The 57,382-nt window shown below is 69.3% G+C and carries 46 protein-coding genes (2 of these 46 only partly in view); 26 read left to right on the top strand and 20 right to left on the bottom strand.

Features of this window, described 5'->3' with window-relative positions; all coding sequences use genetic code 11:
- The 4 genes in view from PWS46_RS28880 to PWS46_RS28865 are tightly spaced (each overlapping or abutting the next) and all read left to right on the top strand, a layout consistent with a single transcriptional unit that may run on beyond the window.
- Positions 1 to 199: the 3' portion of a PqqD family protein gene (locus PWS46_RS28880; protein ID WP_434625597.1), read on the top strand. The gene continues 77 nt to the left of window position 1, outside the view; only the last 199 of its 276 coding nucleotides appear in the window; its start codon lies beyond the left edge, outside the window; the stop codon is at positions 197 to 199.
- Entirely contained in the window at positions 200 to 631 is a 432-nt protein-coding gene (locus PWS46_RS28875) for a lasso peptide biosynthesis B2 protein (RefSeq protein WP_434625595.1), read from the top strand.
- Positions 628 to 1,596 (top strand): hypothetical protein, encoded by a 969-nt coding sequence (locus PWS46_RS28870; protein WP_434625593.1) that lies wholly within the window; start codon positions 628 to 630, stop codon positions 1,594 to 1,596. The genes PWS46_RS28875 and PWS46_RS28870 overlap by 4 nt, the downstream gene beginning before the upstream one ends.
- Positions 1,593 to 3,560 (top strand): asparagine synthase-related protein, encoded by a 1,968-nt coding sequence (locus PWS46_RS28865; RefSeq protein WP_434625591.1) that lies wholly within the window; start codon positions 1,593 to 1,595, stop codon positions 3,558 to 3,560. Before PWS46_RS28870 ends, PWS46_RS28865 begins: the two co-directional genes overlap by 4 nt.
- 276 nt (positions 3,561 to 3,836) lie before the next feature.
- Here the strand turns inward: PWS46_RS28865 and PWS46_RS28860 are convergent, their stop codons facing one another.
- The 3 genes from PWS46_RS28860 to PWS46_RS28850 form a co-directional block, all read right to left on the bottom strand.
- On the bottom strand, positions 3,837 to 5,027 hold the full coding sequence (locus tag PWS46_RS28860) for a putative 2OG-Fe(II) oxygenase (protein ID WP_434625589.1): 1,191 nt from the start codon (positions 5,025 to 5,027) through the stop codon (positions 3,837 to 3,839).
- Entirely contained in the window at positions 5,014 to 6,090 is a 1,077-nt protein-coding gene (locus PWS46_RS28855) for a putative 2OG-Fe(II) oxygenase (RefSeq protein WP_434625587.1), read from the bottom strand. The genes PWS46_RS28860 and PWS46_RS28855 overlap by 14 nt, the downstream gene beginning before the upstream one ends.
- A gap of 69 nt (positions 6,091 to 6,159) precedes the next feature.
- The gene (locus PWS46_RS28850) at positions 6,160 to 7,254 is read right to left on the bottom strand and encodes a class I SAM-dependent methyltransferase (protein ID WP_434625585.1); all 1,095 of its coding nucleotides are present in this window, start codon (positions 7,252 to 7,254) and stop codon (positions 6,160 to 6,162) included.
- Positions 7,255 to 7,589: 335 nt separating this feature from the next.
- Between PWS46_RS28850 and PWS46_RS28845 the strand changes: the two genes are divergently transcribed.
- The 7 genes from PWS46_RS28845 (at position 7,590) to PWS46_RS28815 (ending at position 14,152) form a co-directional block, all read left to right on the top strand.
- The gene (locus tag PWS46_RS28845) at positions 7,590 to 8,147 is read left to right on the top strand and encodes a phage tail protein (protein ID WP_434625584.1); all 558 of its coding nucleotides are present in this window, start codon (positions 7,590 to 7,592) and stop codon (positions 8,145 to 8,147) included.
- Positions 8,148 to 8,177: 30 nt separating this feature from the next.
- Positions 8,178 to 8,711: a phage tail protein gene (locus tag PWS46_RS28840; RefSeq protein WP_434625582.1), complete on the top strand. Its 534-nt coding sequence runs from the start codon at positions 8,178 to 8,180 to the stop codon at positions 8,709 to 8,711.
- A 15-nt stretch (positions 8,712 to 8,726) separates the two neighbouring features.
- Positions 8,727 to 9,290 carry a phage tail protein gene (locus PWS46_RS28835; RefSeq protein WP_434625580.1) on the top strand — a complete coding sequence of 188 codons (564 nt, stop codon included), beginning with the start codon at positions 8,727 to 8,729 and terminating at the stop codon, positions 9,288 to 9,290.
- Positions 9,291 to 9,400: 110 nt separating this feature from the next.
- Positions 9,401 to 9,850 carry a GNAT family N-acetyltransferase gene (locus PWS46_RS28830; RefSeq protein WP_434625578.1) on the top strand — a complete coding sequence of 150 codons (450 nt, stop codon included), beginning with the start codon at positions 9,401 to 9,403 and terminating at the stop codon, positions 9,848 to 9,850.
- A gap of 177 nt (positions 9,851 to 10,027) precedes the next feature.
- Positions 10,028 to 11,779 carry an ATP-binding cassette domain-containing protein gene (locus PWS46_RS28825; protein ID WP_434625576.1) on the top strand — a complete coding sequence of 584 codons (1,752 nt, stop codon included), beginning with the start codon at positions 10,028 to 10,030 and terminating at the stop codon, positions 11,777 to 11,779.
- A complete protein-coding gene (locus tag PWS46_RS28820; protein ID WP_434625574.1) occupies positions 11,776 to 13,020 on the top strand; it encodes a nucleotidyltransferase family protein in 1,245 nt (414 codons plus the stop codon). Before PWS46_RS28825 ends, PWS46_RS28820 begins: the two co-directional genes overlap by 4 nt.
- A 46-nt stretch (positions 13,021 to 13,066) precedes the next feature.
- The gene (locus PWS46_RS28815) at positions 13,067 to 14,152 is read left to right on the top strand and encodes a CgeB family protein (RefSeq protein WP_434625572.1); all 1,086 of its coding nucleotides are present in this window, start codon (positions 13,067 to 13,069) and stop codon (positions 14,150 to 14,152) included.
- Here the strand turns inward: PWS46_RS28815 and PWS46_RS28810 are convergent.
- Positions 14,115 to 15,320, bottom strand: a complete 1,206-nt coding sequence (locus PWS46_RS28810) for a glycosyltransferase family 4 protein (RefSeq protein WP_434625570.1) — start codon at positions 15,318 to 15,320, stop codon at positions 14,115 to 14,117. The two genes, PWS46_RS28815 and PWS46_RS28810, sit on opposite strands and share 38 nt — an antisense overlap.
- Complete coding sequence (locus PWS46_RS28805) at positions 15,317 to 16,375, bottom strand: glycosyltransferase family 9 protein (RefSeq protein WP_434625569.1); 1,059 nt, start codon at positions 16,373 to 16,375, stop codon at positions 15,317 to 15,319. Before PWS46_RS28805 ends, PWS46_RS28810 begins: the two co-directional genes overlap by 4 nt.
- Positions 16,376 to 16,772: 397 nt before the next feature.
- On the opposite strand from PWS46_RS28805, the gene PWS46_RS28800 reads away from it, so the two are divergent.
- The gene (locus PWS46_RS28800; RefSeq protein ID WP_434625567.1) at positions 16,773 to 18,356 is read left to right on the top strand and encodes a lipopolysaccharide biosynthesis protein; all 1,584 of its coding nucleotides are present in this window, start codon (positions 16,773 to 16,775) and stop codon (positions 18,354 to 18,356) included.
- Here the strand turns inward: PWS46_RS28800 and PWS46_RS28795 are convergent.
- Positions 18,336 to 19,049 carry a methyltransferase domain-containing protein gene (locus PWS46_RS28795; protein ID WP_434625565.1) on the bottom strand — a complete coding sequence of 238 codons (714 nt, stop codon included), beginning with the start codon at positions 19,047 to 19,049 and terminating at the stop codon, positions 18,336 to 18,338. The two genes, PWS46_RS28800 and PWS46_RS28795, sit on opposite strands and share 21 nt — an antisense overlap.
- 148 nt (positions 19,050 to 19,197) lie before the next feature.
- Here PWS46_RS28795 and PWS46_RS28790 point away from each other — a divergent pair, with 148 nt between their 5' ends.
- Together PWS46_RS28790 and PWS46_RS28785 are read left to right on the top strand one after the other, a co-directional pair.
- Complete coding sequence (locus PWS46_RS28790; protein ID WP_434625563.1) at positions 19,198 to 20,766, top strand: hypothetical protein; 1,569 nt, start codon at positions 19,198 to 19,200, stop codon at positions 20,764 to 20,766.
- Positions 20,763 to 21,551, top strand: coding sequence for an FkbM family methyltransferase (locus PWS46_RS28785; protein ID WP_434625561.1), 789 nt, complete (start codon positions 20,763 to 20,765; stop codon positions 21,549 to 21,551). Before PWS46_RS28790 ends, PWS46_RS28785 begins: the two co-directional genes overlap by 4 nt.
- A gap of 51 nt (positions 21,552 to 21,602) precedes the next feature.
- On the opposite strand, the gene PWS46_RS28780 is transcribed toward PWS46_RS28785, so the two are convergent.
- The 4 genes from PWS46_RS28780 to PWS46_RS28765 all read right to left on the bottom strand — a co-directional run bounded on the left by PWS46_RS28780 (position 21,603) and on the right by PWS46_RS28765 (position 26,994).
- Positions 21,603 to 22,349, bottom strand: coding sequence for a hypothetical protein (locus PWS46_RS28780; protein WP_434625559.1), 747 nt, complete (start codon positions 22,347 to 22,349; stop codon positions 21,603 to 21,605).
- On the bottom strand, positions 22,318 to 24,570 hold the full coding sequence (locus tag PWS46_RS28775) for a GumC family protein (protein WP_434625557.1): 2,253 nt from the start codon (positions 24,568 to 24,570) through the stop codon (positions 22,318 to 22,320). The genes PWS46_RS28780 and PWS46_RS28775 overlap by 32 nt, the downstream gene beginning before the upstream one ends.
- Positions 24,571 to 24,595: 25 nt before the next feature.
- On the bottom strand, positions 24,596 to 25,798 hold the full coding sequence (locus PWS46_RS28770; RefSeq protein ID WP_434625555.1) for an outer membrane beta-barrel protein: 1,203 nt from the start codon (positions 25,796 to 25,798) through the stop codon (positions 24,596 to 24,598).
- A gap of 395 nt (positions 25,799 to 26,193) precedes the next feature.
- Positions 26,194 to 26,994 carry a metallophosphoesterase family protein gene (locus PWS46_RS28765; protein ID WP_434625553.1) on the bottom strand — a complete coding sequence of 267 codons (801 nt, stop codon included), beginning with the start codon at positions 26,992 to 26,994 and terminating at the stop codon, positions 26,194 to 26,196.
- 225 nt (positions 26,995 to 27,219) lie between these two features.
- On the opposite strand from PWS46_RS28765, the gene PWS46_RS28760 reads away from it, so the two are divergent.
- The 4 genes from PWS46_RS28760 to PWS46_RS28745 all read left to right on the top strand — a co-directional run bounded on the left by PWS46_RS28760 (position 27,220) and on the right by PWS46_RS28745 (position 31,412).
- Positions 27,220 to 27,735 carry a polysaccharide biosynthesis/export family protein gene (locus tag PWS46_RS28760; RefSeq protein WP_434625552.1) on the top strand — a complete coding sequence of 172 codons (516 nt, stop codon included), beginning with the start codon at positions 27,220 to 27,222 and terminating at the stop codon, positions 27,733 to 27,735.
- 264 nt (positions 27,736 to 27,999) lie between these two features.
- The gene (locus PWS46_RS28755) at positions 28,000 to 29,100 is read left to right on the top strand and encodes a hypothetical protein (RefSeq protein ID WP_434625550.1); all 1,101 of its coding nucleotides are present in this window, start codon (positions 28,000 to 28,002) and stop codon (positions 29,098 to 29,100) included.
- An 81-nt stretch (positions 29,101 to 29,181) separates the two neighbouring features.
- Complete coding sequence (locus PWS46_RS28750) at positions 29,182 to 30,156, top strand: NAD-dependent epimerase/dehydratase family protein (RefSeq protein ID WP_434625548.1); 975 nt, start codon at positions 29,182 to 29,184, stop codon at positions 30,154 to 30,156.
- The gene (locus PWS46_RS28745; RefSeq protein ID WP_434625546.1) at positions 30,153 to 31,412 is read left to right on the top strand and encodes a glycosyltransferase family 4 protein; all 1,260 of its coding nucleotides are present in this window, start codon (positions 30,153 to 30,155) and stop codon (positions 31,410 to 31,412) included. Before PWS46_RS28750 ends, PWS46_RS28745 begins: the two co-directional genes overlap by 4 nt.
- Here PWS46_RS28745 and wbaP read toward each other — a convergent pair.
- Positions 31,406 to 32,839, bottom strand: coding sequence for an undecaprenyl-phosphate galactose phosphotransferase WbaP (gene wbaP / locus PWS46_RS28740; RefSeq protein ID WP_434625544.1), 1,434 nt, complete (start codon positions 32,837 to 32,839; stop codon positions 31,406 to 31,408). The two genes, PWS46_RS28745 and wbaP, sit on opposite strands and share 7 nt — an antisense overlap.
- Positions 32,840 to 33,190: 351 nt before the next feature.
- Here wbaP and PWS46_RS28735 point away from each other — a divergent pair, with 351 nt between their 5' ends.
- Together PWS46_RS28735 and PWS46_RS28730 are read left to right on the top strand one after the other, a co-directional pair.
- The gene (locus tag PWS46_RS28735; RefSeq protein ID WP_434625542.1) at positions 33,191 to 34,606 is read left to right on the top strand and encodes an O-antigen ligase family protein; all 1,416 of its coding nucleotides are present in this window, start codon (positions 33,191 to 33,193) and stop codon (positions 34,604 to 34,606) included.
- A 20-nt stretch (positions 34,607 to 34,626) separates the two neighbouring features.
- Entirely contained in the window at positions 34,627 to 35,535 is a 909-nt protein-coding gene (locus PWS46_RS28730; protein ID WP_434625540.1) for an FkbM family methyltransferase, read from the top strand.
- Here the strand turns inward: PWS46_RS28730 and PWS46_RS28725 are convergent.
- The 3 genes from PWS46_RS28725 to PWS46_RS28715 all read right to left on the bottom strand — a co-directional run bounded on the left by PWS46_RS28725 (position 35,463) and on the right by PWS46_RS28715 (position 43,398).
- A complete protein-coding gene (locus PWS46_RS28725) occupies positions 35,463 to 38,579 on the bottom strand; it encodes a M10 family metallopeptidase C-terminal domain-containing protein (RefSeq protein WP_434625538.1) in 3,117 nt (1,038 codons plus the stop codon). The genes PWS46_RS28730 and PWS46_RS28725 overlap by 73 nt on opposite strands.
- A 143-nt stretch (positions 38,580 to 38,722) precedes the next feature.
- Entirely contained in the window at positions 38,723 to 41,800 is a 3,078-nt protein-coding gene (locus PWS46_RS28720; RefSeq protein WP_434625536.1) for a glycosyltransferase family protein, read from the bottom strand.
- Entirely contained in the window at positions 41,797 to 43,398 is a 1,602-nt protein-coding gene (locus PWS46_RS28715) for a tetratricopeptide repeat protein (protein WP_434625534.1), read from the bottom strand. The genes PWS46_RS28720 and PWS46_RS28715 overlap by 4 nt, the downstream gene beginning before the upstream one ends.
- A gap of 188 nt (positions 43,399 to 43,586) precedes the next feature.
- Here PWS46_RS28715 and PWS46_RS28710 point away from each other — a divergent pair, with 188 nt between their 5' ends.
- Complete coding sequence (locus PWS46_RS28710; RefSeq protein ID WP_434625532.1) at positions 43,587 to 44,930, top strand: tetratricopeptide repeat protein; 1,344 nt, start codon at positions 43,587 to 43,589, stop codon at positions 44,928 to 44,930.
- A 34-nt stretch (positions 44,931 to 44,964) separates the two neighbouring features.
- Here the strand turns inward: PWS46_RS28710 and PWS46_RS28705 are convergent, their stop codons facing one another.
- Positions 44,965 to 45,516 (bottom strand): hypothetical protein, encoded by a 552-nt coding sequence (locus PWS46_RS28705; protein ID WP_434625530.1) that lies wholly within the window; start codon positions 45,514 to 45,516, stop codon positions 44,965 to 44,967.
- A gap of 231 nt (positions 45,517 to 45,747) precedes the next feature.
- Here PWS46_RS28705 and PWS46_RS28700 point away from each other — a divergent pair, with 231 nt between their 5' ends.
- Complete coding sequence (locus PWS46_RS28700) at positions 45,748 to 46,335, top strand: D-sedoheptulose-7-phosphate isomerase (protein ID WP_434625528.1); 588 nt, start codon at positions 45,748 to 45,750, stop codon at positions 46,333 to 46,335.
- 8 nt (positions 46,336 to 46,343) lie between these two features.
- The gene (locus tag PWS46_RS28695) at positions 46,344 to 48,053 is read left to right on the top strand and encodes a tetratricopeptide repeat protein (RefSeq protein WP_434625526.1); all 1,710 of its coding nucleotides are present in this window, start codon (positions 46,344 to 46,346) and stop codon (positions 48,051 to 48,053) included.
- Here the strand turns inward: PWS46_RS28695 and PWS46_RS28690 are convergent.
- The 3 genes from PWS46_RS28690 to PWS46_RS28680 all read right to left on the bottom strand — a co-directional run bounded on the left by PWS46_RS28690 (position 48,032) and on the right by PWS46_RS28680 (position 49,633).
- Positions 48,032 to 48,445: a type II toxin-antitoxin system RelE/ParE family toxin gene (locus tag PWS46_RS28690; RefSeq protein WP_434625524.1), complete on the bottom strand. Its 414-nt coding sequence runs from the start codon at positions 48,443 to 48,445 to the stop codon at positions 48,032 to 48,034. The genes PWS46_RS28695 and PWS46_RS28690 overlap by 22 nt on opposite strands.
- A gap of 8 nt (positions 48,446 to 48,453) precedes the next feature.
- A complete protein-coding gene (locus tag PWS46_RS28685) occupies positions 48,454 to 48,705 on the bottom strand; it encodes a type II toxin-antitoxin system ParD family antitoxin (RefSeq protein ID WP_434625522.1) in 252 nt (83 codons plus the stop codon).
- A gap of 91 nt (positions 48,706 to 48,796) precedes the next feature.
- Positions 48,797 to 49,633, bottom strand: coding sequence for a hypothetical protein (locus PWS46_RS28680; protein WP_434625520.1), 837 nt, complete (start codon positions 49,631 to 49,633; stop codon positions 48,797 to 48,799).
- Between the two features lie 183 nt (positions 49,634 to 49,816).
- Here PWS46_RS28680 and PWS46_RS28675 point away from each other — a divergent pair, with 183 nt between their 5' ends.
- The 3 genes from PWS46_RS28675 (at position 49,817) to PWS46_RS28665 (ending at position 54,264) form a co-directional block, all read left to right on the top strand.
- On the top strand, positions 49,817 to 50,641 hold the full coding sequence (locus tag PWS46_RS28675) for a class I SAM-dependent methyltransferase (protein WP_434625518.1): 825 nt from the start codon (positions 49,817 to 49,819) through the stop codon (positions 50,639 to 50,641).
- Positions 50,642 to 50,713: 72 nt separating this feature from the next.
- Positions 50,714 to 52,279 (top strand): tetratricopeptide repeat protein, encoded by a 1,566-nt coding sequence (locus PWS46_RS28670; RefSeq protein ID WP_434625516.1) that lies wholly within the window; start codon positions 50,714 to 50,716, stop codon positions 52,277 to 52,279.
- Positions 52,276 to 54,264, top strand: coding sequence for a tetratricopeptide repeat protein (locus PWS46_RS28665; RefSeq protein WP_434625514.1), 1,989 nt, complete (start codon positions 52,276 to 52,278; stop codon positions 54,262 to 54,264). Before PWS46_RS28670 ends, PWS46_RS28665 begins: the two co-directional genes overlap by 4 nt.
- Before the next feature lie 16 nt (positions 54,265 to 54,280).
- Here the strand turns inward: PWS46_RS28665 and PWS46_RS28660 are convergent, their stop codons facing one another.
- Positions 54,281 to 56,665, bottom strand: a complete 2,385-nt coding sequence (locus tag PWS46_RS28660; RefSeq protein WP_434625512.1) for a glycosyltransferase — start codon at positions 56,663 to 56,665, stop codon at positions 54,281 to 54,283.
- A gap of 36 nt (positions 56,666 to 56,701) precedes the next feature.
- On the bottom strand, positions 56,702 to 57,382 hold the 3' portion of the coding sequence (locus tag PWS46_RS28655; RefSeq protein ID WP_434625510.1) for a hypothetical protein. 1,638 nt of this gene lie beyond the right edge of the window; 681 of the gene's 2,319 nt are visible here — the last part of the coding sequence; its start codon lies beyond the right edge, outside the window; the stop codon is at positions 56,702 to 56,704.

Raw genomic sequence — 57,382 nt, 5'->3', positions numbered from 1 at the left:
GGATGTGGAGAGCGGGCAATATTTCGTCCTCGATCCCATCGGGGCCCGGATATGGCAGTCTCTGGCCGAACCGGTGCAGGTAGCGGCCCTCTGCGGCATCCTGGAAGGCGAGTATGACGCTCCCTTGCCGGTGATCGAGCGGGATGTCCTGGCGCTGATGACGGATCTGGCTGCCAAGAACCTGATCACGGTGGAATAAGTGAAGGGCGCCACGCTGCGGGTCGAGGCGGCACTGGCCCTGGCGCTGGCCTGGACGCTGGTCTTCCTTGTCCCGCTGCGCCACATGCGCCGCCTGTTCGGGGTCGTCACCGGCCCGACGGGCAACGGCGCTCCCCTTCCCGGCCCGGTCCTGGCCCGGGCACAGGCGGTCGCCCGCCGCGTCGACCGCGTCGCCGGGCGCCTGCCCTGGCAAAGCACCTGCCTCGTCCGCGCCGTGGCTGCCCGGCTGCTGCTGGCCCGGCGGCGGATCGACGGCGGGATCATCCGGTTCGGCATCCGCAAGACCGACGGGGCGCTTGAGGCGCATGCCTGGCTGATCCTGGGCGGCACCATCCTGATGGGAGGGGAGGAGGTGGAGACCTACGCCCCCCTGGCCGATCTGGCCGCGGCCGGCCGGCGGACGGTGCGATGAGGGCACCGTTGGACCAGGAGCCGGACACGGGTTTCCACCATTACCGCCTGAACGGCTGGGCGGTGGCGTCCGATCTCCCCCTGCCCTTTCTGGCGCCCGGCCCAGTGACCGGCCCTCTGGCGGACGGAGCCGCCGACATCCGGATCAGGGTCGCTCCGGTGCCGCCGCCGCCCGGGGACGCCGTCCCGATGGCGCGGGCGATCAGGCTCGGCCCGGACGGAACGGGATGGGTCGAGACCGGCGGCAAGGGATGGATCATGGTCCCCGGCGGGCGGGAGATCGTCGTCGACGTCCGTCCCGACATGTCGGCGGCGGAGCTTCACACCTGGCTGTGCGGTCCGGCCCTGTCCGTCCTGTCCCATCACCGCGGATGCGCGCCCCTTCATGCCTGTGTGGTGGAGATCGGGGGCGCCGCGGTGGCGCTCGCCGGGCACAGCCTCGCCGGCAAGTCGACGACGGCGGCGGTTCTGCTGCGCCGTGGGCACGGCCTGGTGACCGACGATCAGGCCGTGATCGATCCGGACGGCATGACCGTCGCCGCCGGCTATCCGACGATCAAGCTCTGGGGGGCGTCGGCGGCGATGCTGGGCGTCCCCATCGCGGCGGAGCATCGGGTCAGCGCCGGGCTCGACAAGTACCACCTGCCCCTGCCGGGACAGTTCCGCGGCCGTGCGATGCCCCTTGCCGCCATCGTCGTGCTTCGGCCGGACACCGACTGCCGGGCCCCCTGGATCGAGCCGGTCGGCTGGCCGGAGAGCCTGCCCCTGCTGCATCACATGGTCATCTGGCCCGGCGTGGCGAAGCGGCTGGATTCGGGGAAGGCGGGTCTGGCCCGGATGGCGATGGTGGCCCGGCGGGTGCCGGTGGTGGTCCTGCACCGCCCCGACGACGCCCGGCAGCTCGGCACGATCGCCGACATGGTGGAAGGCATCGCCGATCCGAAGAATGGAGGTGCGGGCGGATGAGCGCGATCGCAGGTCTTTGGCATCTGGACGGGAAGCCCGATGCGGGACGGCGGATCGCCCCGATGGTGGAGGCGCTGACCCCCTTCGGACGGGACCGGGCCGACACCTGGGACGGCGGATTCATCGCTCTCGGGGCCCGGCTGACCGATCTGCTGCCGGAGGATGCCTTCGATCGCCAGCCGCTGGTCGGCGGCGGCGGGCGCTTCGTGCTGGTCGCCGACCTGCGTCTGGACAACCGGCCGGAACTGGCCGCCGCCCTGTCCATCGATGCCGGCCGGGCGGCGGCGATGGCCGATGCGGACATGCTGCTGTCCGCGTGGGAGCGCTGGGGGACGCGGACGCCCGGCCACCTGATCGGAAACTTCGCCTTCGCCCTGTGGGACAGGGAGGAGCGGCGGCTGCATCTGGTGCGGGACGCCATGGGCGAGCGCCCGCTGTTCTATGTGGCGAAGGACGGGATCATCGCCTTCGCCACCATGTACCAGGGCCTGCATGCCCTGCCGGAGTGTCCCTTCGCCCCCGATCTGGCGGCCGTGCGCGCCTTTGCCGGTTTCTTCTCCGACTATCGGGACAGAAGCATGCACGCCGGCGTCCGGCGGGTCCTGGCAGGGACCAGACTGGAGATCGGCAGCGCCGGGACTGTCACGACGCATCGATACTGGGACATCTTCGCCGTCCGTCCCCGGTCGTTCTCATCGGACGCGGAGTGCGTCGAGCAGTACAGGGCGGCGTGGGACAGGGCCGTGCGTGACCGGCTGCGCAGCACCGGCCCCATCGGCTGCCATCTCAGCTCCGGGTACGACAGTTCGGCGGTGGCGACGACCGCGGCGGCGATGCTGGCGGAGCGGGGGCAGCGGCTGACGGCCTATACCGCCGTACCGATGGCGGGCGTTCCGCTGCGGGCGCTGCCCGGACAGATCATCGACGAGGGGCCGATCGCGGCCATCACCGCATCCCGTCACCCGAACATCGACCATATCCTGGTCGGGCAGGACGGACGCGCGATCGGGGAGGACCAGGAGGAAATCTTCCAATACTGGCAGCAGCCGGTGCGGAACCTCTGCAACCGGGTCTGGCGGACGGACATCGCCCGGCAAATGCGGCAGCGTGGCGAGCGGGTGCTGCTGAACGGCGCCTTCGGCAACCTGACGGTCAGCTATCACGGGCGGGAGGTTCTGCCCGAACTGTTCCGGCGGGGCCGCTGGCTGCAGCTGGTGCGGGAGCTGAATGCCATGAGCGGGCGGGAGGGCCGGCTGCGGCGCTTCCTGATGAACACGCTGTTCCCCTTCGTCCCGATGGAGGTGCAGTACGCCATCCGCCGCGCCTTCGGGAAGCAGTCGACCAGCCGCGCCGTGTTCTCCCCCCTCCGGCCCGAGGCGCTGGACGCCATCCGGCGGGAGGAATCGGAGGGGCGGACGGAGCATATGGTGGATTTCAGCGGATTCGGCTATTCGACCCGGGCGGCCAGAATCCAGGTCGGGCTGAACCAGGCGGACATCGGGGCCCATTCGAAATTCATGCTGGGCGCCTACGGCACCGACGAACGCGACGCCAGCCGCGACCAGCGATTCGTGGAACTGATCCTGTCCCTGCCCGGCAGCGTGTTCCTGAAAAACGGCGAGGCGCGGTGGATCTACCGCCGGGCCTTCGCCGGTCAGGTTCCGGCGGAGGCCATGACGACGATGGCGTTGAAGGGCTATCAGTCGGCGGATTGGATGTACCGGCTTCACAAGGGCCGCGCCGCCATCAATGAAATCGTGAGGAACGGCCTCGCGATTCCCGAAATCGCCGACCAGCTCGACGTTCCCTTCATGGAAAGCTGTCTGGTGGCCGATCTGAATTTCGAACGCGCACACCTGAGGGAGGTCGAGACACCCTTGCGGACGCGCTTTCTGATGGGTGTCTCGGTCCTTGATTTCGTTTCGAGGGCAAAGGGCGCGCGCGAAGAGGGCGTGACGACCTGACGGTCAACCGCCGCTGCCGAACCCCTCGTCCCCGGGGCCGCCGTTGTTCCCCGTGCTGTCGACGACGCTCAGCGCCTTCACGCTCGGCGCATGCCATTCCTTGCGGGGCGGGGGGCAAGGAGAATCATTGTCTTCCGTGGTAACGACCGCTTCATTCATTGCTTCTCTCCCGAATCTGATCAGCCAGCTTGACGTTCAAGTCCAAAACGTATGCCGCATGCGCGGCTTCACCACTATTCTCCGCCCCCACTGATCGGCTCTCAACCATGTAGAGGATCAAGGGAGCGATACCAAGTCAAAAGCGATGCACACACGCTCTCCCGCACCGGCGGCGGCAACCGTGTCGTGGCGCATGTAGGACGGGAACAGGACCAGTTTGCCGACGGCGGCGGGAATGCTGCGGACCGGCCAGTCAGCCAGCCGTCCCCGCGGCAGAAGCGGCATTCGCAGGGCGCCGGCTTCTCCGTCCCCATCCGAAGGCGGCCCGCTCACCGACAGATAGAAGACGCCGGAAACCCAGCTTGACCCGTGCAGGTGCGCCGCCTGCCTGCCGCCGGCGGACAGGCGGACGGCCCAGCTTCGGAAGCCGACCGCCCCGCCGGGAACGGGAAAGGGCGGGCCGGCCTGCCGCAGGCGGGCAAGATGATCCTCGACCAGCGGCTGGAGACGCCGGAACAGGGCCTTCCAGGCCGGCCGGTCCCGGTTGGGCAGGAAGGGGGCCTGCATGCCGCCGCGGGTGGATTTGTCATAGGGATCGGGGATGTAGTCCGGCGCCGCCCTGACCTCGGCCAGGACCGCCTGCAGCAGCGGGTCGCCGGACTCGGCCAGGGTTCCGCGCCAGACCAGGGCCGGATCTTGCAGATAGCGGTCCAGGGTCGGGCGGTCGCCCTCCGCTTCCGCAAGATACACCCGTGCGTCGTCGACGCATGCCACATAGCGCGCGGGGGGCGGGAATGCCGACAGGGCGTCGCGCAGCGCGGACACGCGCTCCCCGGCGATGGCGATGTCGGTGAATGCCATCCACAGGTCGGGATCGCCCGGTCCGCGGGCCATGCCTTCGCGCAGGATGTCCAGGGCGGCCGAACGGCTCGCCGCGGATCGCGCGCTGCCTATCCGCGCCGCGACATGATCCGGCTGCCGCTTCAGCACGGCCTGGAAGTGCGTTGCCGCCTCGTCCCGTCTTCCGGTCTGGCGGGCGATCATTCCGGCGAGCAGATGCGCCTGCACCGTGTCGGTGGCCGCCAGGGCCGGGATCAGCGCCAGCCGCGCCTCCTCCCCCCGTCCGAGGTCGTAGAGGGTGCGCGCGTGGGCGATGTGGTCGCCGGGTGTCGCCTCGTCACGCGCCGCCCGCGCCGCGAAGACCGGCAGACGCGCCGCCGCCGGGAACAGGCCGGCCACGTCGTTCACCCGCCATTCCAGCTGCGCCGCCGCGGGCAATGCCGGGCTCATCGTTTCAGCGGGCGTCATGGGCGCGGTCTCCATCGCCGCTGCGGGCGTCCACCACGTCGAAGGCCAGCACCAGCCGGTGGGACGGTCGGCCCAGCGGCTTCGTGTAATGGGTGACGTGGGACGGGAACAGGACCAGCATGCCGGCGGTCACCGGCATCACCCGGTCTGGCCAGCCGGGGCATGCCGGATCCCCGTCCAGACCGGGGCAGAAATGCAGCGCACCGTCGGTTGGCGTGCTGTCGGCGCCGAAGTCGCAGGCGATGTAATAGACGCCGGTGATCCACCCGCGGGAATGGGTATGGGGCTGGTGATGGCCGGTCCCGTCGGAATGGTGGGCATACATCTCCAGCCCGAAGCGTCCCGGAACCCACCGGTGCAGCGGGTGCCCGGGTGCCAGGGCCGCGCATGTGCCGGCATAGGCCTGCACCGCCTGCCGGATCACCGATTCCAGAAGCCGCAACTCCGGCGTCGTCGCCCCGTCGGCCAGCGGCAGCCTGCGGGTTCCGACGGCGGCCAGCCGCGTGCTCAGCGGCTCGACGGCGGCGAGCCTGTCCATGAACCAGTCGTTCAAGGCCCGGTGCAGCGGTCTTCCGTCCGCCGTCCGCAAGTCCGGACGGGTGACCGCCAGCAGCCGGTCCAGGTCGGTCAGCGCCTGCAGTTCCTGCGACCGGCCGGCCACGCTCAGCAGGCCGGCATAATGGGTCAGCATCCGCGCATTCGCGATGCCGGCGTCGAACAGGGCCCTGTATTCCGCCAGTGCCTGCTCCGGCGGCGTGCCAGGCAGGGCATAGGCCCGGCTGACATCCGCCCCGAACCGCAGCGCGGTGTCCCGGAAGGCGCGCACCACATCCGGCCCCGCAGGTTCCAGCATCGTCAGATGGAGGAAGGCGGGCACCCCCTCCCCCCGCAGATCGGACAGGGCGCGGCCATAGGCCTCTACGGCGTCATGACGGTTCCCGTGACGCGCTTCGGCAACGGCACGGTTCGCCGCGGCGGCCCGTTCGGCGGCCCATTCGGCGGAGGAAGCGGCCGTCGCCGCCGTCCCTGCCTGCAATCGTTCGATCACCGGTTGATCGCCCATGCTTTTCCACTTTCTTCCGTTCGTTATCGGAAATTCCGGGGCCGCCGGTCCTGACGCAGTCCTTGCCCCCTATGGACCGGACAGGGCCTCGGCATCGACGAACAAAGTATACAGGCGGCCATCGACCCCCCATCTCGCGGAGCCCCGATCCACATTCAGGACGGGATCCCCGCTTCCGTTCAGGGTGCTGCGTGTGATCCGGCCGAAGCCGGCATGCGCCAGATGGTGGGACAGGGTTTGGAAGTCATAGCCATACTTGTGACCGGTCAGGTCGGATATCCTGAGCGACCCGCCGGCATATGTAAGAAAATGTTCAAGCGGAGTGGCGCATTCCGAAGCCCAGGGCCAGTATTGGGCCCGGCCGGCGAAGAACGCCTCATCCCCCGTGCTGTAGGCCTCGATGCAGGCCCCGATATCCGGAACCAGAAGGCGGAGCTTGCCGCCGGGCATCAGCACGCGCCGTATTTCCCGCAGCAAAGATTGCGCCTCTTCCAAATACAGATGCTCAAGAACATAGGCCGCATATACATGAGAGGCGCCGCGATCCGGAAACGGCAACTCCCAACGGAGATTGAGACGGAAATCGGACGGCCGGAGATCAATGTTGATCCATCCGGGCAGGTGCTGGATACCGCATCCAAGATGAAGCCGCAGTTCCTGGTCCTGCCCTCTAATTCCAAGAGCTTTGGCCTGACGGTCGATCATCCGGCTTTTGCAGGATTTTGCCACCGGTTCCAGTCTGGCGATCTGCTGCAGCAATCCGTCCAGACTGTCCAGCACCGAGTCCCAACTGTCGTCACCGGTGGCGCCGGCCAAATCGGACCCGACACCGATCAGGTCGTTTGCAACACTCTCCGAACGACGCAGGAAAACCCGGAATGCCCAATCAAAAAAATAGGCACCTTCATCCTGATCGGCCGGAATGATCAGGCCGGCCCGCGACAATCCCGGGATGATCTTGTCGACGGCCAAGCCTGGGAACGCAGCCTGGAGTTCCTCTGCTCTCTGCGGTTTTTCAAGGCGCTGAATCAACCCCCAAACCGGGGACGTGCTTTTTATGGTGGTTACCGGCGCGATCGACTTCGGCAGCCGTCGCGGCGACACGCGCAGAAGATCGGCGGAACCGTCGATGGCAAGGTCGGCTTTGCGCCACATCCGCTTCATTCACATGCACCTCTGCCAATGACCGCAAGGCTTCGGAAAACAGGCCGCCGCTGGGGCAAAATGCCGCTCGCCCCCCTCTCATAGCAACCATTCCGTCGCCCGGCGATGCCGCACAAGGCCACACCCGCCGCCGGGGTCCGGCCGCCATACAGGCCGCCATACAGGCCGGCAGACAGGAAAGATGCGGAATGCTGCAATTGGTTGAAATTATGTAACGTTCTTTTCCTTTGCCGGGCATAAAACATGTGTAATACTCCGAGGCTCCAACATCTGGCGTAGCGGGATGTGCGCTTCGTACATCCGATGATGGCCAGACCGGATGAGGAGGAATCCCTTTGGGTGAGCAATATATTGGCGAAATCCGCATTTTTCCTTATAATAACATCCCCGGCGACTGGGTCGCCTGCAACGGCCAGTTGCTGAACATTCAACAGTACGTGGCCCTCTATTCCCTGCTGGGGACCACCTTCGGCGGTGACGGCAAGACGACGTTCGGCGTGCCGGACCTGCGGGGCCGCTGCGTCGTCGGTTCGGAAGGATCGGCCCAGGGCGTCCCGTCCCAGGTCGGCGGCAAGGCGGGGTCGGAAACCGTAACGCTGACCCTGGCACAGATGCCGGCGCACACGCACCAGTTGGTTGGCACGTCCTCGAACGCAACCAGCGCCAACCCGACGAATGGCTTCTTCGCTGTTCCGGCGGCGCCGTCCACCCTGCCGCCGCCGGTTCCGGCAGCGCCGCCGATCTATGGCCAGCCTCAGGCCAACGCCCTCGTTGCCCTGAACCCGACGGCAGTCACGTCGAAGGGCGGCGGCGAAGCGCACGAGAACAGGCAGCCCTTCATGGCATTGACCTACTGCATGGCCGTTCTGGGCTATTACCCGCAGCGCAATTAGTCGGGACCCGACAGGCAAGGAGAAAGAATAATGGCTTCCCCCTATCTCGGTGAAATCCGCCTGTTTGCGGGCCTCTATGCACCTACAGACTGGGCGCTGTGCCAGGGACAGCTGCTCCAGATCAACACGTATCAGGCACTTTATTCTCTGCTGGGCACGACCTATGGCGGGGACGGGAGAACCACGTTCGGGATCCCGGATCTGCGTGGCCGCCTGGTCATCGGCACCGGCACCGTCACCCCCACGACCAGCGCCTATGTCCTGGGCCAGACCGGCGGCGTTACCGACGTGACGCTGACGGAGGCGCAGCTGCCGGCCCATACCCATGGGCTGATCGCATCCACCGCGGCGGCGACCGCGACCTCGCCGGCCGGAGCCATTCTGGCCGACCCGTCGGACCAGTACAATGCATTCATCAACTACGCCTCCGGCACCACGATGCGCGTGATGGCGGATGCCGCCCTTCAGCCGACGGGCGGCAACCAGTCTCACACGAACATGATGCCCAGCCAGCCGCTGAATTACATGATATGCCTCGTCGGCATTTATCCGTCGCAGAATTAAGGGGAGGGCGGTCAAATGGATGCTTTTTTCGGTGAAATCCGCGCCTTCCCCTATAACTTCATCCCTCTGGGATGGCTGGCCTGCGATGGAAACCAATACACTGTAGCCCAGTATCAAATCCTGCATTCCATTATCGGGTATACCTATGGCGGCTCGGGAGCGGTCTTCAAGGTTCCGGACCTGCGCGGGTACGTTCCCATCGGCGAGGGCACGCCGCCGGGAGGTCTCACCTACGCTCCGGGCCACCCCGTCGGCACACCGACGGTTACGCTGACCCAGGGCCAGATGGCGAGCCATGATCACGGCTTGCAGACCCAGGCCGGCTCGACCCGGGTGACGGCCCCCTCGTCTGCCGCCCTGCCTGCCGCGCCCTTGCAGGTCATCAGTGGCCAGAACTTCACCTGGCTGGCTTACACCCCGACGACGGCCACCCCGGCACCGACACAGGCGACCATGTCGCCGCTTGCCATCCAGCCCAACGGTTCGTCGGCGTCCCACGACAACCATTCACCCCTCCTGATCCTGCGCTACTGCATCAATGCCGAGGCGCCGGACTCGCTCTACCCTGTCCGCGCTTGATGGTGTCGGACCGACGAACGGCGGTTCTGCCGCCGTTTCCAAGCCAGGGACAGGCCCCTTCCGGGGGGCCTGTCTTTTCCGTTCCGGGGCTTCGTCTGCGCCACTGCCGGATGGCGGATGTTCCGTTCCTGCGCCGCCTCTACCGCCACACGCGCAAGGATGAACTGGCGCCGACCGGGTGGCCGGAGGAGATGAAGCGCGCCTTCTGCGACCAGCAGTTCGACGCACAGCACACCGACTATGTCCGCCGATTCGCCGCCGGAAGCTTTCTTCTGATCCTGGACCGCATCGATCCGGTGGGCCGCCTGTACCTGGACCTCTCCACGCCCGCCCTCCATCTGGTGGACATCGCCCTGCTGCCCGATCAGCGGGGAAAGGGAACGGGCAGCGCCGTGCTGCGCCGCCTGCAGGAGATGGCCGCCGCCATCCCGGAGGGGAGCGTCCATCTCGCGGTGGATCCGATGAACCCGCGGGCCCGCGCGCTCTATGAACGCCACGGCTTCGCCGTGACGGACACGGGCCCGTCACGGCTGTTCATGCGCTGGTCGCCCCGGGCCTGAGCCCGGCACCGGAAGAGTCGAGGAGCCCGTGGGCCGGTTCCCGCAGGAACGACGGCATATGTCTTTGCCGGGGGAAGCCCTATCATGCGCCCCGATGCGATCCCTGCGACACGAGGCCCGGGAAGGATCATGCACGTGGCATGGCATGAAGTGCGGCAAGCCCGGCGGCGGGACCGGATGGTTTCGCCCGCCGTCGCGGCGGCGCGGCGGTTCCTTCTCCTGCTGGCCGGTTCCTATGGCCGGAAGCGGATGGCCCTGATGCTGGGCCTGGGTCTGGCCGCCTCGCTGGCGGAAGGGGCCGGCCTGCTGCTGCTGGTGCCCGTGCTGGAACTGGTGGGCGTCGGCAGCGGCGGACAGGCGCCGGCCGGCCGGCTGCTGGAGGGGCTTGGGCTCTACCTGCTGCTGATCACAGGGGCCGCGGCCATCACCGCCGCCCGCAACATCCTGGGGAACGACCAGCGCAACCGATTCGTCGACCGGCTGCGCGGCGACCTGCACGCCGCCCTGCTGCACGTCTCCTGGCCCGCCTTCCAGCAACTGCGCGGCACCGACGTCAAGCAGATCATCGCGGGCGAGGTGGCCCGGCTGGGCATGTGCCATGACGCGCTGCTCAATCTGGGCATCGCCGCCCTGACCCTGCCGATCCTGTTCCTGTCGGCCCTGCTGCTGTCCCCGCTGCTGACCCTGTCGGCCCTGCTGCTGTCCGGCCTGGGCCTGCTGCTGATCCGGCGCATCGGGCATGGCGGCTTCGACATCGGCCTGCGCATCGGGCAGGCGCAGCGCGACATGATGGCCGACGTCACCGACGATCTGGCCGGGCTGCGCATCATCAAGGGGTTCGGAGCGGAGGCGGTGCGCGGCGCCAACCTGTCGCGGCGTTTCGCCGAGCTGCGCCGGCTCCAGTCCCGGCACGCCCGCATCCAGGCCGGGGAGCAGGCGGCGCTGGTGGTTGCCGCCGCCGCCATGGCGGCCGTGGCCGTGGCCGTGGCGGTCCTGTGGCTGGACCAGGTCCTGAGCGCGGCGCTGGTCGTCATCCTGACCTTCGTTCGCCTGGTCCAGCGGGGGCTGGGCGGGATGCGGGTCTGGCGGCAGCTGGAAAGCGGCCTGCCCGCCCTCGTCATCTACGAGGAGATGCTGGACAGGCTGCGGGTCGGAGCGGAACCGGCGGTGCAGGACGCGGTGCATGACGGCGGCCTGCCCCCCTTCACCCGCAGCCTGTCCTTCCGCGGCGTGGGGCTGCGCACGGCCGACGGCCGACGGGCTCTGGACGGGGTGGAGCTGGAGCTGCCCTTCGGCGCGCTGCTGGCCGTCACCGGCCCTTCGGGGGCCGGCAAATCCACCCTGGCCGATGTGGCGGCGGGTCTGGCCCGGCCAACCGAAGGCGGGGTTTGGCTGGACGGGGTGGAGGTGACGCCCGGCCTGCTCCCGGCATGGCGGCGGCAGGTGGCGGTCGTGCCGCAGGACTCGTTCCTGTTCCATGACACGATCCGCGCCAACCTGCTGCTGGCCGCCCCCGACGCCGGCGAAGACGCGCTGTGGGCGGCGCTGGAGGATGCGGCGGCGGCCGATTTCGTCCGCACGCTGCCGCTGGGCCTGGACACGGTCGTCGGGGATCGCGGCAGCTCCGTCTCCGGCGGAGAACGCCAGCGGCTGGCCATCGCCCGTGCCTTGCTGCGCCGTCCGCGCCTGCTGATCCTGGACGAGGCGACATCGGCGCTCGACGGCGGGTCGGAGGCGCTGGTGCTGCGGACCCTGGACCGGCTGCGCGGCCGGATGGCAATCCTGGCCGTCACCCACCGCGACCAGACCCGGCGGGCCGCCGATCTGGTCCTGGATCTGGACGAAGGACGGGTCCGGCGGCTGGAGTCCGTGGCGGAGACCCGGGCCGTGGCAGGAACCGCGCTACGCGACCGGGCGGATCGGGAATGACGATGGCGGAAACGATGGCGGACGTGACGGGCGGCCTTGGGGCCGCGCTGCCGGATTTGATGCCGGAGCTGATACCGGTTCTGCCGCCCCCGCAGCGCCATCTGCTCGCCGCCCTGTCGGCGCATTTCGGCGGCCGGACGCTGCCGGTTCCTGCGGCGGATCCCGACTGGACGGCGGTCTTCGAACTCGCCCGGCATCATCGTCTCGCCCCTCTTCTCGCCGGGGCGATTCCGCCGGAAACGCCTTTGGGGACGGGCGGCGGCCCGACGGTCCTCGACTGGCAGCGCGAGGTCGCCCGGCAATCCCTGCTGGCGACCGCCAGGATGCTGGCGATCACCCGGCATTTCGAGAAGTCCGGGATCGACCTTCTGGTTCTCAAGGGGCCGGCGCAGGCGATGCTGCTGTTCGGCAACGCCCAGGCCCGGTCCTGCCGCGACATCGACCTGCTGGTGCGACCGGCCCAGAAGGAGGCGGCCATCGCGCTGCTCCGCGGCCTGGGCTACGGAACCCGTCCCGACCTGCTGGCGCGGCACGTCAATGCGATTTTCCTGGCCTCCGAAACCGGGGGGCCGCCGGTGGAACTGCACACGCAGCTGAGCGAAGGCGACATTGCCTTTCCCGGCCGGGTCCTGGATCCCTTCCGCCACTCCGGCGAAGTGACCATCAACGGGCGGACGGTCCGGACACTGTCGCCGGGGGCCACCATCGCCTATGCCGCCCATCATGCCGCCCGACACCACTGGTCCCGACTCTATTGGCTGGCCGACCTGATGGCCGCCACCCGGCGCCCCGCCGCCGACTGGGAAGAGGCCGTCGTCTTCGCGAAACAGGGCGGGGCGGAGCGCCATCTTGCCATGGCCGTCCGGCTGGTCGCCGGACTGACCGGACTGGCGCCGCCCGTGGCCGTCCCCTGTCCGCGCCGGGATGTTCCCATCCTGCGGCGTGCGGAACGGATCACCGGCGCGATCTGGGCCCTGCCGCCGATGTCGGAGAACGAGGCGCTGCGCCGGGTCGGAAAGCTTCGGGTCATGCGGTCCGACATGGCCCTCTACAGCCATCCCCGGGCGGCGCTGCGCCATCTGCTCGCCCTGCTGCGCCCGACGGAAAGCGACAGCATGGGCGTCAGGCTTCCGGCCCCCCTGATGCCCGTCCTGATGCCGATGCTGCTGCCGTTCCGGATCATCCGCGTCCTGACGGCAAGGCTGGTGCGGCGGATCAGGACGCCCGGACGGGTGCTCTGACCCTTTGATGCACACTCCGGATCGCAATCGACGCAGGAGAGAAGGAATGGAGATCGTCTATGTCGGCGACCTCTGCGAAACCGGATCGTGCTTCCACCGGCTGCAGGCGTTCCGGCGGCTGGGTGTCCGGGTGCGGGCGTTCGACGTCGGGCCCTACATGCGGGCGGGCGGGCCGCTGCTGCGCCGGCTGCGCGACCGGCTGATGGCCGGCCCCGCCATCGCGCGGCTGAACCGCGACGTGGTGCGCGCCTGCCTGGAAACGCCGGCCGCCGGCCGGGTCTGGTTCGACAAGCCGCTGTGGATGCGGCCCTGGGCGCTGGACCGCCTGAAGCAGGCCGGGCGGCGTCTCTACAGCTTCACCCTGGACAACCCGTTCCACGTCATGAACGAGCCGGGCTGGCATGTCTTTCGCCGCACCATCCGCCAGTTCGACGTCAATGTGGTGCCGCGGGACAGCAGCGTCGACGATTACCGCGCCGCCGGGGCCGGGACGGTGGCGCTGTTCCCGGTGCCCTTCGATCCCTTCGTCAACCACCCCGCCGCCCCATGGCCGCCGGCGCGCTCCGTCGACGTGTCCTATGTCGGCTCCCCCTATGAAGAGCGTCCCGCCTTCCTGGCCGCTCTGGCCGACCGCGGGATCGCGCTGCGCATCGGGGGGGCGCGGTGGGGACGGCATCCGCGCATCCGCCGTCCGGGGGTAGCACTGGTTCCCGCCATGTATGGCGAGGCCTATCGCCGGGCCATCTGGGACGCCCGCGTCAATCTGGCCTTCCTGACCCGGAGCCATCACGATCCCTGCGCCCACAAATCCATGGAGATCACGGCCAGCGGCTCCTTCCTGCTCGCCGTGCGCAGCGACGGCCACCGCGCCGCCTTCGAGGAGGGGCGCGAGGCCGAGTTCTTCGGCTCCGTGGAGGAGGCGGCCGACAAGATCCGCTTCTACCTGAAGGACGACGCGGCGCGCGAGCGCGTGGCCCTGGCCGGCTGCCGCCGGGCCTGGACGTCGGGCTATGCCAACGACGAGCGGATCGCCGCCGTCTTCCGCGCCACCGATCCCGAGATGGGCGCCGAGCTGACCCGCCGGGCGGCGGCCGTCATGGCGGCGCGCCGGCGGGAGCTGGGGCTGGAGTGAGCGGAGGGGACGCCGTCGGGCGGACCAGCTCCTCCAGCGCCGCATGGAGCCGGCGTCCGTAATCGTCCCAGCCGCCGAAAGACCGGATCCGCTCCCTGGCCGCCCGCCCCATCGCCGCCGTCAGCGCCGGATCGCCGGCCAGACGCACCAGCCGGTCGGCGAGGGCGTCCGGATCGCGGATCGGCACGATGAAGCCCTCCACCCCATCGGTGAACAGGTCGGCGGCACCGGTGTTGGTGGTGGCGATCACCGGCGTGCCGCAGGCCATGGCCTCGGCCATCACCATGGCCAGCCCCTCCTCCACCGAGGGCAGCACCAGCACCGAGGCGCGCGACATCTCCCGCACCAGGTCGTCCCCGTGCAGCACCCCGGTCATGGTCACCGACAATCCGCCGCCCTCTCGCCCCAGCAGCGTCGCCGTTTCCGGCTGCTCCAGTCCAGTCAGGACCAGTTCGGCTCCAGTGATGCCGGCACGGCGCACGGCGCGCAGCAGATAGGGCAGCCCCTTGCGGATGCCGGGCTGACCGACGAACAGGATGCGGAAATGACCGTCCTTGGGACCGAGCGGCCGGAAACGCGACAGGTCGCCGCCATAGGGAAGCAGGCGCAGCCGGTCCGGCGCCACGCCGCGGGCGATGAAGCTGTCGCGCACGAAGCCGGACGGCACGGCGATGGCGTCCGCACGCTCGTACTCGGCAAGCTCCCTGGCCTTCACCCGCGGGTCGATGCCTTTCCAGGCGAAGCCGTGCAGCCCGTACTCCTCGCGCAGCAGGTCGTCCTGAAACCCGATGTGGCTGGACCCGCGGTCGCAGACATGGCGCCCTCCCCGTTCCTGGATGGCGCGGCCGGTGCGCAACCCCATGCCGGACAGGACGATCGCCACGTCGCACTCCGGCAGGTTGGCCGCGACGTGCCGGTCGTGCATCGACTGCGCCCGCCAGGCCCATTCGCCGGCCAGACGGCTCTGGAACCAGGGATAGCGGATCAGTGCCATGTAGGGGGCCTGAAGCCAGGGCCAGCTCCGCAGCCGGTCGGGGTCGATGCCGCTGTCCCGCAGCTTGAAGCGGGGATAGCCGGTGAACAGCGCCGCCAGGGCGCCCCGCGCCTGGAGCTGCAGAGCCTGGTTGACGCTGTGGAAGCGTCCGATGGTGGAGACGACGGCTTTCATGGGGTGGGCGCTCCGGTGCAGGCCGCGACCCGCGCCGCCCTTGCGGCGGCTGCAGGAGGAAAAGTCAGCAGCAGGTCGTCGGCTGCCGCCAGCACGTCGGCCGGCGCGACCCGTTTCATGCAGCTGCGGTCCGGGCAATGCCCCCCGGAGCAGCCGCCGCACCAGTCCCCGGCCGCCGAGACGATCCGGCAGGTCGGCACCCCGAGCGGCAGCCAGTGGTGGGGCTCCTGCCAGCCCGAGGCGACGACCACCAGCGGCACCCGCGTGGCACGGGCGACATGCATGGCGCCGCTGTCCAGGCAGACCGCCAGATCGGCCCCCGCGAACAGCGCACCCAGCGCGGCGATGCCGGTCCGGCCCGCGAGCGAGGCGGCCGGGCCGCGCATCCTGCCGCGGATGCCGTCGATCAGCTCCGCCCCCGCCGCCGTTCCCACGAAGACGGGCTGCAGCCCCCTGCGTTCGGCCAGCAGGTCGGCCAGCTCCGCGAAGCGGTCGGGAAACCAGTCCGTCGGCTGCCCGCCGCTGGTCTGCGGAGCGAGGACGGCAATGGGGCGGGACGGGTCGATGCCCTCCGCCCGCAGCAGGCCATCCACCGTTCCGGGCAGGTCCGGGGCGAAATGGAGTTCCGGCTCCGGCCCCCGTCCGGGCTCTTCCGGCAGGGCGACGCCGAGCGGCCGCAGGGCACGCAGGTTGTTCGCCTGCATGCTGACGGACCAGTCATAGGCGAGCGGTGCATCATAGAGAGCCAGAGCCTCCGCCGTTCCCAATCCCGAGCGCCGTCGCGCCGGGATCGCCGCCGCCACCAGCCCCAGAGCATAGCGCCGCGCCGCCGCCGTCGTGATCAGCCAGTCATAGCCGTCAGCATCCGCCGGGACGGCACGGCGCGCCGCAAGGGCGGCGCGGAACGGGGTCCGGTACGGGGGCGGCAGGATATGGATGCGGTCGATATGCGGGTTTCCAGCCGCGATCTCCGCCATGAGTGCCGAGCCGGCAAGGGTGACGGTCATGTCGGGCCGGGCGCGCCGCAGGACGGAGAAGAGGGGCGTCACGGCCATGCCCGATCCCAGTTCCTTCTCGAAGGCGACGACGACGGCATGCGGTCGCCGGGCGCCAGAAGAATTGGAGGCGGGGCCGACGGCGGAATTGCCAGAAGAATTGGAAGCGGAATCGGCACGGCATCGTCCGAACAGATGGCTGATGAGAGCTATGCCCATCCGTCGCACGGCAGGTCGTCTCCATGATCGCGGCGCGGCGGGATCATCGGAAGCATGGGGCGCCCTGTCAAACGAAACTCCACGGCGAAAATCCCCGCCGAAACTCCCGCCCAAGGGCGCGGGACCACAAAGCGCTTTGGCCGCTGTCACCCGTTCCCATAAGATCGCCGCCCCACAAGATCGCTTCCGCGCGGGTGGCGCACCCGCCGGCGTTCCTGTCCAAGGTCATCGGGCGCGCATGAGCCAGCCACCTCCGTCCCCCCAGCCCGCAGGCGCCCCGGCCGGCCTGCGCGGCCGGCTGATCTCCGGGACCGGAGCGCTGGGCATCACCATGGTGGCCTGGAGCGTGCTGCAGATCCTGGCGGTTCCCGTCTTCCTGGCCCATTGGGGAAGCGAACGCTATGCCGACTGGCTCGCAATCAACGCCCTGGCCGGGCTGCTGGTGCTGCTGGAGCTGGGGATCAACGCCCATCTGGGCGCTCGCATGATGGTCGAAGCCGGCCGCGACGACACCAGCGGGGTCGGCCGGATGCTGTCGGTCGGGCTGGGCCTCTATGCCGGCGTGCTGGTTCCGGGGGCCGGGCTCGTCGTCCTGGGCTGGCTGGCCGGGCTGGACGCCATGCTCGGCCTGACCGCGCCGGATGCCGGGACGGCGACGCTGGTTCTTTCGATGGCGACCCTGCTGCTGGTGCCACGGCCGATCCTGGGCAGCGTCCTGTCGGCGTTCGGCCGCTTTCCGCTCGCCGTCTGGCTGGGCGGCGCCCAGCAGCTTCTGGGGCTGGCCGCACAGATCGCGGTCGTGACGGCTGGCGGCGGGCTGCTGGCCGCCGCCATCGCGTTCCTGGCCGTGGCGATCCTGGTGGGATGGGTGCTTCCCCTGGCGGTGATCCGGCGGAGCCACCCAGCCGTCGGCTTCCGCCCCCGCTGGCCGGAGCGCGGGGAGGTGGGGCGGATCCTGTTCCGCTCCGGCCTGCATTCCGTCACCATCGCCACCACCCCCCTGCTGCAGCATCTGCCGGTCCTGTTCCTGCAGCGGCTGATGCCGGACGGGCTGGCCGTGGTCCTGTTCACGACGATGCGGACCTATGCCGGCGCCTTGCGGCAGATCGTCTCGCAGGTCGTGCTGTCCTCGGCCATGGAGATGACGCGCCAGCACCATCGCGGCGAGGAGTCTGTGCTGAAGCGTCTGTTCAGCCTGACCGGGCGGGTCGCCGGGGGAGCGGCGGGGATGCTGGCCGGGCTGCTGCTGGTCGCCGGGGAGCCGGTCTTCCGCGTCTGGACCCACGGCGCCATCGCCTTCGATCCGCTGCTGGCCTCGGTCTTCCTGGCGACCTGCCTGCTCGTCGTGCCGGGCCTGCTGAGCAGCGCGCTGCTGCGGCTGACGGATCATGCGGACGCCCTTGTCCTGGCATCCCTCCTCCAGGCCGTCCTCAGCGTCGTCCTCTGCCTGATCCTGATCCCCTGGACCGGCGCCCTGGGGGCCGGCATCGCGGTTGCCATCGCAGAGCTGGCCGCGGTCGGCGGTCTGGCTCTGCGGCGGACATGCCGGATCTTCCATCTGCACCGCGCGCATCTGCTTCCGGCCATCCTGGCGGGGATCGGAGGGGCCGCCCTGGCGGGCGGGGCGGCGGCCGGGCTGTTCGCCCTGACGGCGCCGCAAACCCTGGTCCAGCTGGTCGTCACCGGAGGGATCTGGACCCTGCTGGTCGGGCCGCCGGCCGTCCCGCTCCTGCTGCCGCGCCGATTGCTGGCCGGCTTGTGGCCCCGATTGCGGAGTGGGGTGCTGTCGCCGCTGGCGCTGCTACGCCGCCGGGGTGCCTGATGCGGCCGTCTTGCGGACGACCGCCTGGATCTGCGCCAGGGCGCCGCCGTCCGTCTGGGCCACCGGCCGGCCGAGCCGCTGCTCCAGCCGGGTCAGCAGGCGGTCCGCCCATCCGACCGCCGCCCCCCCGCCGAACAGCCGCCGCATGATGGCGGAGCGCCAGGAGCCCAGGGAGTAGAGCCCGCGCCCCCAGGCGCCGATCGGGCGGCGCAGGCCATGGTCATAGCCGTGATCCTGCACGGCGATCTCCTCGATCGCCGCATCCGGCAGGGCGGACAGCAGTGCCCGCAGCTCATGGGAGACGGGGGACCAGCTGGCCGGGCTGTCCAGGCGGAAGCTGGCCTTGTGGTCGCTGTTGAACAGGGACGGCCAGACGCCCTGTTCGTACAGATCCTCATGGGGCACGACCAGGACCAGCACGCCGCCCGGCCTCACCAGCGCCCACCATTGGGCGAGAGCCGCGGGCACGTCGGACATGTGTTCCAGGCAATGCGAGCTGTGGACGCAGTCGAACTGCGCCGGCGCGAGATGGTCCAGGATACGGTTCGCGTCGCCATCCTGCCGGTCGAACCCCCGGGCATGGGGAACCACCGGGTCATCGCCGCAACCGATGTCCAGCACGAGGCCCGAGAAATACCGTTCTATGAAGGCATCGCCGCGGATGGCGTTCGTCTTGCGCGCTTCGGTGACCAAGCCGTCGTCCAGGCAAAGCGGGGAAAAAGGCGGGAATGCTGCAACCGGCCGCCCGTTGCGTCAATCACAATCACCGCTGGCCACAATCGCAAGCGGATTCGTCTCCCCGGCCAGGGGAATGTCCGCTTTTTCAACCATAGCATGATCCTTGCGTCCGGCTTCGATTCACGCTGAACTGCCGCGGCTTTCAGGGGATGCTTTTTCGGGGGCGACGGTGGCGGGGCGGGCGGACAACCACGGACAATTGCTTGACGGCTGGAGGGTGGTCTCGGTCCTGACCTTCCTGCTCCAGCTCGTGTTGGGCACCTCGCCGCTTTTCGCCGTCATATCGCTGGCGATCTTTCTGCTGACCCCGACGGTGATCCGGATGAATGGCGGGATCTCCAGCATGGGATCGCTGCTGTTCGTTGCCTCGTACAGCAAGCTGTTCTTCATCGCCCAGTGGGTGAAGATCCTGGTGGGCCAGCCGGCGGACAGCCACCTCCAGGCCCCGGTCGGGACGGTTTTCGTCCTGTTCATGGGCGTTCTGGTCTTCATGGCCGCCGGCATGGCGATCCGGGTCCTGTTCGGACGGTCGTCCGGGCTTGTTTCCCCACCCCAGGACCCGCGATTCCTGGCCGGGCTGGCCATCGTGGCCACCCTGCTGACCCTGTTCTCCATCATCGCCCGGCATCTGGCCGGCCTCAGCCGGGCGGCGGACGCCATGGCCTACGAGGAAGGACAGGGGCTTGTCCTGCTGCTTTACATGGCGAACCTCCTTCCGCTTGCCGTGGCGGCCACGACGGCACGGCGGGCAGTGCTGTCGGAGGGGAAGAGCTTCATCGATCCCTGGGTCCTGGCGACCCTGCTGCTCACGGTCCTGCAGGGCTTCTGGGAGAATGTCCGGCTGATCATGCTGGGAGGCGGCATCGCCTTCATCGCGACCTATCTCTCGTACGGCGGAAAAATCCGGCTCAGGCATATGGCGCCGGTGATGGCCATGGTCGTCCTGATGCAGCTGATCATCTTTCCGCTGATCGACCTGCAGCGCGGGATCGAGCGCGGCCTGGGCGTCACCAGCTTTCTTCGGGAAACACTCAACATCGCGTCCGACCTGCTGGATCCGTTCGGACGCACCCTGCGCGAAGAAGGGCTGGACAGCCTCTACTACAGCTGGGACACCCGCCTTTACTACGGCGAACCCCTGGGCTTTCTCGACCGTTTCAGCCCCAACCCCCTGGATGAGGTCGTCGCTTTCGTCCAGGACAGCGGGACCTTCGGCGGCGAAACCTTCCTGAGACAGTTTCTCTACGCCATTCCCAACGTGATCCTGCAGCCGCTTGGCATCGAACGCCCACCGCGGGGAGGAGAAATCTTAGAATACACCATCTTGCACACATTCACGAATATGAATTATGGAGTATTTGCAGAGACATATGCATATTTTGGAGACTACCTGTTTATCCCTGTCAATATCGTTATCTTGTTTTTCTATCTATCCGGGCTAGGAATTATTTACGGAAATGGCGAAAAGAACTATTTCCTGCCGTTCGGCTTCTCAACCCTCTACTTTACCTACTGCAACTCCGACATCGCCGACATCGGGCCCCAGGTAACGATCCAGTCGGTCATGAACCTCATGATCCTCGTCGCCATCATCATGGCGATGGGTCCGATGGGTCGCAGCCGGCTTCGGCCAGAGGTTCGGCCAGAGGTTCGGGCAGAGGAAAGACCGTGATCGGGACGCTCAAACGGCGGCTCGCCCGCCATCTGGAGCATCGCTTTCCGCTGTGGTGGCTCAAATTCCGCATCTGGCGGCGGGACCGGCATTTCGAACGGGAATTCTTCACCCTGGGGCCGCTGTGCCCCCCCGGCCGGATCGCCGTCGACGTCGGCGGCAATGCCGGGGAATATTCCTACTGGCTGTCCCTGCATGCGGCACGGGTCATCGTCTACGAGCCGAATCCCGGCTGCCATCCGGCCATCTCCCGCCTGAACCGCCCCAACATCCGGCTGCGCTCCGTCGCCCTGTCGGACCGCAGCGGCACCGCCCGCCTCGTCTTTCAGAACGGGAATTCGGGAATTGGCAGCATTGCGGGTGAAAATCCGATCTTCTCCCTGGAGAACGAGCCCGGCTACATCCAGCTGACGGTGCAGACCGTCCGCCTGGACGAGGAGGCGCTGGACCCGGTCGGCCTGATGAAGATCGATGTGGAAGGGCACGAGGCCGCGGTGATCGCCGGCGCCATGGGGGTGATCCTGCGCGACCGCCCGCGGCTGATGATCGAAGTGGAGGAGAGGCACCGCGCCGGCGCCCATGACAGGGTGCGTGCCCTGCTGGAACCGGCCGGCTACCGCCGTTTCCGGCTGGAGGAGGGCCGGCTTCGCCCGCTGCCCTGGGATGTGGACGCGCGGTCCCTCCAGACGGCGGCGCCGGGCACGCCCGGCTATGTGAACAACTTCTTCTTCTTCCACGAAACGGATCCGCTGGCGGACCCGCTGGCCGCAAGCCGCCGGCCATAGCGACAGCTGCGGCCATAACCGCCGCCATGGCCGCCGCCATGGCCGCAGCCGTCAGCGCTTGCCGTGCAGCCTGACATAATGGGCCATCTCTTCCTCGCTCAGCAGGGAGAGGGACTCGTCCACCAGATCATAGGCATCCGGGCGCTTGCTCAGCGTCGCGACCTCGTCGGGCATGATGACCCAGGCCAGCCGGATCTGCCGGCGCAGGAGCGACAGGCTGTCCGCATCCATGGCGGTGCGCAGGCGGAAGCCCATCTCCAGCCGCCACATCATCAAGGCCGGCTCCACCGCGCCGGTCAGCATCGACAGGCGCAGCGCCTCGACCGCGTGCTTGCGGTCGCCGCCCCGCTCGAACAGGGCGGCCAGATGCGCCCAGGCATGGGGCTGTCCGGGAGCGAGCCGCACGGCCGTCCTGGCGGAGGCCAGGGCTTCGGCGAGCAGGCGGTCGCGATCCGGGCCGGGCGCCGCCGCTTCGGCCTGGGCCGTCAGGAGCACGGCGCGCGCCGCCTCGCGCTCGCCGCTGGCATCCCAGCGGTTCGCCGTGGCCAGAGCCTCGCTCGCCCCGGCGAGACGCTCCGGCGACGGCGGGTTGCCGCTGCGGACCTCCCGCAGTTCGGCATCGGCGCCGAGGGCGGACAGGGCGGCGGCCAGTTGCGGCACCCCCAGGCCCAGCAGAAGGACGCCCACCAGCGCCCCGACCAGGGCGGAGACCGGCGACGACGGCTTCCTGGCTCCGGAAGGGCGGGCGGAGGCACGCCCCTCCCGCTCACTCGGCGTAATAGTCGCGGTAGCGTCCATAATATTGTCCGTAATCGCCATAGCCGTAGCGGGCGTGCTTGCGCTGATCGACCTGCGACAGGACCACGCCATGGACCGGCGCCCCGACACCGGTCAGCAGCTTCATTCCGTTGCGCACGGCATCCCGCGGCGTGGAGTTCCAGCGCACCAGATAGATGACTCGGTTCGCCAGGCGGGCCAGAACGCGGGTATCGGCGACCGCCAGGACGGGGGGCGAGTCGATGATGATGCGGTCGTACCGGGTGAGCAGATCCTTGAGCATCTCCTCGATGGCCGCCCCCTTGAGCAGTTCGGGCAGGTCGGGCGCGCGGCCGGCCGGCAGGAAATCGAGGGTGCCGGCGACGTTGTGCTGGATCAGGTCCCCGATCTGCGCCTCGCCCAGCAAGGCCTGCGCCAGGCCCCGCTCGCCGTCGGTGCCGGTCAGCGTGTGCAGGCGCGGCCGATAAACGTCGGCGTCGATCAGCAGCACCCGGCCTCCCATCTTCGAATAGATCAGCCCCAGGCAGAAGGACAGGAAGGTCTTTCCCTCCTTCGGCACCGAGGACGTGATCATGATGACGGGGGCCTGCTCGCCGCCGGCGATCTCCAGGCTGGTGCGGAGGCTGCGGACGGCATCCGCCAGGACGGAACGCGGGCGCTCCAGGATCTCCTTGACCGGCGAGACGTCGCGGCCCCGCCGGTAGGGAACCATGGCCAGGGTGGGAAGGCCGGTCAGTTCCTCCGTCTCGTCGGCCGAACGCAGGGCGTTGTCGAGCCGGTCGAGCAGGAACACCAGGATCGCGCCGCCGATCAGGGCCACCATGCCGACGGCCATGAGCAGGGACAGTTTGCGCGGATAGCTGGGCGAGGTCGGAATGTCGGCCTGCGACACGACGCGCGCGTTGGCCCTCTGCATCCGCTCCTGCTGGTCTTCGCGCTTGAAGCGGGTGAGGAAGGATTCGTACAGGCCGCGGTTCGCCTCCGCCTGGCGTTCGAGTTCGCGCAGGCGGACCTCCGCCTCGCCCGCCACGTCGGACTGGCGCTGCAGCCCGTTCAGGTCGCTTTCCAGGGCGCGCACGCCGGCGGCGGCGGCTTCGGCATCCGCCGACAGCGAGGTGCCGATCTTGTCGACCTCGTGGGCGATCTTGCCGCGGATCTCGTTCAGTTCGGCCCGCAGCCCGAGAATGCGCGGATGCCGGTCCGCATAGACCTTGAGGGCATCGGACATTTCGCGCTGCGTCGTCGCTTCCTGTTCGCGCAGGCGCTGGATCAGCGGCGACTGCAGGACGTCGGAAAAGGCATCCACGCTGCCGCGGGAGCGCATGAGCTGGCGCGCCTGATCCAGCCGCGCCCGCTTCTGGGCCAGATCGGCCCGCGCGATCATGAGGCGCGAATTGAGTTCGGAAAGCCGCTGCTCGTTGATCGTGGCCTGCTGGTCGCCCTTGCGGCGCAGGCCGTGCTGGGCCCGGTACTCCTCCACCGCGGACTCGGCGCTGACGACGTCGCGCCGCAGGGATTCGAGCCGTTCGCCGAGCCATGTGGCCACGCGCCGGGTATCCTCGAAGCCCGCCTCCAGGCGGTCCAGGACATAGAGCTGGGCGATGGTGTTGGCGATCAGGGCCGCCTTCTCGCGATTTTCCGACGTGTAGCGGACGGCGATGATCAGGGTGCGGCGCTGCGGCGCGACCTGGAGCCCGCCCAGGAATCTCTGGACCAGAGCGGCCTGCTCGATCTCGGCGCGGGAGGATTCGCTGAGGGTCGACGGGTCCGCCTCGTTCGACGGCAGGCTGCCGGCGAGCCAGGACAGCGGGTTGAGCGAGCTGAGGAAACTGTCGAGAGGCCTGGGGGGACGGAGTTTGGGGTTGAATTCCGGATCGTTCGCCAGCCCCAGCTTCTCGACCACGCGGTGCGCCAGCATCCGCGACGAGATGAGGTCGGCCTCGGTCTGAACGGTGACGTCGTTGATCCACTCCGGCCGGATCATGGTGTCGGCCAGGGCGTTGCGGACCTGCGACGCCTCGATCATGATCCGGGTTTCGGCCGTATAGCGGGGCGTGATCTGCTGAAGATACAGCACGGTCGGGACCAGCGCCGCCAGCAGGATGGCAAGAACCAGGAACTTGCCACGCCACAGGACCCGCCAGGCCCACCGGACGCGCTTGCGGAACTCCTCCTGGAAATCGGGGGTCCGGGAAGTCCCGGCTTCGCGTTCGGATGGGCTGACGAGATTCAAAAGACTCACCACGAAACTCCAGACCAGATACCCGTCAAAGCTGCGCCCCGAGCCGGATGAAGAACACCGTCTGCCGATAGGAGGACGTGTCCAGCTCGGAATCCTTGCGCTTGTATGCTGCCTCACCCGCCACGAACAATTCTGGGGTAAAAGCGTAGGTGGCGCGCATGCGCCCCTCATAGAGCCAGGCATCCTGGTTGTTGACGCCCTGCAGCTCGTCCCGGGAAACCGATGCGATGCCGGTGAGGATCAGGTTGCGCCGCATCTCGTGGCGGACGAGCACCGACCCGGTGGTGCGCACCAGCGCCGACGCACCCTGCGTGATGGACTCGGAAACCGACCGTTCGAGCGACGGCACGACGATGGTGAGCTTGTCGGGCGTCCAGTTGAAGGTGGCCCGGACCGACAGGCCCGACGGATCGCTCAGACGCGAGTCCTTGTAGTCCTGGCGGAAGTAGCCGACCAGGAAGTCGCCGCGCAGCAGCTGGCTCAGGTCGACGCCGACACCGGCTTCCGCGCGGTAGCCGTGGCTGTCGCGCTCCAACCCGTTCCGGTCGGACTTGGAATCGTACTTGCGGGTGTTGGCCGACAGCTCCGTGACCGCGGCATAGCCCGGAAACATCTCGTAGCTGCCGCGCACGCGGCCGGTCACTTCCCAGCGGTTGCGATCCTCGTTGGGAATGACCGAGGCGGCGGTGCCCGGCACATTCTCGTAAAGGCGGCGGTCGGCGTCGATGCCGGCCAGCAGCGTGTATCGGCCTTCCTTGTGCTTGACGTTCGACCGCAGGGTCAGCCCCCGGGTCGGCGTCGGCTTGCTGCCGCCGGCGTCGTCGGGGCTGCCGCGCTCCTCGTGCCGGGCATAGGCCTGCAGGAAGGCGTTGGCTTCCGTCGCGGCACCGATGTCGTAACGGGCGTCGACGTCGGCCTGGGCGTTCAGCTGGTCGTCGTTGCCGTACCGGTAATATTTGATCTTCTCGACCATGCCCGAGAAATTCAGCATGTGCTCGGCGAAGCGCGAACGCAGCTTGACCTCGGGCCGCACGGTGTTCAGGAAGTCCGACTTGGGATCGGAATTCTGCGCGAAGACGTTGCTGTTGTAAGCGGTGTCCAGCTCGAGCTTCGGCAGCAGCAGGAAGCTTCCGAGTTCGATGCCCTTGGGGTCGTAGGATTCGTGCATCCGCTCGGAGTCGTCCTTGCGGCGCTCGTCATCGGTGCCGAGGTTGGTTTCCGTGGTCACCCTGGCGCCGGAATGCGCCTTCCGCGGGTCCTGCCCCGGAGCGGTCTGGCCGGCAACCTGTGCCCAGACCGGCCCGGAGGCGGCCATTCCCGCGGCAAGGGCGGCGCATCCAAGCAGCCCGATGCCCGACCGCCGCCCCGCACGACGCCCCAGGGGGCGCTTCGACGCGATGGATGAGGACGAAACAGTTACCCCCGTAGCAAACACCTCACCCATAGCGCTAATGCCCCCTACACTTTTGGCCAGCTTCATCCGTGGTATATATCAGAGCATTTGCACTATCCACTAGCGTGTATCGGGGCAGTCGGGCACATCCTTGCCTTCGGCAGCCCCAAGGCTTTGCGTCCGGCTTTGCGTCCGGCTTCGCCGGAGCCCACCTCCCGGACGGCCGTCCGTCAGGCGGTTACCTGGATGAAGCTGCGCGCGGTGCCGCGAAGCGCCAGGGCCGTCAGGGTTCCGGTCGCGTAGGCCCCGGTGTCGATGCCGATCCGGGCCGCCGTCACCTCCGGCGACCGGGTGATGGTGTGCCCGTGCACGATGGTCTTCTCATGCGGGTGCGGCCAGGACAGGAACGGTTCGCGGATGGTCAGCAGGTCGTCCGTCCGCTGGCGGGCGAGCGGACGGCCCGGCCGGATGCCGGCATGGACGAAGGCGTAATCCCCCAGCACCACCATGGGCTCGAGCGCTTTCAGGAAGGCCAGGTGCTCGTCGGGCAGGCGCTCCATCAATGCGTCGCGCAGCGCCCGGCATCGGGCGGGATCGCTGGTGCCGACCGAGGCGCGGATGCCGTAGCTGCCCAGCGCCTCGGCGCCGCCGTAGTTCAGCCATTCCGAGGCGCGGACGGGATCCCCGATGAAGTCCAGCATCGCCGCCTCGTGGTTGCCCAGGAGGAAACGGCACGACACGCCGGCGAGCGGGGCGCGGCACAGCCGGTCGAGCACGCCGCAGCTGTCGGTGCCGCGGTCGATGTAGTCGCCCAGGAAGACGACGACCGACTCCAACCCGTTCGCGCGCTGCCGTTCCGCATCGGCGGCGATGGCGGCGAGCATGCGGTCGAGGGCCTTGCGCTCACCATGGACGTCGCCGACCGCATACACGCAGGTCCCCTCCGGAGCGCTCGGCTCCCGCAGACCGTCATTACCGCGATTCGGCGAGCGGCCTCCCAGCCGGGACATCATCTTCGCGAACAAATTCATTCCATCCACTCGCCTCGAGCGGCAACCACTCGTTTCACTGACGATATTGGGGTATAAGGGCGCCATGCCGACCCCCGACGCGCCGCCCCGATGGCGCGCCTGCCGTCCGTGGCTTTTCTCATAGTGGAGAGTTCGTCGTCCATGCTGGCGTTCCTTGATGCGAAACCTTTGCGCGGCCTCGTCATGGCTGGGGTCCTCGCCGGTGTTCTTCTCGGCGGATGCGCGATGACCCCGGGCCTGCCGGCGGAACAGGCGCCGATGAAGCCGGGCAATCCGACGGAGGGGTATCTTCTCGAGCCGGGCAACCGCGTCCGGCTGATCGTCTTCAACGAGGCGGGGCTGTCCGGCGACTTCACGATCGACCAGGCCGGCAACGTGTCCCTGCCGCTGATCGGGAACGTGCCGGCGAGCGGGATCACGGCCAAGCAGCTGTCCAAGCGCATCGAGGACCACCTGAGGAAGGACGCCTACCTGCAGGACCCCAAGGCCGCGGTCGAGGTGCAGACCTTCCGCCCCTTCTATGTGCTGGGGGAGGTCCGCCAGCCCGGCGAGTTCCCCTACACCAACGGCCTGACGGTGCTGAGCGCCGTGGCGCGTGCGGGCGGATACGACTACCGCGCCTGGGAGGGCGATGTGGTCCTGGTCCGCACGATCGACGGCGACCAGCACGAATACCGTGCCAGCGAGCGGACCCCCATCCTGCCCGGCGACATCGTGCGGGTGCTGCAGCGGCGGCTCTGACCCACAGCCGGAAGACGTACAGGCGGCGGATCGGTTCAATCCTGATTCGCAGTCAATCCGTATTCGCTCCGCCGCAGGATTGTGTTAATAAGGAAAATCAGGCATTGCAGGCAGCCCCGTCGGGACTGCCTGGCCAGAGGGATCGGGTCTCAGGGATCGGGCCTCAGGGACTGGTCGATGGTCGTCGGGCCAGGGTAATTCCGTGTGGCCAAGGTAATTCCGTGCGGTGAGCCCGCACGGTGGTTCCGGATGTGGAGGGGACGGATGTTGAACAGGGGCAGTGTTCTGACGCTCGCGGTGGCCGCTCTGGTCGGCATCCTGCCGGCCATGCCGGCCATGGCGCAGAATGGCGCACAGGGCAACGGGGCCGCCGCCGCAAGTGCGGCTCCCCTGCCCCCGGCGCTGCAGGCGGCCATCCAGTCCGGCAATCCGGGGGCGGTGTCCCAGGCCATCGCCACCCTCAGCGGCGGCAACCCGCAGCGGACGGCGGCATTGGCCACCAGCGTCGTCGCCGCGGCCGAACGCCTCCTGCGGACCAACCCCCAGGCCGCGGTGCAGATCGCGACCGTCGCGGTGGAAAGCGTCCGCACCAACGCCGTTGCCCAGGGCGCGCCGCAGCAGGTGACGACGGTGGTGACCACCGCCGCCCGCATTTTCGTGCAGCCGGACGCACAGCGGCTGGCGCCGGACGCCACGGCGAACCTGGCGACCATCTCCATTCAGGCCGCGGCCACGACGAGCAACCCGACGCTGGTCGCCACCATCGCCAACCAGGCGGTCTCCTCGGCGGAAAAGATCCTGACCGTCTCGCCGGCCGCCGCGGTGCAGGTCGCCGCGACGGCGGTCCAGGCGGTGAATGAACAGCCGGTGACCCAGGGCGCGCCGCAGCAGACGATGCAGGTGGCCACCACGGCGGCCCGCATCATCGTCAACCCGGAAGCGCAGCGCATCGCGCCGCAGGGTGTGGCGTCGATCGCCGTAGCGACGGTTCAGATCGTCTCAAACCCGGTCGTCTATCAGGCAAATCCCCAGGCGGCCATCACCGTCATGGACAACTCCTACAAGGCGGCGAGCAGCCAGACCGTCGTCGCCGCGGTGCCGACGGCGGCCCAGACGGTGACGCGCGGACTGGTGCAGGCGTCGCAGAGCGGCAACCTCGCCCAGAGCAATCCGACGAACGCCACGCAGGTTTCGGAAATCCTGACCCGGTCGAACAACAACAACCAGCCGGCCGTCGAACAGAACAACAACCAGAACAATAACCAGAACAATAACCAGAACGCCCAGAACAACAATCAGAACAATCAAAACAACAACCAGCCGATCATTCCGCCCTTCACCCCGACGACGACCAGCCCGACCTGAGCGCGCATGCGCGTCACGGTGGAGGTCGGGATATCATAGAGCCGAATCTCCGGCTGCCATAATTCCGTGTGCAATATCGACATGGCGAAAATACTGGTTCTGGGCGCCGGCGGCTTCATCGGCGGGCATCTGGTCAAAAGGCTGAAGCGCGACGGCCATTGGGTTCGCGGGGTCGATCTCAAGCTGCCGCAGTATGGCGGGACGCCGGCCGACGATTTCATCGTCGGCGACCTGCGCGACCCCGACCTGTGCCGCGCGGCGGTGGATACGCGCTTCGACGAGGTCTACCAGCTCGCCGCCGACATGGGGGGCGCCGGCTACATCTTCACCGGCGCCAACGATGCGGAGATCATGCACAACTCCGCGACGATCAACCTGAACGTCCTGGATGCGTGCCGGCGCCGCATGGTCAGCCGCGTCTTCTACGCCTCTTCGGCCTGCATCTACCCGCAGGAGAACCAGACCAGCGTCGAGACCCCTGTCTGCCGCGAGGACACCGCCTATCCCGCCAATCCCGACAGCGACTATGGCTGGGAAAAGCTGTTCAGCGAGCGGCTCTACCTCGCCTATGGCCGCAACCACGGCATGGCCGTGCGCATCGCACGTTATCACAACGTCTTCGGTCCCGAGGGCGCCTGGGACAACGGCCGCGAGAAGGCCCCGGCGGCGGTCTGCCGCAAGGTCGCCCGCGCCGAGGATGGCGGCGAGGTCGAGGTTTGGGGCGACGGACGGCAAAGCCGCAGCTTCCTCTACATCGACGAATGCCTGGAAGGGACGCTGCGTCTGATGCGCTCGGACTTCGGCCAGCCCGTCAACATCGGGTCCGAGGAGATGGTCAGCATCGACCAGCTGGTGGCGGAGGTGGCGGCCGTCGCCGGCAAGCGCGTCCGGATCCGCCATGTTCCCGGCCCGCAGGGTGTGCGCGGCCGCCGGTCCGACAATGGGCTGATCCGCTCGGTGCTCGGCTGGGCGCCGGAACAGCCGCTGCGGACCGGCCTGGAACACACCTATCGCTGGATCGCCGGACTCGTGGACCAGAACGCGCGCGACCGGTGAGCAGGCCCGCAACCGAAACGCCGGGAGGGGCCTTCACCGCCGGGCCCGTCCGGCGGATCCTGGTGCATGACTATGCCGGCCATACCTTCCAGGTGCAGCTCAGCCGCTGGCTGGCGGCGCAGGGACATCAGGTCCTGCATCTCTATGCCGCCGAAGCCGAAACACCCCACGGGCGCCTGGTCCGGGATGCGGACGATCCGGCGGGCTTCGCGGTGGAGGGGGTGGGCGTCGGCCGGCGCCCGGACAAATACGTGCTGCACCGGCGGTGGCTGCATGACCGCGCCTATGGCGGCCGGCTGGCCGAGCGCGCCGCCGCCTTCGGGCCGGATGTCGTCCTGTCGGCCAACGCCCCGCCGGCGGCCCAGTCGCGCCTGCTGAAGCGCCTGAAGCGGGACGGCGTGCCGCTGGTGTGCTGGGTGCAGGACATCTTCACCGTCGGGGCCGAGGAAATCCTGAAGCGCAAGCCGAGGCTGCTGCGCTGGGCGGCGCTGCGCCTGCTGGCGCACATGGAGTTCGGCACGATGCGGGAGTCGGCGGGACTGGTCGTCATCTCGCCGGATTTCCTGTCGACCCTGGCGGAGCGCGGCCTCAGCCACCCGCACAGCACCGTGATCGAGAACTGGGCTCCCTACGGCGAGATCACGCCCCGCCCGAAGGACAATGGCTGGAGCCGGGCCCACGGCCTGCACGACCGCTTCGTCTTCCTGTGCAGCGGCACCCTGGGGATGAAGCACAACCCCGGACACCTCGCCAATCTGGCGCGCGCCTGGCGGGACGACCCGCGCGTGCGGGTGGTGGTGGTCAGCGAAGGGCTGGGACGCCGCTGGCTGGAGGAGGTCAAGGCCGCAGAGGCGCTCGACAACCTCGTGCTCCTGGATTTCCAGCCGATCGACCGGCTGTCGGACGTGCTGGCATCGGCGGACGCCCTGGTGGTCCTTCTGGAGGCCTACGCCGGCGCCCTGTCGGTCCCGTCCAAGGTCTACAGCTATTTCTGCGCCGGCCGGCCGATCCTGGGCGCGCTGCCGGCCGCCAACCTCGCGCGCCGGCTGGTGGAGGGCGAAGGGGCCGGCCTCTGCGTCGACCCCGGCGACGAGGCGGCGTTCCTGGCGGCCGCGCACCGGCTGTACGAGGACGCGGCATTGCGCAGGTCCTGCGCGGAGACGCAGACCGGCTACGCGGCCCGGACATTCGACATCGACCGGATCGGGCCGCGGTTCCTCCGCGTGCTGGACGACGCCTGCGCCCGGTATCAATAGGCGCCGACGCGCCGCAGCACGACCGGCATGGTCTTGGCCAGGATGGCGATGTCGTGCCACAGCGACCAGTTCCTGACATACCAGGCATCGCTGCGGACCCGCTGCTCGTAACTGCTGTCGTTCCGGCCGCTCACCTGCCAGAGCCCGGTCATGCCCGGACGCACCTGCAGATAGAAGGCGAGGTCGCGCCCGTATTTGTGAAGCTCATCCGCCGTCACCGGCCGCGGCCCGACGAGGCTCATCTCCCCGCGCAGGACGTTCAGGAGCTGCGGCAGCTCATCCAGGCTGCTGGCCCGCAGGAAACGTCCGATCCTGGTCACGCGGGGATCGTTCTTCAGCTTGAAGGTGCTCCGCCATTCGGCCAGGGCCGCCGGATCGCGTTCCAGCAGCTCGCGCAGGATGCGGTCGCTGTCGCCGACCATGGTGCGGAACTTCAGGCAGGTGAAGGGGCGGCCGTTGCAGCCGATCCGCCGGTGCCCGTACAGCACCGGGCCGCCATCCTTCACGATCAGGGCGGCGAAAACGGCGAACAGCGGCAGAAGCAGCACCATCAGCACGACCGCCACGACGAAGTCGAAGCAGAACTTCAGCGCGCGGCTCATCGGCTGGGCCAGATTGTTCCGCGCCATCATCATCATGATGTCGTGGCTGAAGAAGTAGAACCGGTCGAACCCCAGCACCGGCAGCCCGCGCAGCGGCGGCACGATGGCGAAGGGCAGTCCTTCGCACACCAGATCGGTGATCAGGTCGCTGTCCTCCACGCATTCGGCGCTGGACAGCGCCAGCACCACCAGCTGCGCCCTGTGCATCTCATACAGGGCGGCCCAGGAGCGGCCGGTGACGGTTTCGAGCAGGGACGACAGCGGGACGGTGCCGAGGATGTCGTAGCCGAGGGAGGGTTCCGACCGCAGCGCGTAGCTCGCATCGTCGGCTTCCTCGCCGCTGCCGACGATCAGAACCGGGATACGCCAGCAGCCGCAGGCGTCGAGAAGCCCGGCCACCATCCGGCGGCCCAGCGGAAGGAGCGCCGCCGAGACCATCCAGGTCAGGACCAGCCAGAGGCGGGAGAAATCCGCCTTGAGCGCGAACATCAGGAAGCCGTCGCACAGAAGCATCAGGATGCAGCCGAGGACGATGTGCTTCACCTCGGTCCAGAAGGGCAGGCGCTGACGGTAATGGCCCTGGGTGAGCAGCCAGAGGACCAGGCCGATGCCGAACCCGCCGAACTGGATCAGGCGCAGCGCCGTGTCCTCGCCGAACATATCGAGGAACGGCCGCTTCAGGATCCATTCGTTCACGGCCAGCGACGGCAGGGCCGCCAGACCGAACGCGACCAGCAGCATGGCCAGGTCGGAGGCCAGGAGCGCGACATGCCGCATTCGGCGCAGGCGGGCCAATTGGACCGGGTAGCCCAACGTCTTCAGCATCGGATGAACGGTAGCCTCACGACTGGTCACGCGGGCGCGCCTCGCTGGAATTGGCGGAAGATGACAAGACTTACTACCTGCAAGGGCATTCTGCGGCAATACTCCTGCTTTTGTGTAAATCAAATTTGACTCAATCTCTTTCAGTTTTGAAATATGCGGCGGCGTGATTCCTGCCGCTTCCGTTTGGGACGGCCCGGCAGCCTCCCCGGGAAACTGCGCTCTTTCGAGCGGCGAAGCACGTCCTTCCGGCCGGCCGGCTCCGCCGATCGAGGTAGGCACGGCACCGCCATTGCGGGTATGATGCGGCGGGCTTGGGAACGATCCCGCAGGATTGTTGGAGACTTTGCAAACTTGACGGGAAACACGCTGATTTTTCGCCTGCTGATGGTCGTCGTCCTGCTCGCGCCCCTCCCGCTGGGCGCCAACCGCCCCTGGGCGTGGAGCATGATGGCCGTGGCGGTCGGGCTTCTGTGCGGGGTTTGGGGAGTGCTGGCGGCGGTCGGGAAGGCACAGGCCCCCCTGCCCTTCCGCCGGCTGTGGCCGGTGGCCGTGCCTTTCGCGATGGTGCTGGCCTGGGCCTGCGCGCAGACATCCTCCCTGCTTCCCACGGACCTGTGGCACCCCCTCTGGATGGCGGCGCAGCCGGCCCTGGAGATCGTTGGGGAAACTGTCGGAGGGAGCAAAATGGCCGGGGCGGTGTCCGCCGATCCGGCGATGACACGCGCGGCGATCCTGCGGCTCGCGACCTATGGCGGCATCTTCTGGCTTGCCGTGCAGCTCGCCTCCGACCGGAAGCGTGCAAGGGAGGCGCTGATCCTGATGGCCGCCGCCAGCACGCTGTACGCCGTCTATGGGCTGGCCGCCTATTTCTCCGGCGCCAAGACCATCCTGTGGATGAGCAAGTGGGCCTACGTCGACGACCTGACCTCGACCTTCGTCAACCGCAACGCCTACGGCGCCTATGCCGGCCTGGGCATGGTGTTCTGCTTCGCGCTGTTCCTGCACGCGCTGCGGCCGTCCTCCCGCCCGAGCGCTCCGCGCGCCTACGAAATGGCGGAGACCTTCCTGGTCCATGCCCTGCCCTATCTGATGGCCCTGGTGGTCCTTGGGTCGGCGCTGCTGCTGTCGCATTCGCGCGGCGCCTTCATCAGCACCGGCGCCGCACTGGCCGTTCTCATGATCGCGCTCGTGACCGGCAGGATCGTGCGGCCGCGGACGGGGCTGCTGTCGGCCCTTCTGGTGCTGGGGATCGGCTTCGCCATTCTGGGCGTGAGCGGCGACAGGATGGTGCAGCGTTTCGCCAACGAGAGCGCCCAGGACTATGACGAGGAAAGGCTGAGCGCATACCATCTGACGATGCGCGCCATCGAAGACGCGCCGCTGACCGGCACCGGGCTCGGCGCCTTCACCCCGACCTTCCGCCTGTACCGCGACGCATCGCTGTCCCGTGCGGTCGATTGGGATTACGCGCACAACATCCCGCTGGAAATGGGGCTGGATCTGGGACTGCCGGCGGCAGCCCTCTTCTACCTGTGCCTGGCCGTCATCTTCGGGGTGTGCATGCGCGGGCTGATCGTGCGCCGGCGCGACGGGATCTATCCCGCGGCGGCGCTCGGCGCCGCGACGCTGCTGGGCGCCCATGGACTGGTCGATTTCAGTGCCCAGATGCCGGCCATCGCCGCCATGCTGGCGATGATCCTCGGGATCGGCTACGCGCAGTCCTGGAACACCGCGGATCGCCACCGGAACAGCGGCGAACCGGCATGAGCCGGGTGGGCGGAGCGTTGATGGGCGGTGCATTCTGGCGCAAGGCGCGCAAGCTGGCCCGCCTGCTGGGCAATCCGGCATTCCGCCGCGGCCTGCGCTTCGGCGTGGCGGCGGCCATCGAACACCGCACCATCCTCGGCGCCCTGCCCGTCGCCACCGTCATCGACGTCGGCGCCAACACCGGCCAGTTCTCCCTGCTTGCCGCCTCGCTGTACCGGAACGCCGCCATCCATGCCGTGGAGCCGTTGCCGGCCGCCGCCGCCGTCTTCACCCGCCTGTTCGCGGACAGCGCGCGCGTGCGGCTGTACCGGGTGGCCGCCGGCGCCGGGGCGGCGAACGCGCCGCTGCATGTCTCGCGGCGCCATGACTGCTCGTCGCTGCTGCCCATCGCCGGGGGCCAGACGGATTTCGCTCCCGGGACGGAGGCGGTCGGAACGATCACGGTGCCGGTCCGCCCGCTGGACGAGTTGATCGCTCCCGACGACCTCGTTCGGCCCGTCCTGCTGAAGCTGGACGTGCAGGGCGGTGAACTGCAGGCCCTGCAGGGGGCCGGGCGCCTGCTCGCGGCCGTCGACCATGTGTATGTCGAGGTCTCCTTCCTGCCGCTGTACGACGGCCAGCCGCTGGCGCACGCCGTCGTCGAGCATCTTGCCGGGCAAGGATTCGGCCTTGCCGGGACCAACCATCCGACCTTCGACCGGGCAGGCCGCTGCGTCCAGGTGGACCTTCTGTTCAGCCGGCTGCCTGCCGCGGCGACGCATCTCCACGGCCGGCCCGCAACGGAGCCCGGCCTGAGGGAAAACGGCCTGAGGGAAACCGCCCTGACGGAAGCCGGTCAGGAGGCGGAAACCGCGCCCTATCCCCCCATCGCGGCGGCCAGCAGCCCGTCGCTCGCCATGGCGAGCCCGGCCGACTGCGGGCGGACATAGCCGATCGGGTTGGGACGGGACTCGTTGCGGCCATAGGTGATGAAGTGGATCAGTGCCTTCTGCTGGTCGCTGCCGAAGGCGGCGCCGAGGTCGGGGTTGGCCATCAGATAGGCGAGCGCGTTGAACCGGGTCGGCCGCCCCTCAGTCTGGCCGGTGGACTGGTAATAGGCGGTGGCCGCCGCGGTGTCGGTGCCGAACCGCGCTGCCAGATCCGGGTTGGCGGCCAGATAGCTCAGGGCATCGAAACCGGCGGCGTCGCGACGCGGCGTGTTGCCGTAGAGCACGACATAGAGCTTCACCTGCTGCTCATTGCCCGAGAAGACGCTCAGCAGGTCCGGGTTGGCCAGCAGATAGTCGTGGGTGTTGAAGACCGTGCTGCGGTTCTCCAGACGGCCGAAGCGGATGTAATGCTCCTCCGCCCGTGTGGAATCGTTGCCGAAGGCGGCGGCCAGATCGCGGTTCGCCGCCAGGTAGGAGAGCGCGTCGAAGCTGCTGCTGCGCCCTTCCGACCGGCCGTAGGACAGGTAATGCCGGGCCGCCTGGGCGGTGTCGGTGCCGAAGTTTGCGGCCAGATCGGGGTTGGCGGCCAGATAGCCCAGGCTGTCGAAGGTGATGCTGCGCCCCTCCAACCGGCCCATGGTCAGGTAATGGCGGGTCGCCGCCACCGGATCCAGGCCGAAGGCGGCGGACAGATCCTGGTTCGACACCAGATAGCCGAAGGCGTCGAAGCGGGTGCTGCGCCCCTCCCGCTGCCCGAGCGTCAGGTAATGGCGGGTGGCGGCGACGGTGTCGGTGCCGAAGGCGGCGCTGAGGTCGGGATTGGCCGCCAGATAGGCCAGCGGGTCGAAGCTGCCGGCCGCACGCCCCTCCCGCCGGCCGAAGGCCAGATAATGCTGGGTCGCGGCCTTGCGGTCATAGCCATAGGCGGCGACCACGTCCGGGTTGGCGGCCAGATAGGCCAGCGGATCGAAGGCTGCGACCGCCCGGCCCTCCGCCCGGCCCAAGCGCAGGTAATGCTCGCGCGCGGCCGTCTCGTCGCTGCCGAAGGCGGCGGCGAGATCGGGATTGGAGGCGAGATAGGCCAGCGGGTCGAAGCCGGCCATCGTCTCGGCCAGCGGGGTCACCCGCAAGGTCACGGTCTGGCCGCTGACCGCGCCCTGGCTGTCGGTGACGGTGTAGGCGAAGGAGCCCGGCGACGACGGGGTGCCGGATGGCGCCTGATAGGTCAGGCCGGCCAGATCGGCGGTGCCGAGCGTCATCCCGGCGGTGACGGCGGTGCCGTTGGCCAGCCGCAACGTGCCGGCGGTCGGCAGCCGGGTCAGCGTCACCGTCATGCTGTCGCCTTCGTCCGGGTCGCTCGGCCGGTCGATGCCGAGGCCGACGGCCGGCCCGGCTTCCAGGGCGGTCAGGGTCTTGTCGCCCTGGACGGTCGGCGGCCGGTTGGCCGGGCGGGAGGAGACGATGAAGCCGATCCAGCGGCTCCAGGCCACGCCGTTGTAGGCGCGCACCGACAGCTCGTCCAGGCTGGTCAGGGAGGAGGCGGCGAAGGTGACGCCGGCGAAGGCGGCGGCGCTCAGCGAGACCACGGCGCCGGTCCCTTGAGCCACCCCGCCGACCATGATGGAGCCGGCGCCGTCGGTGTTGTCGACCAGCTCATACTGGGTGACGAGGCCCCCGGCGGGATCGGTCGCCGTCACCAGGCTGGCGATGCTGATCGAGGAGCCGATGGAAACCCGGCCGGCCTTGGCGGTGACCGCCGGGGGCGTCAGGCTGATCCGGGTGTCGGCGAACAGGGCGAATTCGACGTCGGTCAGCGTGTCGGTGCCCTCGCCGCCGCCGGAGATGGTGGCGCCGTCGGACGTGACGGTGACGGTGTAGGAGGAGCGGCTGCCGTTGTAGACCGCGGTGTCGCTGCCGCCGCCGCCCTGCAGCGTGTCGTCACCGGCCCCGCCGGTCAGCGTGTCGGCGCCCTCGCCGCCGGTCAGCAGGTTGTTGGCGGAATTGCCGATCAGGATGTCGTTGCCGGCGCCGCCGACGGCGTTCTCGATGGTGACGCCGGCGGCGATCGCCAGATTCCCCACCGCCAGCCCGCCCGATCCGTTGGGGCCGATGGAGCTGAAGGCGCCGGGGGTCAGGTCGATGCTGACGGCGGACGCCTGCCCGCCGGCGTCGATGGTGTCGGTGCCGCCGGCATCCCAGATCGCCTGGGAAAAGGGCGTGGTGTTGCTGCCGAAGGCATAGCGGTCGTCGCCGATGCGGGTGTCGGTGTTGGCGCCGTACAGGTACTGGGCCGCCGCGATGTCGTACAGCGCCGGCCCCGTCGCCAGCCCGCTCAACCCCAGGCTGGGGTGCCGGTTGTAGGACATCAGCGTGTAGCGGTAATTGTCCTCGGTCGAGGACAGGTAGGGCGGCTCGCCCCCGCCGCCGGTGGCGTTGTAGTTGCCGGGATGCTTCAGCCCGATGGCGTGCCCGATCTCGTGCAGGATGGTCAGGTAGCCGTAGGTTCCCGGCGTCGGGCTGGTGTTGGTCGAGGCGCTGTTGGAGAGATAGATGTCGCCGCCGCCGTCATAGAGCGACCCGGTCGGATAATAGGCGTAGGCGGCGCTGGAGCTTTGCCGGTTGGTGCCGATGCGGATCGAGCCGCCCTGCCCGCTGTTGGCGCTGTCGGAGGTTTCGACGAAGTAGATGTTGGCGACCGAACTCCAGGCGGCGAAGGCCTGCCGCACCGCGTCGCGCTGCGTGGCGGACAGCGGCGCGAACCCGGTCCCATCCGAGGTGGTGGCGTAGGACGGCGCCTGCTCCATGAAGCTGTAGGTGACCGTCGCCCCGCTGCCGACCGCGCCGCTGCCCCAGCGCGGCGTCCCCGTCGCCAGCAGGGCCTGGACGGTGGACGAGGCCGCGCCCTGCGGCAGCGCACCTTGCGGGTCGATCCCGGCGGAAAGGGGGGCGGCACTCCAGTCGGCGCCCCAGCTTGTTGCATTGCACAGCAGGCAGGAACAGGCGGGCATCGGGGCGGCGGAGAGGTCGGAAAGGGTGTTCGTCATGACCGGGAGGATGTCTTTCGCCACGGGCTGCGGCTCCCGCCACTTTACAACCTTTCATTCCCCGATCGAAAGGGGAGGGGAACCCGGACCTTTTTTCTCCACCGGCCAATGGATGGCGGGCGACGGGCTGCGGTTCCTTCCGCTCACCCCTTCTGCGCGATCAGCTCCTCGAACACCGCCTCGATCCGGTCGACGGAGCGGGCGACGGTGAAGTCGCGGGCACGGTCGCGGCCGGACAGGGCCATGCGCTGCCAGGCGGCGCGGTCCCTGACCAGGCGGCGCAGGCGGTCGGCGAGCGCCTCGTGGTCTTCCGCCTTGAACAGCAGGCCGTCGACGCCGTCGCGCAGCACCTCGCCGCTGCCGCCGGTGCCGCTGCCGACCACGGTCAGGCCGGCGGCCATCGCCTCCACCTGCGAGATGCCGAACGGCTCCTGGAAGACACTGGGGAAGACCAGGACGTTGCAGCGGGCGAACAGGTCGGACAGGCCGCGGCGGTCGAGGAAGCCGGTGAAGCGCACCTTGCCGGCCATGCCGTTGCGCTCCACGAAGTCGCGGCAGCGGGCCGAAAGCTCGGCGTCCGGCGCCTCCCCGGCGAAGGTGCAGTCGAAGTCGACGCCCTCGCGGTGCAGGATCCCCAGCGCGTTGACCAGCGTCTGCGGCCCCTTGTAGTTGACGAACAGGCTGGCGAAGGCGATGCGCAGCCGGTCGGGCGCCGGCATCACCGCGCGGTGGAAGTAATCGACGCGGGCGCCGGGATGGATCACCGTGGCGGGCAGGCCGTAGCCGCCGGCCGCCAGCCGCTCCGCCACCCAGCCGCTGGCCGGCCCGGCGCGGTAGAGCGGGGAGCGGGGAGCCGCCTCCGGCGCGTAGCCGGGATGCTGGTTGCCCAGGCAATGCAGAACCGGGACGCCCATCTGCCGGGTCAGCGGGTCGAGGAACTCGGTCGCCAGCATGTCGAGGTTGCCGACCAGACAGGCGTCGGCACTGAAGTCGCGGGCGGTCTCCAGCACGCGGTGGATGTTGGCGCGGATCAGGGCGGCGCAGTGGGCCGGGTCGTCGTGGGTGAAGGCGCGCCCGTCCCGCCAAGTGCCGTAGAGGGTCAGCGACCGGTCGACATGCGCCTCGATGTCCTCGGTCCCGGCCATGCCCGGCCGGGTCAGGTCGGGCATGTCGGCGGTCAGAACCTTCACCATGTGGCCGCGGCGGATCAGCTCGGCCGAGAACTCCCACAGCTTGCGGCCGTAGCCGCCGAACTCCTGCGGCGGGAACAGGTTGGTGACCACCAGGATGCGGCGGGGCCGCCCGGTCGAGGGAACCGCCGCCTGCCGGAACAGCGCGCGGTAGCGCTCCAGCCCCGGATGATCGCCGGCCGAAGCGGCAAGCGCGGCCTCGTCGAGGTCCGGGGCCGGATCGGGCAGGCCGGCAAGCCGGGCGGCACGGCAGGCGGCCCGGCGGGCCTCGCCGAGATAGATGGCGGCCTCCACCGGGCGTCCGCCCGCCGCGCACAGACGGGCCAGCCCGGCGAGCGCATCCGGTTGCTGGCGGTCCAGCCCGACGGCTCGCAACAGGAACCGCTCCGTCAGGGTATTCTCGCCGAAGCGGGCGGCCAGCCGGGCGACGCCGATGAGCTGTTCGGCGGTCCGCAGCATCGGCTCCAGCGCCGCAAGGCGGGCATGACGCAGTTCCGGCGCCAGTTCCGCCGCCAGGGCCGGGTCGGACAGCGAACGACCGGCATAGCGCAGGGCGTCGGCGCACTGGAACAGGATGCCGCCGGGTTCGGTCGGCACGAACCCCCAGCCGGCCAGATGGGCGGCGGCGTCGGCATGGTCGCGCGACGACAGGGTGGGACAGAGGACGGAGGCCCCGGGCAGCCGGGCCATCCGGCGGTCGGTCTCCGCCCGGTCGGGCCAGGGCAGCAGCGTCACCGCCTCGTCCCGCACCCGGTCGGCGGATGGCGGCAGCGGCAAGGGAACCGGTTCGGGCCCCGCCCCCGGATCCGCGAAGACCACGCGGGGCAGGTCGCGGGCCATCGCCCGCAGGTCGGTGGCGAAGCCGTCCCCAATCCCGCCTTTGGCCCTGTCCTGGCCGGTTGCGTGGACGGTCAATCGCGACGCCGTCAGCTGCAGCCGCTGCAGCGCCTCGTAGGCGGCGAGGCGGCGGCGAAAAGCGGTGCTCCGGGCCGGCAGCGGCACCAGCCTGCGCCGCTCCTCGCGGACCTCCAGCGCCGGATCAACGCGGTCGTCGAACACGGCGGCGAAGAACTGGGCGCGCTTGACCTGCGGGCTGTGGAATTCCAGCAGATGCGCCTGTCCGGCCCGGCGGATCGCCATCGCCTCGTCCGGGTGGTCGAGGTAATGGCGTACCAGCTCCACCAGCTCGTCGGGCGAGCGGTAGGTCGCGAGATGGCGGCCGGGGGTGAAGCAGCGCTCCAGCCCGGCGTCCGCCGACAGTGCGTCGGTGACGAGGAAACCGCCGGCGCCCAGCGCCTCGAAGACGCGCAGGTTGAGGTCGCCGTTCAGCGAGACGTTCAGCGTGACCTGCGAGGCGGCATAGACGTCGGCCGCCCTCTCGGGTTCGGCCCGCATGCCCAGCAGCGGCAGCCCGGCCGCGCTCAGCCGCTCCAGCACATGGCGGCGCCAGGGATGGAAGGCGCCGATCTGCCCGACGAAAGTGAGGGGGCGGGTGGGAGCCGCCGGGATGTCGCGCCGGCGCAGCGCGTAATCCACCGCCGGGATCCAATAGACCCGCTCGAACCCCGCCTCCAGGAAGGCGTGGGCGTGCTGGCGGGTGTGGTCGAGCATCACCGCGTCGAACTCCTCCATCGCGCCATAGGCCAGCAGCGTGCGCAGGGGAGCCGCGAAGTGATGGGTGTCGCCGACCAGCAGCAGCTTGGTGCCCGGCAGCCGGTCCAGCCCACGGGGAAGGTTGCGCCGGGTGGCGTCGGCCTTCACCACGATCAGCTCCGGACGCTGGTGCGCCGGCAACCGGGCGACGACGGCCGTCAGATCATATTCGCCGGGCGGGGTGTTCAGCGAGGCGAAGCCGTCGCCCGTTTCCACCGTCGGACAGTCGGGACCGCAGAACACCTCCCGGTCCGAGAACAGCGGCCGGCGGTAGTATTCAGGCGGGGCCAGACAGCAGAAGAGCGTGACCGGGTCCGGCAGGCGGAGGCTCGGGTCGGAGGTGGCGGCAGGGGCGGAGGCGGGGGCGGAAACGGTCACAGCGCGTCCAGCTCCCGCAGCAGGGTGATCAGCCGGCGGGTCGCGGCCTGCCAGCTGAAATGCTCCAGCAGATGGGCCTGGGCCGAGCGGCGGGTGCCGGCGGGGTCGTCGATGACCGCGCGCAGCAGCCGGGTGGCCTCGCCCTCGTCGGGGCTCCACCAGCTCTGGCCGGCATAGGCGCCGATGCCGGGGGTGACGGCGCTGGGGATCATGTGCGCCACCCGCCCGTCCAGATAGGCATGGTAGGCGCTGTGGTCGGGCGCCAGCAGGGTCAGCCCCATCGCCCCGGCCTGGGCCATCGGCAAGTCCCAACCCTCGCCGTGCGACATGCTCCAGTAATGGGTCGAGGCGGCGTGGAGCGACATCATCTCCGCGTCCGACAGCTTGCCTTCGACCAGGAAGACCGGCGCCGCCTGTTCCAGCGTCCGGCCGGTCTGCGCCGACACCCGGGCCAGCAGATCGCGCATGCCGCCGGACACCCCGCCGGCCTTGCCGATCTTCAGCAGCAGGGCCGCCCGGTCCTCCGCCCGCGTCGTGCGCAGCCAGACCCGCAGCAGCCCGTCCAGGTTCTTGCGGTCGTTGAAGTCGGAGACGTTCAGGACGCGCACCGGGTAATCGGCCAGCCGGCGGCCCAGGCTGTCGACGATGAAGGCGGGGGTGACGCCAGCGGCGTCCACCGTCTCCACCCCGGCGGGGCAGATGTGGACGCGCTCCTCCGGGTGGCCGGCGCGCAGCCAGGCGGTGCGGGAGGAGTCGGTGGCGACCACCACATGGTCGTGGCGCCGGCTGAGGCCCGCCCACAGATCCGGGATGTCGACCGCCTCGAACATGCTGAAATTGATGGTCTTCAGCCCCGGGATGCTCTCCACCGCCGGCGGGGTGGTGACGGTCAGCACCGCCTTGGCCCGCACCGGCCGGTCGAGCGAGAGCAGAAGCGGATCGATCTGGTCGTCCGGCAGGTTGTCGGCGTCGCCATAGTTCAGGTCGACCAGCCGGACGCGGATCCCGGCCGCCACCAGTTCCTGGACGAAGCGGCGGACGGCGTAGGCATAGCCGCTGCTGTCGCGGAACACCCCGCGCACCACCAGCCCCGGCGGCAGGGAGGGATCCGCGGCATCGTCGCGGATCGCGCGGGCGGTGGCGCAGCGTTCCAGGGCGCAGCGCAGCCGGGGAACGGGCACGCCGCCGCCGGTTTCCAGCGCGGCGGAGCGGCGCAGCAGCCGCTCGGCCTCGTCGATCCGTCCGCAGGAGAGCGCCTCCGTCCCCAGGCGCGACAGCGTCATGGCGCAGGCCGGATCGACCTCCAGCTTGCGGCGGAAGTGCGCCATGGCGGCATCCAGCCGGCCCATCTGCATCAGGCTGCCGGCCTGGTTGAACAGCGCGCCGGAATGGGCCGGGACCAGCCGCAGGGCGCGGGCCACCAGCGCCACCCCGCGCGAGGGGTCGGGGCGGCGGCTCAGCAGTCCAAGCAGATGGAGCGCATCCGCCTGGGCCGGGTCGACCGCCAGGATGCTGCGGTAGAGCGTCACCGCCCGGTCGGTCTCGCCGGCCTGGTGCAGGCCGACGGCCCGGGTCAGGGTGTCGTGGATCGAGATCATGGCGCGGGTGCTGTTCCGGAACCGGAGAATAGACGGGCGGGCGGCGGGTCGGGCATCCGGATCGGAGGAGCCGGAAGGCGGTGGAAGATCGGTGAAATCGCTGAGGCTTGCAACAAGGCAGCTTGACCCTCCGGCCGATGCGGGTGCAAGTCAGGGCAACCGCACCCCTCCTTTCCGGGTACCCATTTATGGCTGCCTCCGCTGAAATCGCCGCTCCCATCCAGATCGAAACCCTGCCTGGACAGCGGATGGCGGTACATGATGCCGTCCAGCAGGCGCTGACCTATTGCAATTCGGGTTGGCTCGACATCAGCAGCATGATCTGCGAGCGCATCCTGGCCGCCGACCCCGGCAACGCCCACGCCCTGCTGATCCAGGGCATCGCGGCCTGCAAGAACCGCGAGCCGGCGAGGGCCGTGCCGATCCTGGCGGAGGCGCTGCGCCGCGATCCGGGCTCGGTCGACACGCTCTATCATCTGGGGCAGGCATTGCTGCTGTGCGGGCATTTCGACCGGGCGGAAGTGGCCTTCGACTGCGTCATCCAGGCGCGCTCCGACCATGCCGAGGCGATGGCCGGTCTGGCCGATGTTCGCCGGGCCAGGGGCGACGCCGACGGCGCCTATGAGCTGCTGCAGCGCTCGGTCGCGCTGAAGGGCAACTATTCGCCCTCCTACATCGCCTATTCGCTGATGCGCTTCGACCGCTCGTTGCCGCCGGGGGACGGGTTCGGCTGGAACCGGCGGCGGGAGGCCCGGCGCGACCGCCCCTGCCTGACCATGGCCTCGCTCGGTTCCTATGGGCGCTTCGCCCAGACGGTGAACGAGTATGTCGCCATGCGACTCTATGCCGAGAAATACGGGATGGAGTTCCTGACCCCCGACTGGGTCGGGCATGCCTTCTTCTCGCTAGACGACCCGCGGCTGGACCCGTCGGTGCTGCCGGAATTCCAGGGCTGGCTGCAGCAGCGCAAGGATTTCGCCCGCGGCTTCGACGAGCCGGTGGCCGATCCCTTCCGCGACCGCGACCTGTTCCTGGGCGGCTCCCCGGTCAACCCGATGCTGAAGGATCGGCAAGCCGACATCCTGTCCTGGCTGACCCCGCGCCCCTGCTGGGACCGCTTCCTGGAGCCGCCGGTGGAGGCGCTGCGCCACCGCGGCCGCACGCTGGTCGCCGTGCACATCCGCCAGACCGACTGGTGGAACCAGGACTACACGCCGCTGTCGCTCTATCTGGACTGGCTGGACGGGCTGTGGCCGACGCTGGAGGACCCGGTGCTGTTCGTCGCCACCGACGAGCCGAGCGTGGTCCCCGAATTCGCCCGCTTCAACCCGACCACCCCGGCCGACTTCCCGGTCCGCTGGGAGGGTCTGGAGTATCTGCAGGATTTCCACGTGATGACCCGGGCCGACATCCTGGCGATCAGCACGGGGTCCTTCGCCGCCACCGCCGCCGCCCTGAACCCCTCCCCCCGCCTGCTGCTCCACCCCGCCGAGGGCAACCGCGGGCTGGTGCCGTTCGAGGCCTGGCGTTAGGGGGTGGGGCGGTAGGGAGATAAGGTGCGGCGCCTCAGTCCGCCGTTTCCGGCGGCTTGGCCGCTTCGGGGACCGCCCCGCGCGCCGGGTTGCGCATCGGGTTCCTGGGGTCGAACAGGCCGAGACGCTGCAGGGTCTGGGCGAAGCCTTCGGTCAGCATGGTGATGCGGTCGCTGATCTCGGCGATCTCGCGGGCGGAGATGACCGGGGCGTCGGCCGAAATGCGGCCGTGGGCGCGGTAGTTCAGGCGGATCGCGACGTCGTCGGTCTCGCCCTGGATCCAGGAGCCGTGCAGGATCTTGTTGCGCTCGCGCCCCAGTTCCAGCGCCTCGTCGCAGCGGGCGACCAGGGCCTTGGCCTCGTCCGGGGGAAGGCGCAGGCCGGCGATGGCCTTCAGCGCGTCGAAACGGGCCTTGACCTGCATGTTGGAGGCGATGGGCAGGAATTCGGTGTGATCGGCGCCGAGCAGCCGGGAGATGCACAGCGATACCATGTCCTCGAGCTGGGCCCAGGACACGGCGATCATGCCGATCGCACAGTACATCTTCACGCTGAGGGGGCCCAGCCGGACCGTCCGCGTCGTCATTGGCCACCCTTGGCATCCGCCCCGCTTCCGGGACACGGAGCCGAAAATAAGCTTTCCGCGCGGTATGGGAAAGCCGTCATTGCGCGGCTGGCAGTTGACAGGCCCCCGCGATCCATAGGATGCACTGCCCGCTGCATACAACACGTGCCTTGTCTCTCCGTCCCCACCGCCTCCTCCGCCGCCTCCTCCGCCGTCGCCGCGCACCATCGGTCACGCAAAGGTATTCCGCCCATGGCTACCCAGGACACCTCCGCCCCCTCGCTGCACGGCTGCCTCACCGCCGCCATCGACGTCCTGCGGCGCACCATGGACAGCCTGGACCCCGCCCGGGTCGAGGCGGCGGTCGCGGCGGTCACGGCCGCGCTCGGCGCCAACAAGGCGCTGCTGGTCTGCGGCAACGGCGGCTCGGCGTCGGACGCCCAGCACATCACCGGCGAGCTGGTCGGCCGCTTCCTGAAGGAGCGCCGCGGGCTGAAGGCGATCTGCCTCAGCTCCAACGCGGCCGTCCTGACCGCCTGGAGCAACGACTACTCCTATGACAGCGTCTTCGCCCGCCAGACCGAGGCCTATGGCGAGCCGGGCGGCGTCCTGCTGGGCATCTCCACCAGCGGCAACTCGCGCAACGTCATCGCCGCCTTCGAGGTGGCCAGGCGGCTGGGCATGACCACCATCGCCATGACCGGCGAGGGCGGCGGCAAGATGGCGGACTTGAGCGACATCCTGCTCGACGTGCCGTCGCGCTCCACCCCGCTGATCCAGCAGGTCCACATCTGCCTCTACCATTACCTGTGCGAGCAGGTCGAAGCCCGGCTGGCCTGAACGCGTCCATGGACCCGTCTACCCTGGCCACCCTGGATACGCTGAAGCGCCGCGCGCTGGAGGCCTTCGGCGCCGGGCGGCTGGAGGAGGCCGTGGGCCTCTACCGCGACCTGCTGGCCCAGGACGGCACGGCCGCCGACCTGTGGAACAACCTGGGCGTCATCCTGTCCGAACTGAAGCGCCCGGCGGCTGCCGCGGCGGCACTGCGCACCGCCCTGGTGCTGCGGCCGGATTACGACAAGCCCTGGGTCGGACTGGGCAGCGAGGCCTTCGGCGGCGACCGGCTGGAGGAGGCCGTGCGCTGCTGGACCCGGGCGATCCGGCTGGAGCCGCGGCAGGGCGCCGGGCTGTGGTTCAATCTGGGCGTGGTCCGCCAGATGCGCGGCGAGGCGGTCGAGGCCGCCGCCGTCTTCGACCGGGCCGAGGCGCTGATGTCCGACGACCCGCGCGTCGCCAGCCAGCGGCTGCTGTGCCTGAACTACCTCGACCTGCCCGGCGAGCGCCTGCTGGCCGAACACCGGCGCTTCGACGAGCGGTTCGGTGACGGCATCGGCGGCGCCCGCAAGCCCGCCGTTCCGCACGCCAACCGTCCCGATCCGGAAAAGCGGCTGCGCATCGGTTACCTGTCGGTCGAATTCCGCGAGCATCTGGGCGCCTATTTCCTGACGCCCCTGTTCGAGGCGGCCGACCGCGGCCGGTTCGACATCGTCTGCTATTCGATCCTGCCGGACAGCCACGCCGACGCCTACACCGCCCGCTTCAGGGCGCAGGCCGACGGCTGGCGCAATGTCGGCCATCTGGACGACGAGGGGCTGGCGGCGCAGATCCGCGCCGACGGCATCGACATCCTCGTCGATCTCGCCGGCCATTCCGGGCTGAACCGGCTGCCGATGCTGGCGCTGCGCCCGGCGCCGGTGCAGGTGACGTGGCTGGGCTATCCCAACGGCACCGGCATGGCCTCGGTCGATTACCGCATCGTCGATCCGGTCAGCGACCCGATCGGCCCCACCGACGGCCATGCGGTGGAAACGCTGGTCCGGCTGCCCGCCCCCTTCCTGTGCTTCCGCCCGCCAGCTGCCGCCCCGCCGGTGGTGCCGCTGCCGGCCGGTGCGACCGGGGCCGTCACCTTCGGGTCCTTCAACAAGCTGTCGAAGATCACCGACGGCACCGTGGCGCTGTGGGCCGAGGTACTGCGCCGCGTGCCGGACTCCCGCCTGCTGCTGAAGGACCGGCCGCTGTCCGATTCCGGCACCGCCGCCGGGCTGCGGGCGCGCTTCGCCGCCGCCGGCATCGACCCGGCCCGGCTCGACCTCGTCGGCTTCATCAAGGACGCCGCCGGGCATCTGGCCGCCTACAACCGCATCGACATCGCGCTGGACCCGCACCCCTACAACGGCACCATCACCACCTGCGACACGCTGTGGATGGGGGCGCCGCTGGTGACGCTGGCGGGCGGGCGCCATGCCGCCCGCGTCGGCGCCAGCCTGATGACCGCCATCGGCCTGCCCGAGCTGGTCGCCGCCACGCCCGACCGCTACGCCGCCATCGCGGCGGAACTGGCCGGCGACCTCACCCGCCTGATGCGGCTGCGCATGGGCATGCGCGAGCGGGTACGGGCATCGGCGCTGTGCGACGAGGCGCGCTTCATGCGCAACCTGGAAACCGCCTACCGGCTGATGTGGCGGCGCTGGTGCGATCAGCGGCGGTCGGACGGCTGAACGGAAAGCGGCTGATCCGCCTCTGCGGCGAAACCTGCGGCGGGATCAGGGGGGTCGGCCAAATGGCGGGCCAGCTCCATGCTTTCATGCAGCAACCGCAGGATGACGACCCTGGTCGATCCATCCGATGGACGTTCGACGGCATAATACAGGAAATGGGAGGCGGCACCCCGCCGGCCCGCTGCCGTTTCGAGATGGAAGGCCCGAAGCCCCGGAACGACGGTTCCCCGGTCCCGGGAGCCACCACGGCCGGGATCCTCGGCGACCATTGTCACCGCCTTCGCGATCAGGCGCTTGTAGGCTTCGCGCTGGTGCGTTCCGAACCGCTCCAGCGTTTCCCTCAACACCGTCCTGAAATCCTGCTTTGCCGCGTCGGTTACACGATAGGCCACAAGCGCCCTCACAGGTCGATCACGTCGAGGATGTCGTCTATGGGCCGGTCGTCCAGGCGGCCCTCCCTCCAATCGTCGAAACCGACCATGACCGCCCGCCGAAGCATCTCCAGCTTTTCCTGTTCCGCGGCCTTTTCCCGATGAAGCAGACGCAACGCATCCCTGACGACTTCGCTTTGCGACGCATATCCGCCGCCGGCGACCTGACGCTCGACGAAACTGGCAAGGGTTTCGGGAAGGCTGACGTTCATGGTGGGCATGGACATTCTCCAGCGTGTCACTGATATGTTGGGAAAGTTGGCAATTTTTGTCAACATAACGTGTTTTTTGCCAAAGCCCGCCTCCGCCCTTTCAACCTTCGTAGGCAGCCATCCCCGCAACCGGCCAGGCAAACTCGCCCATCCGCTCCTTCGCCGGTCCCTGGAAATGCAGGAAGGTGAAGGGGACCTGCGGGCCGCCGTCGGTGCGGGCGCAGACCGGGATGCCGTCAAGGCCGAAGCGGACGTCCTTCAGCCCGTCGCGCATCGCGAAGCGGCGGTTGCCATCGCGGATGTTGTGGTCGAAGCCCTGGTCGATCAGGCCGCCCTGCTCCAGGAAGCGGGAGTCTCCGGCGGCGATCTCCATCAGCAGATGCATGTCGCTGACATGCGGCTTGCCATCGATGCGGAAGCGGTCGGCCAGGGCGTGCAACCGCGGCTTGTCGGCAAAGATCCCGACGAAGCGGTCGCACAGGTATCCCAGCGCCTCCGGCCCCTCGAAGCAGTTGGCCCAGCTCCAGTTGCCGGCGATACGGCCGGCGAAGGGTGCGGCGAAATGTTCCGCCGGGCGGTAGAGCATGATGTCGCTGTCGAACACGCAGAAGCGGCCGAGGCCGTGGCGGACGGCGAATTCATGCACGAAGAACCAGCGCCCGTAGCACATCGCCTCGTACCCCTCGCCATTCACCGAGAGATGCTCGTACACCGCGCCGAAACGGCCGTAGGAACCGGTGTAGAGGCGGATGTCGGCCTGATGCACCGGAAAAGGCAGGTCGCGGATCTCGTCGGTCAGCAGGATCACCGGACTGTCGGGCGAGGCAAGCGCCGCCTGCCGCAGCGCGATGTCGAGCACGCCCTTGTGGCCGATATGGACGAACAGGATGGGCAGGCCGGGCTTGTCGAGGAACCTGTCGGGGGGCATGTCGGGCATGGGGACGGGGAACGCTTCGTCTCGAGGCAAGGGACCGCATGGTAGCCGCCCGCGGCGGCGGGAGGAACCGGCCTGTCCGGCACCCGTCCGCCGGCCTGCTCCCATTGCCCTTCCTTGACAAGCCCGCCCTCCGGCTTCTACCGATAGCGCCTTCCTTCCCCATCACCACACCGGACCGCCGCGATGAGCGAAGCGCCGCCCTCTTCCCCCGCCCCCGACACCGCGTCCGCGGTGCACAGCGGGTCGGCCGACCGCTTCGGCTATGAATGGGGCCGCTATGCCGAGCTGAAGGACATCTATCAGGAGCAGTTCCGCCGCTGGACGCCCTTCATGGCGCCGGAGGACTGGCGCGGTCTGACCTTCGTCGACGTCGGCTGCGGCATGGGGCGCAACAGCCACTGGCCGATGAGCTACGGTGCGGCCGGCGGGCTGGCCATCGACATCGACGAGCGCAGCCTGGCCTCCGCCCGCGCGACGCTGGCGCCGCATCCGGCGATGGAGGTGCGCCGCCAGAGCGCCTATGAGCTGAACGAGGTCGAACGCTTCGATCTCGCCTTCTCCATCGGCGTCATCCACCATCTGGCCCATCCGGAAACGGCGCTCGCCAACATGGTGCGCGCGGTGAAGCCGGGTGGCCGGGTGATGATCTGGGTCTATGGCCGCGAGAACAACGGCTGGATCGTCCGCTTCGCCGACCCGCTGCGCAAGGCGCTGTTCAGCCGCCTGCCGATCGGGCTGGTGCATGCGCTGTCCCTGCCGCCGACCGCGATCCTGTGGCTGGCCCTGCGGCTGGGGTTGGACCGGCTGGAATATTTCCGCCTGATCCGCCGCTTCGATTTCGCGCATCTGCGCTCCATCGTCTTCGACCAGATGCTGCCGAAGATCGCCAACTACTGGCGCCGCGACGAGGTGGAGGCGTTGATGAAGCAGGCCGGGCTGGAAGACGTGCGGCTTGCCTGGGTCAACGAGATCTCCTGGGCGGCGATCGGCCGCAAGCCGCGGGAATAGTCCTGCGGAGACTGAACAGGGCAGCCCTTTATTGCCGCCAACCGGGCTCTTGGGGTAAGAAGCCGCGGTTCCATGCGGCGGATCCATCCGTGCTGCAGGCAGTCGGGCGAAGCGTTGGGGGTTGCCATTTCCGAGTTCTCACCGGCCTTCATCGAGGCCTTCAACGGCGGCGCCGTCCTGTTCCAGGCCGGCCGCTTCGACGAGGCGGCCCAGACCTTCCGCCGGCTGGCCGATGAGCGTCCCGACATCGCCAACCTGCACGGCAACCTCGGCCTGTCGCTGCGCGCCGCCGGCCGACCGGTCGAGGCGATGGAGCCGCTGCGCCAGGCGCTGCGCCTGCGCCCCGCCTATCCGGACGCGTTGAACGCGCTGGGCGGCATCCTGCTCGACCAGCGCAACCTCGACCATGCCCTGGTCGCCTTCCGCGAACTGGCGCGGTTGAAGCCGGACTATCCGGGCGCGCTGCTGACGCTCGGCAACCTGTTCATGTTCACCGGCGACGGGGAAAAGGCACGCGCCGTCTATCGGCTGGCGCTGAGCGTCGAGCCGGACGTGGCGGTCAACTACAACAACCTGGGTGCGGTCAGCCTCAGCCTCGGCCATCCGCCTGATGCGGCGCTGAACTACCGGCGCGCGCTCGCCATCGATGTCGGCAAGCCGGAATACCGCAAGAATCTCGGCACCTGCCTGCTGATGGCAGGCGACTATCCCAACGGCACCGTCGCCTACGAGGGCCGGCTGGAACAGCCGGTCTGGCGCAAGCGCAACATGCCGGGCGTCCTGTGGCAGGGCCAGCCGCTGGAGGGCAAGACCCTGCTGGTCCATTTCGAACAGGGGCTGGGCGATTCCTTCCAGTACATCCGCTATGCCGGCGTGCTGAAGCGGATGGGCGCGCGGGTGCTCTACGAATGCCAGCCGGCGCTGAAGCGGGTGCTGTCGACCGCCCCCGACCTGGACGGCCTGTTCGCCTTCGGCGAGCCGCTGCCGGCCTACGACTATTACATCTCGCTGATGAGCCTGATGCACCGGCTGGGCACCACGCCGGACAACGTCCCCGGCGGCGTGCCCTATATCCGGGCCGAACCGGAGCTGGCGGCCCGCTGGGCGGACCGGCTGGACCGGCTGGAGGGCGGCGGGCGCCCGGCCTTGCGCGTCGGCATCAACTGGCACGGCAACGAGACCGGCAAGTCGATCCCGCTGGAATGCTTCGAAGCGATGGGCCGGCTGCCCGGCGTCCGGCTCTACAGCCTGCAGAAGGTGTCGGGCCTGGACCATCTGGAGCGGCTGCGCGACCGGGTGGCGGTGACGGAGCTGGGTGCCGATTTCGACGCCGGGCCGGACGCCTTCCTCGACACCGCCGCGGTGATGGCCAACCTGGATCTGGTCATCACCTGCGACACCTCGGTCTGCCACCTTGCCGGCGCCATGGGAAAGCCGACCTGGGTGGTGCTCAAATGGTTCGCCGACTGGCGCTGGATGCGCGACCGGCTCGACAGCCCCTGGTATCCGACCATGCGCCTGTTCCGTCAGGCGAGGTCCAACGACTGGGCCGAGGTGATGGCCCGGGTGACGGCGGACGTGTCGGCGGAGGTTGCCGCAAAGTCCGCCGCAAAGTCCGCGGGGAGGACCGCGCGATGACGCTGAACGAGGCGGTGCGGCTGGCGCTGGAGCATTTCCGCGCCGGCCGGATGGCGGAGGCCGAGGGGCTGTGCCGGGCCATCCTGCAGGCGGCCCCCGGCATGGGCGAGGTCGCCCAGCTGCTGGGCGTGGCGGTGATGATGCAGAACCGCCCACAGGAGGCGGAGGAGATCCTGCGCCAGTCGATCGCCATGCGGCCTGATCTGGCCGACAGCCACGGCAATCTCGGCACCGTGCTGCAGTCGCTGGGCCGCATGGCCGAGGCGTTGGCGGCGCACGACCGTTGCGTCCAGCTGTCGCCCACCACGCCGGAAGCCTATGTCAACCGCGGTTCCGCCCGGCTGACGCTGGGCGACCGCAACGGGGCGGCGACCGACTTCGCCCGCGCGCTGCGGCTGCGGCCCGTCGACGCGCTCGCCGCCGCCAATCTCGGCGTCGCCCTGCGCGAGGCCCATCGGGTGGCGGAGGCGGAACGCGCGTTGCGCCGGGCGCTGGTCGCCGATCCCGGCCATGCCGAGGCGATGCTGGGCTATGCCCATACCCTGCGCGAACTGGGGCGGCTGGGTCAGGCGAAGACCGCCTACACCCGCGCGGTGGCGCTGTCGCCGGCCAAGACCGAGGCGCTGTGCTACCACCTGTACCTGATGCAGACGCTGTGCGACTGGGACGATTACGACCGGCTCTGCGCACGGGTGACGGAGATCATCGACCAGGACGGCGGCATCGTCATCCCGCTGGCCACCCTGTCGATCGACACCACCCCTGCCCAGCAGGACCGCTCCGCCCGCCTGTTCTTCGACCGGGTGGTCAAGCGCGCCGCCGCAACGCCCTTGCAGGCGCGGGTTCCGGCGGACGGCGGACGGCTGCGCATCGCCTATGTCTCCGCCGACTTCCACGAACATGCCACCGCCTTCCTGGCCGCCGAGCTGTTCGAGCTGCATGACCGCGACCGCTTCGAGGTGCTGGCCTATTCCTATGGCCCCGACGACGGCAGCGCGATGCGCCGGCGGCTGGTGAAGGCCTTCGACCGCTTCCGCGACATCCGCAGCGTGCCGCTCGACGCCGTCGCCCGCTGCATGGCCGACGATGGCGTCGACATCATGATCGACCTGAAGGGCTACACGAAGCAGACCCGGCTCGACCTGCTGTCGCGCCGGCTGGCGCCGGTCGAGGTCAGTTACCTGGGCTATCCCGGCACCATCGGCTGCCCGCACATGGACTATGTGATCGGCGACCGCTTCGTCACCCCGCCGGAGCACCAGCCCTTCTATGCCGAGCGGCTGGCGATCCTGCCCGACGCCTACCAGATCAACGACCGCCACCGCCCGCTGCCGGAGCAGGTGCCGTCGCGGGCGGATTGCGGCCTGCCGGAGGACGGCGTCGTCTTCGCCGCCTTCAACACCGCCTACAAGATCAGCCCGGCCATGTTCGCCCTGTGGATGCGCATCCTGAAGCGCGTGCCGGGATCGGTTCTGTGGCTGTTCGAGGCCAACCCGCTGGCGGCCGGCAACCTGAAGGCCCGGGCGCAGGCCCAGGGCATCGACCCGGCGCGGTTGGTCTTCGCCCCGCCCCGCCCGCTGGCCGACCACATCGCCCGCTACCGCGTCGCCGACCTGGCGCTGGACACCCTGCCCTATACCGGCCACACCACCACCAGCGACGCGCTGTGGGCCGGCTGCCCGGTGGTGACCTGCCTGGGCGGGACCTTCGCCTCGCGGGTGGCGGCGAGCCTGCTGAATGCGGCGGGACTGCCCGACACCATCACCTGCTCGCTGACGGAGTACGAGGATCTGGCGGTGGCGCTCGCCGGCGATCCCGCCCGCCGGGCCGGCTTCCGCAAGCGGCTGGAGGATGGGCGGATGACGGCGCCGCTGTTCGACAGCCGCCGCTTCACCCGCAACCTGGAGCGCGCCTATCAGGTCATGTGGTCCCTGCACAGCACCGGCCGGCCGCCCCAGGGCTTCATGCTGCCGGCCGGGCAGTAAGCGGGACCGCCGCCCCTCAGCCCCGCTTGCGGGCAGCCGTGTGGGCGGCGTTCAGGCGGGCGACGTAGAGGTCCTGGACCGCCTTGCGGTTCAGCGTGCGGCGGACATGCTCCTGCCCCGCCGCGGCGCGGCGGCGGGCTTCGGCCTCGTCGAAACGGACGCGGCGCATCGCTTCCGCCGCCGCGGCGACGTCCGGCTCGAACCAGGCGGCGCCGGGGGTGACGTCGATATACTCGTCGGGCTCGATGAAGCGCTCCCGCCCGTCGACCAGGAAGCCGGTCCGGTCGGTCATGTAGTCGAGGTTCGCCGAATAGCGCGAGGCGATGACCGGCTTCCCCATCATCATCGCTTCCGCCATCGTGTAGCCGAACCCCTCCGCCCGGTGCAGCGAGACGTAGCAGTCGCAGTTGCGCATCTCCGCCAGGGACTGGGCATAGGGCAGGTCCTGGTCGCGGATGACGATGCGCGGGTCGAGCCGGGCCAGCCGGTCGAGCTGCAGCCGGTGGGCGGTGTCGGCGACGCTGCGCGAACTGGCGCGGTAGCGGATGCGCAGCAGCAGCCGGACATCGCCGCAGGACGGGTCGCCGGCCGGAAAGGCCAGCTGGAAGGCCCGCGCCGCCGCCAGCGGGTTCTTGCGCGTGTACCAGCTGCGGGCATCGAAGCAGAAATAGAAGGTGAAGGGCCGTTCGCCGCGCCAGCCGGCGCCATCCGCCATCCCGTCCACCGCTCCGTTCGCCGCTCCGTTCGCCGCTCCGTTCGCCGTTGGGGCGGCGGCCTGCTCGTCGACGCAGTTCGGCACGACATGGATGGGGCCGTGGAAATGGTGGGCCAGCCCCTGGGCGCAGAAGTCCGACAGGGTCCAGATCTCGTCCATCAGATCCAGCGTCAGCAGGCTGGAGCGCGGCGGCAGGCTGGTCTCCCACAGGAAGAAGCCGATGTTGTAGGCGCCGGCGAAGCGCTCCATCCCATGGTTCACCATGTCGCCGGGGGTGCCGATGATGCCGAAATGGATCAGGTTCACCGGATGCAGGGCTTCGGTGGCGTGATGCTGCGGCAGGACCAGCGGCGGCATCGTCACCGGCACGCCGGCCCCCGCCAGGATCTCGCGCGAGAACAGGGCGTTGCGGCTGATGCCGGTGCTGCCGTCGAAATAGCCGAACAGATTGACCCCGCCCTTCGGGACGGCTCGGCCACCCTGGGCACCCTGCCCGGCATCGTGGGTAACGGCCGCGGCCTCCTGCCGGCGGCACAGGCCATCCAGCGTCAGGCCTTCCGCGTCTGGCACGTCCAGGAAGGAGAAGAAATAGCCGAGCCCGCTCCACTCCCGCCCGGCATGGTGGATCCGGCGGTCGAACAGCGCGCGCACCGCCGGCGGCAGGAACAGGTCGTCCAGGTTCCAGCGGACCAGCCACAGGCTGATGCTGAGCAGGATGACGAACAGCGCCTTGTCGTCGCGCAGCGCCAGCTTGCCGCCCAGCGCCTCGTCCATCGCATGCATCTCGGCATAGAAGCGGGAGAGCAGCCCGTGCCCGACCGTCCCGCCGCCCTCCACCGTCAGGCCGGCCGGCCCGTTCAGGTAATCGGCATGCTCGGCGGCGAACGCCGCCTTGGGCAGGCGTGCCTCGCCGAACATCCAGTGGACCAGCCTGCACAGCTCCGCCGCGCCGGTCGGCCGGCCGGCGGTGCCCAGGACCTGCTCCTTGTATTCGGTCAGCAGGCGCGAGCGGAACAGGCCGGCGGCATCCTCCTCCCCCGACGCCAGGAAGGCGGCGACGTCGGCCGGCAGCGGGCACCAGGCATGGTCGGCCAGATTGAAGCGGTCGGCATGCCGCACCAGGAACCGCAGCAGGTCGGCGGCGCTGCGCAGGTGGAAGTCCCGCGCCGCGTCCAGCCGGTGCAGCTGGTGCGCCAGAAAGGCGCCGATGGTCAGCTCCGCCTCCTCGTAACCGGGGGCGGGGCGGGTCAGGCGCGGGTCCTCCAGCCGGTTGCGGGCGCGCTTGGTCAGGTTGAGGGTCTCGGCGAGCGCCGTCCGGCACAGCGTCTTGCGGTCCGGCGTCATGCCGGACAGGGCGGTGTCGATGACCGCCCGGTGCAGGCTGGTGACGATGGGGGAATTGGGGACGGAGGTCGCGGTGCCGTGGATGCGGACGTCGACGACGCAGTCCTCCATCCCCAGCATGTCCTGCGGCAGCGGGATGTTGAAGACGCCGAACCCCTTGTGCCCCGGCAACGAGGCGAGCGCCTCGTGATACTCGTTGCAGGGATGGGTGCCCATGAACCAGCCGTTGACGTAGAGATCGACCAGGCATTCCATCTCCGGCCGGGTCTTGTTGACCAGCCAGCCATAGATCTTGCCCGTGGTGATGAACTCCAGCCTGCCCTGGTAATCGATCTCGCTCATGGCTCGGTCATCCGGATGAATATGGTGGGGCGGCGGTCAGAAGCCGGCGGCGCGGCCTAGCAGCCTGAGGCGTGGATCGCCGTCCTCCCACCCCGACGGGGCGGGGCCGGCCCGCCGCAGGACGGCATCGGGCAAGGGCTGATACAGTGCCACGACGAGCGCCGCAACCGGAAGCATGCCGTCCCCGGTGAGGGCCAAGGTTCCGGCCAGCCGCGCGGCCTCCGCCCGTTCGGCCGGGGCGGCCGGCCAGCCGTAGGCGTGGCGTTCGGCCTGACAGGCGACGGCGGCCAGCAGCCGTTCGTCGCTGTCGGAAAGGGCAGGCGGCACCTGCCGCAGCAGGGCGGCCCGGCGCTCCAGCAGACGCGGCAGCAGGGCCTCCAGCGTCGCGGCGGTCAGCCGGGCTTCGCAAAGCAGCAGCTCTGCCAGGGCGAGCGCGCCCGGAGGGGCGGCGGCGGATGGAAAGTCCAAGGCCACCCCCTGCGGCAGAACGCGGCGCAGGATGGCGGCAAGCCCCGGCACCACCGCGGCACGGTCGGGGCCGGGCGCGGTGAACCATGCATCGGCGAAGGCGGCCAGCCGGTGCAGCACCTCCCCGTCCAACGCGGGAAGACCGTCCGGATCGGCCAGGGTGGGATCGGCCAGGGCAGGATCAGTGAGGTTCAGCGCCACCGCCTGCTGCACCGCCGGGTCCTCGGGGTCGAGGCGCAGGGCGGCGAG

The organism is Azospirillum sp. B2RO_4, assembly GCF_051124815.1.
Lineage (GTDB): Bacteria > Pseudomonadota > Alphaproteobacteria > Azospirillales > Azospirillaceae > Azospirillum.
The sequence above is the reverse complement of the archived record's forward strand: the minus strand, read 5'-3'. Positions and strand labels throughout refer to the sequence as shown.

What these genes read in the sequence shown, in the direction of transcription:
- PWS46_RS28725 (WP_434625538.1), bottom strand. Translation starts at nt 38,579, where the DNA reads ATGACGAACACCCTTTCCGACCTCTCCGCCGCCCCGATGCCCGCCTGT.
- PWS46_RS28780 (WP_434625559.1), bottom strand. Translation starts at nt 22,349, where the DNA reads ATGGACGCTACCGCGACTATTACGCCGAGTGAGCGGGAGGGGCGTGCC.
- PWS46_RS28805 (WP_434625569.1), bottom strand. Translation starts at nt 16,375, where the DNA reads ATGGCCGTGACGCCCCTCTTCTCCGTCCTGCGGCGCGCCCGGCCCGAC.
- PWS46_RS28765 (WP_434625553.1), bottom strand. Translation starts at nt 26,994, where the DNA reads ATGAATTTGTTCGCGAAGATGATGTCCCGGCTGGGAGGCCGCTCGCCG.
- PWS46_RS28700 (WP_434625528.1), top strand. Translation starts at nt 45,748, where the DNA reads ATGGCTACCCAGGACACCTCCGCCCCCTCGCTGCACGGCTGCCTCACC.
- PWS46_RS28680 (WP_434625520.1), bottom strand. Translation starts at nt 49,633, where the DNA reads ATGCCCGACATGCCCCCCGACAGGTTCCTCGACAAGCCCGGCCTGCCC.
- PWS46_RS28665 (WP_434625514.1), top strand. Translation starts at nt 52,276, where the DNA reads ATGACGCTGAACGAGGCGGTGCGGCTGGCGCTGGAGCATTTCCGCGCC.
- PWS46_RS28830 (WP_434625578.1), top strand. Translation starts at nt 9,401, where the DNA reads ATGGCGGATGTTCCGTTCCTGCGCCGCCTCTACCGCCACACGCGCAAG.
- PWS46_RS28820 (WP_434625574.1), top strand. Translation starts at nt 11,776, where the DNA reads ATGACGATGGCGGAAACGATGGCGGACGTGACGGGCGGCCTTGGGGCC.
- PWS46_RS28800 (WP_434625567.1), top strand. Translation starts at nt 16,773, where the DNA reads ATGAGCCAGCCACCTCCGTCCCCCCAGCCCGCAGGCGCCCCGGCCGGC.
- PWS46_RS28685 (WP_434625522.1), bottom strand. Translation starts at nt 48,705, where the DNA reads ATGCCCACCATGAACGTCAGCCTTCCCGAAACCCTTGCCAGTTTCGTC.
- PWS46_RS28715 (WP_434625534.1), bottom strand. Translation starts at nt 43,398, where the DNA reads ATGATCTCGATCCACGACACCCTGACCCGGGCCGTCGGCCTGCACCAG.
- wbaP (WP_434625544.1), bottom strand. Translation starts at nt 32,839, where the DNA reads ATGCTGAAGACGTTGGGCTACCCGGTCCAATTGGCCCGCCTGCGCCGA.
- PWS46_RS28760 (WP_434625552.1), top strand. Translation starts at nt 27,220, where the DNA reads ATGACCCCGGGCCTGCCGGCGGAACAGGCGCCGATGAAGCCGGGCAAT.
- PWS46_RS28660 (WP_434625512.1), bottom strand. Translation starts at nt 56,665, where the DNA reads ATGAGCGAGATCGATTACCAGGGCAGGCTGGAGTTCATCACCACGGGC.
- PWS46_RS28705 (WP_434625530.1), bottom strand. Translation starts at nt 45,516, where the DNA reads ATGACGACGCGGACGGTCCGGCTGGGCCCCCTCAGCGTGAAGATGTAC.
- PWS46_RS28855 (WP_434625587.1), bottom strand. Translation starts at nt 6,090, where the DNA reads ATGGGCGATCAACCGGTGATCGAACGATTGCAGGCAGGGACGGCGGCG.
- PWS46_RS28730 (WP_434625540.1), top strand. Translation starts at nt 34,627, where the DNA reads ATGGGCGGTGCATTCTGGCGCAAGGCGCGCAAGCTGGCCCGCCTGCTG.
- PWS46_RS28860 (WP_434625589.1), bottom strand. Translation starts at nt 5,027, where the DNA reads ATGACGCCCGCTGAAACGATGAGCCCGGCATTGCCCGCGGCGGCGCAG.
- PWS46_RS28815 (WP_434625572.1), top strand. Translation starts at nt 13,067, where the DNA reads ATGGAGATCGTCTATGTCGGCGACCTCTGCGAAACCGGATCGTGCTTC.
- PWS46_RS28835 (WP_434625580.1), top strand. Translation starts at nt 8,727, where the DNA reads ATGGATGCTTTTTTCGGTGAAATCCGCGCCTTCCCCTATAACTTCATC.
- PWS46_RS28675 (WP_434625518.1), top strand. Translation starts at nt 49,817, where the DNA reads ATGAGCGAAGCGCCGCCCTCTTCCCCCGCCCCCGACACCGCGTCCGCG.
- PWS46_RS28755 (WP_434625550.1), top strand. Translation starts at nt 28,000, where the DNA reads ATGTTGAACAGGGGCAGTGTTCTGACGCTCGCGGTGGCCGCTCTGGTC.
- PWS46_RS28840 (WP_434625582.1), top strand. Translation starts at nt 8,178, where the DNA reads ATGGCTTCCCCCTATCTCGGTGAAATCCGCCTGTTTGCGGGCCTCTAT.
- PWS46_RS28750 (WP_434625548.1), top strand. Translation starts at nt 29,182, where the DNA reads ATGGCGAAAATACTGGTTCTGGGCGCCGGCGGCTTCATCGGCGGGCAT.
- PWS46_RS28710 (WP_434625532.1), top strand. Translation starts at nt 43,587, where the DNA reads ATGGCTGCCTCCGCTGAAATCGCCGCTCCCATCCAGATCGAAACCCTG.
- PWS46_RS28850 (WP_434625585.1), bottom strand. Translation starts at nt 7,254, where the DNA reads ATGAAGCGGATGTGGCGCAAAGCCGACCTTGCCATCGACGGTTCCGCC.
- PWS46_RS28695 (WP_434625526.1), top strand. Translation starts at nt 46,344, where the DNA reads ATGGACCCGTCTACCCTGGCCACCCTGGATACGCTGAAGCGCCGCGCG.
- PWS46_RS28870 (WP_434625593.1), top strand. Translation starts at nt 628, where the DNA reads ATGAGGGCACCGTTGGACCAGGAGCCGGACACGGGTTTCCACCATTAC.
- PWS46_RS28865 (WP_434625591.1), top strand. Translation starts at nt 1,593, where the DNA reads ATGAGCGCGATCGCAGGTCTTTGGCATCTGGACGGGAAGCCCGATGCG.
- PWS46_RS28825 (WP_434625576.1), top strand. Translation starts at nt 10,028, where the DNA reads ATGGTTTCGCCCGCCGTCGCGGCGGCGCGGCGGTTCCTTCTCCTGCTG.
- PWS46_RS28670 (WP_434625516.1), top strand. Translation starts at nt 50,714, where the DNA reads ATGCGGCGGATCCATCCGTGCTGCAGGCAGTCGGGCGAAGCGTTGGGG.
- PWS46_RS28810 (WP_434625570.1), bottom strand. Translation starts at nt 15,320, where the DNA reads ATGAAAGCCGTCGTCTCCACCATCGGACGCTTCCACAGCGTCAACCAG.